The sequence below is a fragment of the Flavobacterium pokkalii genome, from assembly GCF_014596575.1.
Classification (GTDB): domain Bacteria; phylum Bacteroidota; class Bacteroidia; order Flavobacteriales; family Flavobacteriaceae; genus Flavobacterium; species Flavobacterium pokkalii.
Genome location: NZ_NASZ01000001.1, coordinates 403700 through 448566, shown reverse-complemented (window position 1 = coordinate 448566; position 44867 = coordinate 403700). Strand labels below are relative to the sequence as shown.

General features: G+C 35.9%; 39 protein-coding genes (1 of these 39 cut by a window edge). 29 read left to right on the top strand and 10 right to left on the bottom strand.

The features are described from left to right. Positions 1–129: 129 nt before the first annotated feature. Together B6A10_RS01945 and B6A10_RS01940 are read right to left on the bottom strand one after the other, a co-directional pair. Positions 130–1254 (bottom strand): sensor histidine kinase, encoded by a 1125-nt coding sequence (locus tag B6A10_RS01945; protein WP_188219503.1) that lies wholly within the window; start codon positions 1252–1254, stop codon positions 130–132. A gap of 42 nt (positions 1255–1296) precedes the next feature. Next, positions 1297–1983, bottom strand: coding sequence for a response regulator transcription factor (locus B6A10_RS01940; protein WP_026715429.1), 687 nt, complete (start codon positions 1981–1983; stop codon positions 1297–1299). 178 nt (positions 1984–2161) lie between these two features. On the opposite strand from B6A10_RS01940, the gene B6A10_RS01935 reads away from it, so the two are divergent. From B6A10_RS01935 to B6A10_RS01920, 4 genes are all read left to right on the top strand, one after another. Then, on the top strand, positions 2162–4915 hold the full coding sequence (locus B6A10_RS01935) for a TonB-dependent receptor (RefSeq protein WP_188219502.1): 2754 nt from the start codon (positions 2162–2164) through the stop codon (positions 4913–4915). Positions 4916–5128: 213 nt separating this feature from the next. After that, positions 5129–6244: a hypothetical protein gene (locus B6A10_RS01930; protein WP_188219501.1), complete on the top strand. Its 1116-nt coding sequence runs from the start codon at positions 5129–5131 to the stop codon at positions 6242–6244. A gap of 105 nt (positions 6245–6349) precedes the next feature. After that, on the top strand, positions 6350–6691 hold the full coding sequence (locus tag B6A10_RS01925; RefSeq protein WP_055094105.1) for a T9SS type A sorting domain-containing protein: 342 nt from the start codon (positions 6350–6352) through the stop codon (positions 6689–6691). Positions 6692–6789: 98 nt separating this feature from the next. After that, complete coding sequence (locus tag B6A10_RS01920; protein WP_188219500.1) at positions 6790–7770, top strand: LuxE/PaaK family acyltransferase; 981 nt, start codon at positions 6790–6792, stop codon at positions 7768–7770. Between the two features lie 53 nt (positions 7771–7823). Here B6A10_RS01920 and tyrS read toward each other — a convergent pair whose 3' ends face one another. Continuing rightward, positions 7824–9116, bottom strand: coding sequence for a tyrosine--tRNA ligase (gene tyrS / locus B6A10_RS01915; RefSeq protein WP_188219499.1), 1293 nt, complete (start codon positions 9114–9116; stop codon positions 7824–7826). Between the two features lie 166 nt (positions 9117–9282). On the opposite strand from tyrS, the gene B6A10_RS01910 reads away from it, so the two are divergent. After that, positions 9283–10278, top strand: a complete 996-nt coding sequence (locus B6A10_RS01910; RefSeq protein WP_188219498.1) for an NAD-dependent epimerase/dehydratase family protein — start codon at positions 9283–9285, stop codon at positions 10276–10278. Here the strand turns inward: B6A10_RS01910 and B6A10_RS01905 are convergent. Genes B6A10_RS01905 through B6A10_RS01895 form a run of 3 tightly spaced genes read right to left on the bottom strand, consistent with a single transcriptional unit; the run spans position 10271 to position 12911 of the window. Then, positions 10271–10831, bottom strand: a complete 561-nt coding sequence (locus B6A10_RS01905) for a DUF4296 domain-containing protein (RefSeq protein ID WP_055094100.1) — start codon at positions 10829–10831, stop codon at positions 10271–10273. The two genes, B6A10_RS01910 and B6A10_RS01905, sit on opposite strands and share 8 nt — an antisense overlap. 3 nt (positions 10832–10834) lie before the next feature. Beyond that, a complete protein-coding gene (locus B6A10_RS01900; protein ID WP_188219497.1) occupies positions 10835–12175 on the bottom strand; it encodes a dihydroorotase in 1341 nt (446 codons plus the stop codon). Positions 12176–12185: 10 nt separating this feature from the next. Continuing rightward, on the bottom strand, positions 12186–12911 hold the full coding sequence (locus tag B6A10_RS01895) for a polyprenol monophosphomannose synthase (RefSeq protein WP_026715421.1): 726 nt from the start codon (positions 12909–12911) through the stop codon (positions 12186–12188). Positions 12912–13015: 104 nt separating this feature from the next. On the opposite strand from B6A10_RS01895, the gene B6A10_RS01890 reads away from it, so the two are divergent. From B6A10_RS01890 to B6A10_RS01880, 3 genes are all read left to right on the top strand, one after another. Further along, complete coding sequence (locus tag B6A10_RS01890; protein WP_188219496.1) at positions 13016–13687, top strand: DUF4271 domain-containing protein; 672 nt, start codon at positions 13016–13018, stop codon at positions 13685–13687. Between the two features lie 13 nt (positions 13688–13700). After that, a complete protein-coding gene (locus B6A10_RS01885; RefSeq protein WP_026715419.1) occupies positions 13701–14450 on the top strand; it encodes a uroporphyrinogen-III synthase in 750 nt (249 codons plus the stop codon). A gap of 138 nt (positions 14451–14588) precedes the next feature. Next, the gene (locus B6A10_RS01880) at positions 14589–14942 is read left to right on the top strand and encodes a hypothetical protein (RefSeq protein WP_188219495.1); all 354 of its coding nucleotides are present in this window, start codon (positions 14589–14591) and stop codon (positions 14940–14942) included. Between the two features lie 151 nt (positions 14943–15093). Here the strand turns inward: B6A10_RS01880 and B6A10_RS01875 are convergent, their stop codons facing one another. Together B6A10_RS01875 and leuS are read right to left on the bottom strand one after the other, a co-directional pair. Next, on the bottom strand, positions 15094–15783 hold the full coding sequence (locus B6A10_RS01875) for a zinc metallopeptidase (protein ID WP_055094092.1): 690 nt from the start codon (positions 15781–15783) through the stop codon (positions 15094–15096). Positions 15784–16034: 251 nt separating this feature from the next. After that, positions 16035–18944, bottom strand: coding sequence for a leucine--tRNA ligase (leuS, locus tag B6A10_RS01870; RefSeq protein ID WP_188219494.1), 2910 nt, complete (start codon positions 18942–18944; stop codon positions 16035–16037). A gap of 196 nt (positions 18945–19140) precedes the next feature. Between leuS and B6A10_RS01865 the strand changes: the two genes are divergently transcribed. The 14 genes from B6A10_RS01865 to B6A10_RS01800 all read left to right on the top strand — a co-directional run bounded on the left by B6A10_RS01865 (position 19141) and on the right by B6A10_RS01800 (position 31962). Further along, positions 19141–20520 (top strand): alginate export family protein, encoded by a 1380-nt coding sequence (locus B6A10_RS01865; protein ID WP_188219493.1) that lies wholly within the window; start codon positions 19141–19143, stop codon positions 20518–20520. A 6-nt stretch (positions 20521–20526) separates the two neighbouring features. Further along, the gene (gene modA / locus B6A10_RS01860) at positions 20527–21282 is read left to right on the top strand and encodes a molybdate ABC transporter substrate-binding protein (protein ID WP_188219492.1); all 756 of its coding nucleotides are present in this window, start codon (positions 20527–20529) and stop codon (positions 21280–21282) included. An 8-nt stretch (positions 21283–21290) separates the two neighbouring features. Beyond that, on the top strand, positions 21291–21695 hold the full coding sequence (locus tag B6A10_RS01855; RefSeq protein ID WP_188219491.1) for a TOBE domain-containing protein: 405 nt from the start codon (positions 21291–21293) through the stop codon (positions 21693–21695). Further along, a complete protein-coding gene (gene modB, locus B6A10_RS01850) occupies positions 21688–22365 on the top strand; it encodes a molybdate ABC transporter permease subunit (RefSeq protein WP_188219490.1) in 678 nt (225 codons plus the stop codon). The genes B6A10_RS01855 and modB overlap by 8 nt, the downstream gene beginning before the upstream one ends. After that, positions 22362–23261: an ABC transporter ATP-binding protein gene (locus B6A10_RS01845; RefSeq protein ID WP_188219489.1), complete on the top strand. Its 900-nt coding sequence runs from the start codon at positions 22362–22364 to the stop codon at positions 23259–23261. The genes modB and B6A10_RS01845 overlap by 4 nt, the downstream gene beginning before the upstream one ends. A gap of 81 nt (positions 23262–23342) precedes the next feature. After that, a complete protein-coding gene (locus tag B6A10_RS01840; RefSeq protein WP_055094079.1) occupies positions 23343–24221 on the top strand; it encodes a cell division protein FtsX in 879 nt (292 codons plus the stop codon). A gap of 108 nt (positions 24222–24329) precedes the next feature. Next, positions 24330–24563 carry a DUF3098 domain-containing protein gene (locus tag B6A10_RS01835; RefSeq protein ID WP_188219488.1) on the top strand — a complete coding sequence of 78 codons (234 nt, stop codon included), beginning with the start codon at positions 24330–24332 and terminating at the stop codon, positions 24561–24563. Between the two features lie 79 nt (positions 24564–24642). Next, positions 24643–25428, top strand: a complete 786-nt coding sequence (locus B6A10_RS01830) for an undecaprenyl-diphosphate phosphatase (protein ID WP_188219487.1) — start codon at positions 24643–24645, stop codon at positions 25426–25428. Continuing rightward, positions 25428–26126, top strand: coding sequence for a tRNA pseudouridine(55) synthase TruB (gene truB, locus B6A10_RS01825; RefSeq protein ID WP_188219486.1), 699 nt, complete (start codon positions 25428–25430; stop codon positions 26124–26126). Before B6A10_RS01830 ends, truB begins: the two co-directional genes overlap by 1 nt. An 82-nt stretch (positions 26127–26208) precedes the next feature. Continuing rightward, complete coding sequence (locus B6A10_RS01820) at positions 26209–26751, top strand: hypothetical protein (RefSeq protein ID WP_188219485.1); 543 nt, start codon at positions 26209–26211, stop codon at positions 26749–26751. Positions 26752–26952: 201 nt separating this feature from the next. Further along, positions 26953–27738: a patatin-like phospholipase family protein gene (locus tag B6A10_RS01815; RefSeq protein WP_188219484.1), complete on the top strand. Its 786-nt coding sequence runs from the start codon at positions 26953–26955 to the stop codon at positions 27736–27738. Between the two features lie 61 nt (positions 27739–27799). Beyond that, a complete protein-coding gene (gene pyrH, locus B6A10_RS01810) occupies positions 27800–28507 on the top strand; it encodes a UMP kinase (protein ID WP_188219483.1) in 708 nt (235 codons plus the stop codon). Positions 28508–28590: 83 nt separating this feature from the next. Then, entirely contained in the window at positions 28591–29154 is a 564-nt protein-coding gene (gene frr / locus B6A10_RS01805; RefSeq protein ID WP_026715404.1) for a ribosome recycling factor, read from the top strand. A gap of 309 nt (positions 29155–29463) precedes the next feature. Further along, positions 29464–31962, top strand: a complete 2499-nt coding sequence (locus tag B6A10_RS01800) for a DUF5686 family protein (RefSeq protein ID WP_188219482.1) — start codon at positions 29464–29466, stop codon at positions 31960–31962. Here B6A10_RS01800 and B6A10_RS01795 read toward each other — a convergent pair. Further along, positions 31959–32288, bottom strand: coding sequence for a DMT family transporter (locus B6A10_RS01795; RefSeq protein WP_188219481.1), 330 nt, complete (start codon positions 32286–32288; stop codon positions 31959–31961). The two genes, B6A10_RS01800 and B6A10_RS01795, sit on opposite strands and share 4 nt — an antisense overlap. Before the next feature lie 2 nt (positions 32289–32290). Beyond that, positions 32291–34561: a cation:proton antiporter domain-containing protein gene (locus tag B6A10_RS01790; RefSeq protein WP_157502711.1), complete on the bottom strand. Its 2271-nt coding sequence runs from the start codon at positions 34559–34561 to the stop codon at positions 32291–32293. A gap of 195 nt (positions 34562–34756) precedes the next feature. Here B6A10_RS01790 and B6A10_RS01785 point away from each other — a divergent pair, with 195 nt between their 5' ends. The 7 genes from B6A10_RS01785 to asnS all read left to right on the top strand — a co-directional run. Beyond that, positions 34757–37156, top strand: a complete 2400-nt coding sequence (locus B6A10_RS01785) for an efflux RND transporter permease subunit (RefSeq protein WP_055094643.1) — start codon at positions 34757–34759, stop codon at positions 37154–37156. A gap of 23 nt (positions 37157–37179) precedes the next feature. Continuing rightward, positions 37180–38016 (top strand): mechanosensitive ion channel family protein, encoded by an 837-nt coding sequence (locus tag B6A10_RS01780; protein WP_188219480.1) that lies wholly within the window; start codon positions 37180–37182, stop codon positions 38014–38016. Positions 38017–38265: 249 nt separating this feature from the next. After that, entirely contained in the window at positions 38266–40890 is a 2625-nt protein-coding gene (locus tag B6A10_RS01775; RefSeq protein ID WP_188219479.1) for an MGH1-like glycoside hydrolase domain-containing protein, read from the top strand. A 342-nt stretch (positions 40891–41232) separates the two neighbouring features. Then, positions 41233–41853, top strand: coding sequence for a hypothetical protein (locus B6A10_RS01770; protein WP_188219478.1), 621 nt, complete (start codon positions 41233–41235; stop codon positions 41851–41853). A 151-nt stretch (positions 41854–42004) separates the two neighbouring features. Further along, a complete protein-coding gene (locus B6A10_RS01765) occupies positions 42005–42532 on the top strand; it encodes a hypothetical protein (protein WP_188219477.1) in 528 nt (175 codons plus the stop codon). A 325-nt stretch (positions 42533–42857) separates the two neighbouring features. Then, positions 42858–43172, top strand: a complete 315-nt coding sequence (locus tag B6A10_RS01760; protein WP_188219476.1) for a GIY-YIG nuclease family protein — start codon at positions 42858–42860, stop codon at positions 43170–43172. 501 nt (positions 43173–43673) lie between these two features. Beyond that, a protein-coding gene (gene asnS, locus B6A10_RS01755; RefSeq protein ID WP_188219475.1) for an asparagine--tRNA ligase crosses the window boundary here: on the top strand, positions 43674–44867 show its 5' portion. Its footprint extends 240 nt past the window's final position; the window shows 1194 of its 1434 coding nt (coding positions 1–1194); it begins with the start codon at positions 43674–43676; its stop codon lies beyond the right edge, outside the window.

The following is a 44867-nucleotide window of genomic DNA, read 5'->3' as shown; positions in this document are numbered from 1 at the left end:
TTAAGGACAATTTTAGTTTTTTTCAGCAGAAGTAAAAATCAAACCAAATAGACTGAAATGAAAAAACCGCCTCAAATTATGTTTTGAGACGGCTTCTTTATAAATTAGGATATTAAATTGTCTTTAAAATTATTCGTCCTCTTCCTCGTCTTCCTCCTCTTTATCTATTATTTTTTTAGGTTCTTTTTTTTCTTCTTTTACTCCTGCTTTTTCAACGGTAAAAGAAAACTCTGATCCAATACCAAATTCACTCTCTACATAGATTTTTTCTTTATGCGCTTCGATAATGTGTTTCACAATTGCCAGCCCCAAACCAGAACCTCCTTCGGCACGAGAACCACTTTTGTTCACGCGATAAAACCGCTCAAACAATCTCGGGATATTTTGTTGTTCAATTCCTTCACCGTCATCACTGATGCGAACCAAAACTTTTTCTTTAGTCAAATTCACTACAGCCACTTCGGTGACACCTCCTTTTTTTCCGTACTTAATAGAATTGACAATTAAATTTTCAATTACCTGCTGAATTCTGTCTTTATCAGCTCTGACAAAATTGGGACGAATGTATTCGTTTTCGAAAGCTAATGTAATTTTCTTTTTATCGGCTTTCATTTCCAATAAGTCAAAAACATTGCGAATCAATTCGACAATATCAAATTCGGTAATCTCCAAATTCAAATCTCCCGATTCTAATTTGGTAATCATATCCAAATCTTCTACTATATATATAAGACGCTCGACACCTTTATCGGCTCGTTTTAAATATTTTTTTCGAATGGTTTTATCATCCATCGCTCCGTCTAATAACGTAGAGATATAACCCTGAACGGTAAAAAGAGGTGTTTTTAATTCGTGTGAAATATTTCCCAAAAATTCTCTTCGGTATTCCTCACGAACCTGTAGCATTTCGATTTCCAGTTTTTTATCGGTAGCAAACTTTTTAACCTCTCTGGTCAAAGTTTCCATGTCGGTAGTTATGGGTTGATTGATCAATGTACTGGATTCTAACAAAGAAACATCGTCGTAGATTTTTTTCACCCTTCGGTAAATAAAACGTTCTACCCGATATTGCAACACCAAAAAAGAAAAGAGGTAAATAGCAAAAACAAAAATGATCCCAAAAACCCACAGACTTTTAGGATCAACTTTAAAAATTATCATTGCCAAACCGAGTACAAAAGCAGTAGAAAAAAGACTGATGTAAAATGCCGATTTTATGGCAAACTTATAGGTTTTTTTAAAACTTATTTTCATTGAAAAAATTATATCAGGTTACTTCAAAGATAATAACAATAATTATACTTCAAATTTATAACCTACTCCTTTTATCGTTTTAAAAAGATCATCGCCAATTTTTTCACGAAGTTTTCTAATGTGAACATCAATCGTTCTTCCACCTACTACCACTTCGTTCCCCCAAACCTTATCTAAGATTTCATCTCTTTTAAAAACCTTCCCTGGTTTAGAAGCCAAAAGGTAAAACAATTCGAATTCTTTACGAGGCAAAGCAATCTCTACATCATCTTTGATAATCTTATATTCTTCACGATTAATTTCGATTCCGCCTACATTTAGCGTTTCGCTGTCCTGAGCACCTTCTTCCTTTAATCTTCTCAAAAGTGCTTTAACTTTACTTACTAATAACTTTGGCTTAATTGGTTTCGTAATATAATCATCGGCTCCGGCATCAAACCCAGCCACCTGAGAATAATCTTCACTTCTTGCCGTTAGAAAAGTAATGATCACATCGCTCAATTCAGGAATGGCCCGGATGTTTTCACAGGCTTCCATGCCGTCCATTTCAGGCATCATTACATCCATTATAATTAGGTTAGGCAATTCTTTTTTAGCCTTAGCTATCGCTTCTTTTCCATTAGAAGCTGTAACAATTTGGTAGCCTTCCTGAGTCAAATTATAACCTACAATTTCTAAAATATCTGGTTCGTCATCTACCAGTAAAATCTTCGTGTTTTTCTTTTTCATAATCTAGCAAATTTTCTTTTGCGTTGTAAATGTAACAATAAAAAAACAGCATAAAACTCCTGTTAACCGTAATTTAAAAAGATAACAATTTAGTAATATTTTACCAACATAATCGTAACAACTGATTAACATCAACTTTACAAAGCTACCATTTCTTTGCAGAAAATTTAAAGAAAACATGAAACTTAGATTATTTATTCTAACACTTTTTATTACTACGCTAAGCTTTGCGCAAACCAAAGGTACTATTTCAGGGGTAATAACAGACAAAGATTCCAACAACGAAACATTACCCTTTGCCAATGTTAATGTAAAAGGAACTAAAGTAAATGCAACTACCGACATAGATGGAAAATATACGATTAGTATTGCTCCCGGAAACTATGTAGTACAATTCTCATTTGTAGGATACGAACCGAAAGATGTTCCGGTAAAAGTTACTGCCGGCGCTAAAATTGAAATGAATCAGGCCTTGTCTTCGGGAGCTTATGCGCTTAAAGATGTAGTAGTTACTGCAACGGTAAACAGACAAAAAGAAACGGCTTTATTATTAGAACAAAAAAATGCAGTGGAAATCAAACAGGCAATTGGCGCTCAGGAATTATCCAGAAAAGGGGTGAGTGATGTTGCTTCGGCAGTAACTAAAGTTAGTGGTATTACCAAACAGGAAGGCTCAGGAAGTGTATTTGTGAGAGGTTTAGGAGATCGTTACAATGTTACAACCTTAAACGGTTTGCCATTACCTTCTAATAATCCTTCTAATAAAAATATCCTTTTAGATATATTCTCTACTGACATTGTAGAATCCATTGGAATCAGTAAAACTTTTGAATCCCAAAATTATGCTGATTTTTCAGGTGCCAATGTTGACATTGTATCCAAAAAGATGAGTGGTAATCCTTTTGTAGAATTAGGATTAGGTCTTGGAGGAAACACTAATGTTTTAAAATTAGATCATTTTTACCTACAGGACGGTCCGTCTTATTTAGGCTTCAACAAAATCAATGCTCCAAACAACCCTTTACTACCTTATAATTACTCCACAAGTTGGGATAGACAAGAAAGAAAATATACACTAAACAACAATTTTTCTTTATCAGGAGGAAAAAAATTCAATATAGGAGAAAATGGAAGCATTGGAACCTTTATTACCGCTTCCTTTGACAATGACAATAAATATAATGAAGGGGTTTATAGAACAAGTATTACAGCCCAAGGCTTAGCTAATAGTGATTTTTACAGAAAATCATATAAATACAACACCAATACTACGGTAATGGGTAGCGCTAATTACAAAATCAACCCAAATAACTCCCTCTTATTCACTACCTTGTTTTTAAACTCAACATCACAGGATTATAGCGAATACGATGGTAAATACATTGAGTTTCCCGGAAATGATCCTGTTGGTTTTATCAAACGCGGAACTTTTGACAAAACACAGTTAATTGTAAACCAATTATTAGGTAAACACAAACTTAATGAGCGATGGAATACGAATTGGGCCATTGGATACAGCATGCTTGACAACACGATTCCGGATCGTATGCAAAATACTTTTGTACCTACCTCAGACGGATCAACAAATTACACTTTCTTTAAAAACGCCAGTATTGACAACCACAGGTATTTTCAAACACTAACTGAAAACGAACTTTCCGCTAACCTTTCCGCTAGTTATAATTTTGCTAAAAAAGAGGACAACTATAAAGGAAAAGCAACCTTAGGTTATTCCGGAAAAATGAAAAATGTAGATTTCAATTCGCAACAATATTCCTTTTTTCCACAAACAAACAAAACCATTTTTCCTATCGAAGGTTTTAACAACACGGACTTATACTTAAGTAGTAATTACTTTGATTTATCGGATGGAGACAGTTCCAGTAAACTTGCACAATATTACAATGGTCATTTAAACATTCATGCTGTTTTTGGAAATATCAAATATGATTTCACCGACAGATTATCGGTTATCCTTGGAGGTAGATTTGAACAAATTGAGCAATATGTATTTTACGTAAGTTTAGATGCTCCGGACGGAACAGGAAGAACTTATGCTCCGGTAAAATTTCTTCCGAGTGTAATTGCAAAATATAAATTGAACGATAAACAAAACTTAAAATTTGCGGCAAGTAACACTTACACTTTACCACAATTCAAAGAAAAAGTAAAAATTCTTTTCCAGGAAGTTGGTCAAAGTTATGAAGGAAACAACAAATTATATGCTTCCACAAATTACAATGCCGACTTAAGTTGGGAATTATTCCCAAGTTCAGATGAATTAGTTTCAGTAACAGCTTTTGGTAAATTAATCCAAAATCCAATTAACGAAATGTACACCAACTCCTCTTCCGGAAACATTACTTATGCCAATACCGGAGACAAAGCAGTGGTAGCCGGAATTGAAGTAGAATTCAGAAAAAACATTTTTGAAATAGAACATAATGATTTAAAAGACAAATTGGCTTTTGGCTTTAACGGTTCTTATATGTATCAGGATCAAGACTTAAGCAACACTAAAGTAGTAACTGAAAATGGATTTGGCGCCAACTTTACCTTTAAAAACTCCAAACTTTCAGGTGCTTCTGATTTTCTGGCCAATGCTGATTTATCTTTTACAAAAGAATTTAAAGAAGACAGAGACATTACAGCTACTTTAACTTACGCCTATGTATCCGATAAAATGGCTGTAATTGGAACACAAGACAGAGGAAACCTTGTGGACAAAGCTATTAACCGATTAGATTTTATTGTAAAATCTAATTTGACTAAAAATTTAAAAATTGGATTGGCTTATAAAAACATCTTAAACCCAGCTTACAGAAGAGTTAGCGAACAAAGCAAGGCTCCACTTATTAAAACAGCAGATGTTCTTGCAAGCTCCTATAAAATTGGTTCTAATTTAAGTTTATCACTCAACTATAAATTCTAAGATCCTAACTTTCAAAACCCAAGAGGCAGCCATTATAAACGGACTGCCTCTTTTTATTTATAACATTTCAAACAATGTAAATTCAATGTTATTAAAACTAAAAAAACAATAAGAATACTTAACAACAATGTAATACTTGCTTAACTAAAGAAAAACAATCACTGCTTTACTTTGCGGTGTTAATAATAAACAACAAAACAAAAATTAAAAAAAATGAAAAAATCAATTTTAGCAATCTTAACAGTTGCAAGCATAATTTTTACAAGCTGTAGTAATGATTCTACTCCAGATACAACAAGTTCATTTGAAGTAGTTGTAAATGATTTAAAAGGTAATATTACAGAAGGAACGGTAACATTAGACGCTAACGAAACTTATACCTTAACTGGTGGCTTAGTAGTAAAATCAGGAGCTACTTTAATTATTCCTGCCGGAACAACTATCAAATCAGACCCAACTGCTGATTCTGAAAAAGCAAAAACTATTTATGTTGCTGTTGAAAGAGGTGCAAAAATTTACATCAATGGTACTTCAACGAAACCAGTTGTGATGACGTCTGGCAAAGCTTCTCCTGCTCAATCGGATTGGGGTGGATTAATCATTTGCGGTGATGCAAAAGTAAATACCGGAGATAACGGATCATCTGAAGTAGGAAACTTGCTTTACGGAGGTAACAATAACGCAGACAATTCCGGATCTATTACTTATTTAAAAATTGCTTATACTGGTTCAAAATTCGACTCATCTAAAGAATATAATGGAGTTTCATTCTTTGGAGTAGGTAGTGGAACAGTAGTTAACAACATCTTTGCATTTGAAAGCGGTGATGATGGTATCGAATTTTTTGGAGGTGCAGTAAATGCTTCAAACCTTCTTATTGTAAACTCTTATGATGATTCTTTAGACTTTGCTGATGGTTACCAAGGAACCATTTCAAATGTTTATATCTCAGGAGTTACTGCTGCTGGAGTTGAAGGTTCTAACAATGCTGCTAACGACATCAAAGAACCAATGACTAACGCTAAAATTAACAATATCTCAATCTACAAAGGTGCTGATGCTAAATTTACAGCTTCTGAAAAAGCAATTAACTTTAAAGAAGGTGGTGGTATCCAAACTTACACTAACTTATATGTTCATAGTGATATGCCTGCTGATTTTGCTAAAATTAACTCTGGTACCGGAATTGCAGCCAGAATAGCAGCCGGAGATTTCAAAGTTAACGGTATTAACTTTGTAACAGCAACTAACACTATCCCTACTTATGTTACAAATCAAACTGGTGCAAATACTTCAGCTTTTGCTTGGACAAACTACTTCAACAACTAAGAGATACTACATCTTAATTAAAAATGCCTTCCTAAAATTAGGAAGGTATTTTTTTTGGCATACTATTTGATTTTTTTCGTATATTTACTAATCAAAATCAGGCTAATGAAAAAAAACTACTTGTATAGTATTCTTTTAATGGTTTTTTTCTGCTCCCTAAGCTTAAAAGCTCAGGAAAGCAAGCAGCTACAAAACCCAAACGCCCCCTCTGTAATTGAGGGTTTGAATTTGTACCCAAATCCCGTTAATACTGGTAAAGTAACCATTTCAACCAAAAATGATGGTGACAAAGAAATTATCATTTTTGACCTTTTGGGAAAACAAGTACTTCAAACCCGACTCAGTTCCAGAGAACAACTGAACGTGTCTAACCTTTTTCCAGGTGTTTACATCATCAAGATAAACGAAGACAACGCTACAGCCACACGCAAACTCATCATACGATAATTTGTAAAACTATAAACTAAAAGCTTCAACTAAAAATTGAAGCTTTTTTTATTGCCTTCAAAAAGTGAATAAATTTATACCTTTGCAAAAAAAAATTCTTGGTTACAACTACAGATATATTTACGATTTCCAACCAAAAGCAGTTTGAAAAAATCGCTTTAAAAGTATTCCGTTATCAATATGAGCACAACTTAGTATATCAGGAATTTTGTAACTTTTTAAAAACCGATGTTCAAAAGGTAAAATCACTCCAACAAATTCCGTTTTTACCCATTCAGTTTTTCAAAAGTCATAATGTAGTTTCGAATACTCATCCGGTTCAAACGACTTTTACCAGCAGCGGAACTACCGGAACGATTACGAGCAAACACTTAGTAACCGACGTAAGTCTTTATGAGGAAAGTTACCAAAAAGGCTTTTCAGAATTTTATGGTAATATTGAAAACTATGTGGTCCTGGCTTTGCTTCCATCCTATTTAGAAAGAGAAGGTTCTTCCTTAATTTATATGGTTGAAGATTTGATAAAACTTTCCAATCATCCCGAAAGTGGTTTTTACCTGCACAATCACGATGATTTGATTAAAAAATTAATCGAACTTGACGAATCCGGACAAAACGTAATTCTGATTGGCGTAACCTATGCTTTACTCGACTTAATTGAAAAGCAAAAATTCCAGCTCCAAAACACCATTATCATGGAAACCGGAGGAATGAAAGGCAAACGCAAAGAGATGATTCGCGAAGAGCTACACCTACAACTTTGCGAAGGTTTTGGCGTTCCTTCTATCCATTCTGAATACGGAATGACCGAATTGCTTTCGCAGGCTTATTCTCTGGGTGACGGAATTTTTGAATGTCCTGCCTGGATGCAAATTTTAATCCGTGATACCGAAGATGCGCTTTCGTATGTTTCTCAAGGAAAAACAGGCGGAATCAACGTGATTGATTTGGCCAACATCAATTCCTGTTCGTTTATTTCTACGCAGGATTTAGGCAAAAAATATCCCAACAACTCTTTCGAGGTATTGGGACGTTTTGATAATTCAGATATTCGAGGCTGTAATTTAATGGTGGTTTAAAATGTGTAATCGTTGATTTGTTGAATCGATTAACCGAATCAACAATTAAACAGTTAAACCACTCTCACCACAAAATAATTTTTCTTTCCGCTTTGCAACAACACAAATTGGTTATTGATTAAATCATTGTTTGAAAGCACAAAATCTTCTTTTACTTTTTCTCTGTTTACTGAAATAGAATTAGCAGTCAAAGCACGTCTTGCCTCACCATTCGATTTCATAAATCCTGTTTTTTCATTTAAAACAGTAACAATATCAATTCCTGCTTCAATTTCAGCACGAGCAATTTCAGCTTGCGGAACTCCGTCAAAAACTTCTAAGAAAGTTTTTTCGTTTAATTGTTTCAAATCGTCTGCAGTTGAATTTCCAAACAAAATATTGGAAGCTTTAATCGCATTTTCTAAATCTTCAGCCGAGTGAACCATAACGGTAATTTCTTCAGCTAATTTTTTCTGCAACAAACGTAAATGCGGTGCTTCTCTGTGTTTTTCAGTCAAATCTTCGATTTCCTCTTTTGATAAAAAAGTAAAAATTTTGATGTATTTCTCCGCATCAATATCAGATGTATTTAACCAATATTGGTAAAATTTATACGGCGAAGTTCTCGCTGCATCCAGCCAGATATTTCCACCTTCGGATTTACCAAACTTAGTTCCATCCGCTTTAGTGATTAAAGGACAAGTCAAAGCATAGGCCTTTCCGGATTCAATTCTACGAACCAATTCGGTTCCCGTAGTGATATTTCCCCATTGGTCGCTACCTCCCATTTGCAAAGTACATTTTTTGTCTTTGTACAAATGCAAAAAGTCATACCCCTGAACCAATTGATAAGTAAACTCCGTAAAAGACATTCCTTCGGCAGATTCAGAAGACAAACGTTTCTTAACCGAATCCTTAGCCATCATGTAATTTACCGTAATATGTTTCCCTACATCACGAATGAAATCCAAGAAGGAAAAGTTTTTCATCCAGTCGTAGTTATTTACTAATTCAGCCGCATTGGGTGCATCAGAAGTAAAATCTAAGAAACGACCTAATTGTTCCTTAATCGATTCCTGATTGTGACGCAAAGTAGCTTCGTCTAATAAATTTCTTTCGTTTGATTTTCCGGACGGATCACCAATCATTCCGGTGGCTCCACCTACTAAAGCCAAAGGTTTGTGTCCCGCTATTTGAAAATGTTTCAACAACATCACTCCTACTAAATGTCCTATATGTAAGGAATCGGCAGTTGGGTCAATCCCCACATAAGCCACACGCATTTGTTCCATCAGGTGCTCTTCGGTACCTGGCATAACATCGTGAAGCATGCCTCTCCATGTTACTTCTTCAATAAAGTTTTTCATCTTTTTATTCAATTTACTTTCGTCAATTCGGCCGTTCAGGCTTCGTGCGCGCAAAGATAACTTTAATTACACAATTTGAAAATTCGAAAATGTATCAATTTGAAAAAAATATCTAAAATGCTAATTGTTATATTATAAAATTGATAAATTACTACATTTGCAATATATGATATTAGTTACCGGAGGAACAGGTTTAGTAGGCGCACATTTATTACTTCATTTGATAGAAAATGGAGCAAAAGTCCGTGCTATTTACCGAAATGAAAAAGGCATTCAAAAAACCAAATCACTGTTTCAACATTATCATAAAGTTTCCTTATTTGATGCTGTCGAATGGGTTCAGGGCGATATTCTCGACATTCCTTCTTTAGAGCATGCTTTTGTAAATATCACCCAAGTATACCACTGCGCCGCCTTCATTTCATTTGATCCAAAAGACGAAAATAAACTTCGAAAAAACAACATCGAAGGCACGGCTAATGTGGTTAATTTTTGTCTGGCTAAAGGAATTAACAAACTTTGTTATGTAAGTTCAACGGCCGCTTTAGGCGACTTAGCAGCTAACGAAACCATTATTACCGAAGAAAGCGAATGGAATCCGGAAAAATACCATAACGATTATGCCATTTCTAAATACGGAGCCGAAATGGAAATTTGGCGTGGACAACAGGAAGGCTTAAAAGTAATTATTGTAAATCCGGGAGTCATTATCGGACCGGGATTTGAAGATCAGGGCAGCGGGCAATTGTTTCAAAAAATTGCCAATGGTTTACGATTTTACACCAATGGTAAAACGGCTTTTGTTACCGTAAACGATGTGGTGCGAATAATGATTACTCTCATGGAAAGTTCCATTTGCAACGAACGTTTTATTCTCATTGGTCAAAACATCGTTTTCAAAGACATTTTTAACACCATTGCCGACACGCTAAAAGTAAAAAGGCCTGACATTGAAGCCAAGCCTTATATGTTAAAAATCAATTTATTTATTCATTGGTTAAGCAGTTTATTTTCCCGAAAAACAAACAATTTTTCCAAAGACACTCTGATAGCTGCCAGCAATACCAAAGAATTTTCAAATCAAAAAATCAAAACCGCTTTACAAACTTCTTTTACTGATGTGCACCAATACATCAAAGAAAATTTCCAGCCCGTTAATTAACAACGTTTCCGTTTTTAATAACCAAAGATTTCTTTTGTTGCAACAAATTTTTCTTTGCAGCAGTGGTTTTCTTTTTTAACAAAAGTAACGAATCTTTTTTCTTTACTTTTTGCAAAGAATCTTTCTTAGCCTTAGCTACTTTTTTAGCATTGCTGATAGAATCCAAACGCTTCTTTTTCAACTGAATCAAAGAATCTTTCTTCACTTCTTTTTTTACCAAAGAATCCAAAAACGTTTTCTTTCGATCCATACGCTTGATTACGCTATCATACATCGATTTATAACTTTCAAAATCAGAAGCATAATAAATATTGCTTTGCGCAAATTGAGCACTATCTACTTTGTATTTTCTAAAAACAAACTCTTTTGGATTGACTTTATATTTTTCAGTCGTAGCCGGTTCACTATATTTTATAGCATCAATAATTGCCAAATCGTAAATGATATTTTCCATAACATCTTTATCTATAAGGCGTTCTGGTTTTTTAACTGCTTCGTCCTTGCAGCCAAAAAACAACAATATTGTTACCAAAAGTAAAACCGTTTTTTTCATGGATTATCTGTCAAATAAAAGTCTTTTTCCGGCACGAACGTCTTTTACTTTAAAAGCATTGTACACTAACTGACCATTTACAAAAGTATGCGTAACTCTGGATTTAAAGGTATAACCCTCAAACGGAGACCATCCGCATTTAGCAAAAATATTTTCTTTCTTTACACCCCAAGGCAAGCCTGCGTTTACGATTACCAAGTCGGCATAATAACCTTCTTTGATAAATCCGCGTTTTTCAATCTTGAAAATCTTAGCCGGATTGTGGCACATTTTCTCCACAATTTTCTCCACCGTAATTTTTCCCTGATGATAAGCTTCAAACATAGCTACCACAGCGTGTTGCACCAATGGTCCTCCCGAAGGTGCTTTTAAATACGATTGTTTTTTCTCTTCCAAAGTATGTGGCGCATGATCGGTAGCAATCACATCAATACGGTCATCATTCAAAGCTTTCCACAAAGCATCTCTGTCTTTAGCCGTTTTCACCGCCGGATTCCATTTGATAAAATTTCCTTTGGTTGCATAATCCTCATTGGTAAACCACAAATGATGCACGCAAACCTCAGCGGTAATTTTCTTCTCTTCCAATGGAATTTTGTTGGTAAACAAATCCATTTCCTTAGCCGTAGAAAGATGGAAAATATGCAATCTTGCTCCGGTTTTCTTAGCCAGTTCAATTGCTTTAGAAGAAGACAAATAACAAGCTTCCTCGCTTCTTATCAAATGATGTACGGTTACCGGAACATCCTCACCATATTCGGCTTTATATTTCTCTGAATTGGCTTTAATTGTTGCTTCGTCTTCACAGTGAACAGCAATTAACATCGGCGTACTTGAGAATATTTTTTCCAAAGTAGCCTGATTATCCACCAACATATTTCCGGTAGAAGAACCTAAAAATATTTTAATTCCCGCTACATTCTTCGGATTGGTTTTTAAAACCTCTTCCAAATTATCATTGGTAGCCCCCATCATAAACGAATAATTCGCATAGGATTTCTCGGCAGCAATTTGGTACTTTTCTTCTAAAATCTCCTGTGTAACCGCATTTGGAACCGTATTAGGCTGTTCGATATACGAAGTAATTCCACCCGCAACTGCAGCTCTGGATTCCGACTCAATATCGCCTTTATGCGTTAAACCCGGTTCTCTAAAATGAACCTGATCGTCAATTGCCCCCGGAATCAAAAAATTCCCTTCGGCATCTATAATTTTACAATCTGAGGTTTTGGCACTAATGCTTTCTGAAATTTCAACAATTATGTCATTTTCAATCAAAACATCGCCTTCAAAAATTACTCCTTCATTTACTATTTTAGCATTCTTAATTAAAACCCTGTTCATTGTTATTTTATTATAATCTATTTACTAATTTTTTTAATCGAAGTGCAACCACTCCAAAAACCGCTTCCACAATAATCGAATTGCTCATTTTAGACTGACCTTTGGTTCGGTCAGTAAAAATAATAGGCACTTCGGTAATTTTAAAATTATTACTAAAAGTGCGGTATTTCATTTCTATCTGGAACGCATAACCCACAAACTTAATTTTGTCGAGATTTATTTTTTCCAAAACTTCGCGTTTGTAACACACAAATCCGGCGGTGGCATCATGAATTTGCATTCCGGTAATCATTCGCACATAAACCGAAGCGAAATAAGACAACAACACCCTGTTCAACGGCCAGTTCACCACATTCACTCCCGTCACATAACGCGAACCGATAGCCAAATCAGCATCACCAAAATGACAGGCATTGTACAATTTTTCTAAATCATTCGGATTGTGTGAAAAATCGGCATCCATTTCAAAAATAAATTCATAATTATGAGCCAAAGCCCATTTAAAACCATGTACATAAGCCGTTCCTAAACCCGATTTTTCTTTTCGGTTTTCCAAAAATAAACGCCCTTCAAATTCGGTTTGCAATAACCGAACCTTATCAGCCGTGTGATCAGGAGAATTATCATCCACTATAAGCACATGAAACTGTTTGTGCTGCGAAAGCACCGCTCTGATGATACTTTCTACATTTTCAATTTCGTTATAGGTTGGAATTATAACTATGCAATTATTCATATTTCTGGAAATTTCACCGCAAAAATAACCTTTTTATGGCATTTGAATCATAATAATACTATAATAAAAATATTGATTCAAAATTTTACTAATTTTGCTCCACTATGACTGAATATCTCCTACATCCGAGAATTACCGAAAACAAAGACTGGGCAACTGCTTTGTTCGTTTTAGCCTTTGCTATCATTGCCATTACAAAATCATTTAACGAAACCCGTTTTGGCGATTTTATCAATTTAATTTTCTCCGATAAATATTCCAAAGTCTATCGCGACAGCAGCCAGCTCAAAAGCAGCTTTACCATTTCTTTATTCTTTGTACAGGTCATCTCATTCGCTTTTTTTATTCAAATTTCGCTAAATATATTTGGCTACGCCTCTAAAACCGACTGGTTGCTCTACATCCAAATTATCACTTTTTTGATCTTTTTTATTTTATCAAAATTTTTAGTCGAAAAAATAATTGCCACCACCTTCAATATTGAGGAATTTATGGAGCAATTTAACCTCCAAAAAATAACTTACAGAACCTATATCGGAATTATAATTTTACCGATAAACATCATTTTATTTTACCACAACACTGTTTCCCAACATATTCCAATTACTATCATTGCAATAATTCTGGGACTTAGCATACTGACTTATGCACTTTCGATAAAAAAATATCAAAATGTAATATTCGGTAAGTTGTTTTATTTTATTTTGTATCTTTGCACTCTCGAAATAGCTCCCTATTTTTTCATGTATTATTTGTTTACAAAAGGGAGCGCTTAGTAAATGTTAAAATATGAAAGTGAAAACAATTTTGGTATCGCAACCAGAGCCTAAAGTAGAGAACTCACCTTACTTTGAACTCCAACAAAAACACAAAATCAAAATTGATTTCCGCCCTTTTATTCACATAGAAGGCGTTAGTGCGAAAGAAATTAGACTTCAAAAAATTGATCTCAACAATTTTTCTGCTATTATTTTAACCAGTAGAAATGCTGTGGATCATTTTTTCAGGGTTGCCGAAGAAATGCGTTTTAAAGTTCCGGAAGGCTTAAAATATTTTTGTCAGTCAGAAGCTATTGCTTTCTACTTACAGAAATATGTGGTGTACAGAAAACGTAAAATATATGTGGGTGCAAAAGATTTTGCCGACATGGCGCCTTTGATTAAAAAATACAAAGACGAGAAATTCTTATTACCGGCTTCCGACCAATTAAATGCAGACGCGCCACAAACTTTAAACAACTTAAAAGTAGACTGGACTCAGGCTACTTTTTACAGAACAGTAATGAGTGACTTATCTGATTTAGCCGATGTTTACTATGATGTTTTGGCTTTCTTTAGTCCAACCGGAATCAAATCTTTATACAAAAACTTCCCTGATTTCAAACAAAATAACACTAGAATTGCTGTTTTTGGACCAACAACTCAAAAAGAAGCTCTGGATCACGGTTTAAGAGTAGACATCATGGCTCCTGCTCCGGGAACCCCATCGATGACAATGGCTTTGGAAAAATACATTAATGAAGTGAATAAAGCTAAATAACAGCTTCCTTTTACATATATTTAAGCCGCGAAACTCGCGGCTTTTTTTATTCCGGTTATCCAATTAATTTTAAAATCAAATTAAACCCAAATCCTTTTTTAAGGTCTTAAAAACAAAACCAACTTTAATATTAAATTTATGAACAAATTCAAGATTATTGCATTGATGCTTCCTTTAGCAGCTGTACTTAGCAATTGTAGTTCGGCCAAAAAAAACAAAGATTATGTTGATGTTAAAAAAATTACTTACACTAACGATGTAAAACCTATCATTACTACTAATTGTACACCTTGCCACATGCCGCCACAAGGAAGAAAAGAACCATTTGAGAATTACGAACAGGTCAAAACACACATCGGCGCTATACTGGAAAGAGTAACTTTACCTCAGGACAATCGTAAGTTTATGCCTCCGGTAAACAAAAAACCGTCATTAACAGAAGATCAGGTAGCTGTTTTAGTGAACTGGCAAAAACAAAACATGCCTGAATAAAGTAACAATAGCAATGACAATTGCAATGGTCAATAACAATAAAAAATCCAAAATTCAACAACAAAACGTTAATTGGAATTTTGGATTTTTTATTATTATCGAATACAACTAAATCAATCTTTACAAAAACATTTTCATTGAAATTGAAATTTTACTCTCTCCTACTTCCTCCTAAATAAATAGAAAGATAATACAACAAGGTCGCAATGGATCCCAAAGCCGCTACCACATACGTTCTTGCAGCCCATTTTAACGAATCTTCTGCTCCTGCATATTCGGCAGGATTCAACATGTTTTTAGTTTTTAACCAGGCCAAAGCACGATTACTGGCATCATATTCTACTGGTAAAGTTATAATCGAAAATAAGGTAGTTGTAGCAAACAAAATGATTCCAAAAAGCAACAAGCCCGGAAAGGTTTTCAACAACAAAATCCCCGCCAATAAAATCCATTGCATAAAAGACGAAGCCACATTAACAAAAGGCACTAATTTAGAACGCATCGTCAGCCACTCGTAACCACGGGCATGTTGTACAGCATGACCGCATTCGTGTGCCGCTACCGCAGCCGCAGCCGCATTACGCTGATTATACACAGATTCACTCAGATTTACTGTTTTATCAACCGGATTATAATGATCCGTTAATTGTCCCGGAGTCGAAATCACTTTCACATCATAAATGCCGTTGTCGTGAAGCATTTTAGTAGCAATCTCAGCACCACTCATGTTGTTTTGCAAATGCAATTGCGAATAATGCTCAAACTTACTCTTTAATCTTGAACTTACTAACCAGCTGAACAGCATAATAGCTCCAGCCAGAATTAAATAACCACTTCCCATATCTGTTTATATTTTTAGTTTCAAATTTTAAATAGAATCCGCAAATTCTAAACCAAATTACAAAAATGCCAATTTGACAGCTGTTAAAAAAAATACAATTTCAATGGCAATGGCAATAAGAAATATCAAAAACAAAAATTCCAAATCCCAATTAACGTTTTGTTATTGGAATTTGGAATTTTATCTATTTAATCATTGACGATTGAAATTGCCATTGTCCCGAAACTTCGGGATTGATATTGGAATTGAAATTACCCCACCAAGTTAATAATTTTCCCCGGAACAATAATCACTTTATTTGGCGTTCTGCCGTCTAATTGTTTTTGAGTTCTTTCGTCTTTCATCACGATTTCCTCAATTTGTTCCTTGGTTAAATCCAATGGCAATGTGATTGTAAAACGCATTTTTCCGTTAAAAGATACCGGATATTCTTTCTCTGATTCTACTAAATGTTTTTCTTCAAAAACTGGGAAAGGAACAGTTGAAATCGATTCTGTATTTCCTAACAACGACCACAATTCCTCAGCGATGTGAGGAGCATAAGGCGAAATCACAATAGCCAACGGTTCTAAAATGGCACGGGAATGACAATTTTGAGTTGACAATTCGTTTACACAAATCATAAATTGAGAAACCGAAGTATTGAAAGAGAAGTTCTCGATATCTTCTGTTACTTTCTTGATGGTTTTGTGCAATGATTTTAAGTTGTCTTTGGTTGGTTCGTCGTTATTTACAATCAAACCATTGTCATCAAAATACAAACGCCATAATTTTTTAAGGAATCCAAAAACACCCGAAATACCAGCCGTATTCCAAGGTTTGGCTTGCTCTAATGGTCCTAAGAACATTTCGTATAAACGCAAGGTATCGGCACCGTATTCCGCACAAATGGCATCCGGAGTCACCACATTATATTTGGATTTCGACATTTTTTCTACTTCGCGACCTACAATGTATTTTCCGTTTTCGTCTAAAATAAATTCAGCGTCAGCATAATCCTCTCTCCAAGCTTTGAATTTTTCAACATCCAATTCATCAGAAGCATTTACAATATTTACATCTGCATGGATAGCTTGCACCTTTTCCCCGTTGATTTTATTTTTAGAAATAAAAGTATTAGTCCCTTCAATTCTGTAAACCAAAGCACTCGTTCCTAAAATCATTCCCTGATTAATGAGTTTTTTGAATGGTTCTTCGGTAGGTGCAAAACCTTTGTCTTTTAAGAATTTGTTCCAAAAACGCGAATACAACAAGTGACCGGTAGCATGCTCGCTTCCGCCAATGTATAAATCCACTGATTCCCAATATTTCAAGACTTCAGCAGAAGCAAAATCCTTTTCATTAGCTGCATCCATATAACGCATCCAGTACCATGAACTTCCCGCCCAGCCCGGCATGGTGTTTAATTCTAAAGGAAAAACAGTCACATTATCTATCAACTCACAACTCACAACCGACAACTTTTCAATATCCCAAGCCCAAACAGCAGCGTTTCCTAATGGAGGCAAACCATCTTCTGTTGGTAAATATTTTTCTACTTCCGGCAAGATAATTGGCAAATGTTGCGCATCAATCATTTTTGGAAGACCATTTACATAATATACCGGGAATGGTTCTCCCCAATATCTTTGACGGGAGAAAACCGCATCACGCAAACGGTAATTGATTTTCCCATAACCCTGATTGATTTTCTCTAATTCGGCAATTACTTTTTGAGTTCCGTCTTTGTAACCCATGCCGTTCAAGAAATCCGAATTCACTAGTTGGAATCCTTCCTTCCCGCCATACGCCCCTTCCGAAATATCTTTGTCAACAATATTTTTAATCTCAGGCATTCCGTTTTGACCTTTGAAGAAATTAGCAAAAGCATAATCTCTTTCGTCACCGCAAGGTACCGCCATAACCGCACCTGTTCCGTAACCCGCCAACACATAATCTCCAATCCAAACCGGAATGGCTTCTTTTGTAAACGGATGTTCGGCATAAGCTCCTGTAAATACTCCTGAAATGGTTTTTACATCCGCCATACGCTCACGTTCCGAACGTTTTGCTGTTTTTTCGATATAAGCTTCTACTTCTGCTTTTTGTTCCGCAGTTGTAATTTGGGCAACCAATTCGTGTTCCGGTGCCAATGTCATAAACGTAACACCGAAAATAGTATCAGGTCTTGTAGTAAAAACTTCGATAAAAGAGTCGTTAGTACCTAGTCCTAAGTCCTCAGTTTTACTCTGGACTAAGGACTCTGGACTAAGGACTTTAAACTTTACCATCGCACCAACCGATTTTCCGATCCAATTTCTTTGGCTTTCTTTGATAGATTCACTCCAGTCAATAGTATCCAAACCTTGCAACAAACGCTCTGCATAAGCCGAAATACGCATACTCCATTGCGTCATTTTTTTACGAACTACCGGAAATCCACCACGTTCCGAAACGCCGTTTACGATTTCGTCATTCGCCAAAACCGTTCCCAATCCCGGACACCAGTTTACTTCGGTTTCTGCCAAATAAGTCAAACGGTATTGTAACAATATTTTCTCCTGAATATCTTTTGCGAAAGCGTTCCATTCATCAGCCGAAAATGCAGCAATGTTATCATCACATACAGCATCTACATTAGTATTCCCTTCTTCCTCGAAAAGGGCAACCAAAGTCGAAATATCTTCTGCTTTATCCGTCGTTTTATTGTACCAGGAATTGAACAACTGGATAAAAATCCATTGCGTATGCTTGTAATAATCGGGGTTGGAAGTACGCACTTCTCTGTCCCAATCAAATGAAAATCCAATTTTATCCAATTGCTTTCTGTAACCCGCAATTTGATTCCCTTCTTTATCCACACCTCCGTCAATGTTCACACGGGTGGTATCTTCCGGACGTTGCCCCGTTTGAATCGCATATTGCTCCGCCGGCAATCCAAAACTATCGTAACCCATTGGGTGCAACACATTATACCCTTGGTGACGCTTAAAACGCGAATACACATCCGAAGCAATGTATCCCAGCGGATGCCCTACGTGCAGTCCTGCTCCCGAAGGATAAGGAAACATATCTAAAACATAATGTTTCGGTTGGTCTGAATCATTTTTGGCTGCAAAAGTTTTATTGTCAGCCCAGTATTGTTGCCATTTGGCTTCGATTTCGTTCGGATTGTATTTCATTATAAAGTTTCAAAGTTGCAAAGTTGCAAAGTTTATAAGATTTTATCTGTTGATTTTCAGTTGGCAAATTTACGTTTATTGTAGATTGCACCAAAGTTATTTTCAGAAAACAAGAAATAAAACGACCTGGCCGTGTTTACTAAGTAATAATACGTATTTTTGCAAAACAACTAATAACTTCATCTAAAGATTTTTCATGAAACAAACCCTAATATTCTTTTGTTTACTTTCTTTTTTGTCGTTCGAAAAAATAATGGCTCAGGACGCCAAAACGTTGACACATCTGTTATTGCAAAAGAAACTGATTACGCAAAAAGAAGCTGATTCATTAGAAACTCTGATGACCAATTCCCAAAAAACAGCTCCGGAAAACAAAGAATTTGCCATTGGTTTGGAATTCAGACCCAGAACAGAATACCGAAACGGTTACAAACAATTGAGAACCGACGATAGTAAAGCCGCTTTTTTTACGTCGCAACGCAGCCGTTTGAATATTGATTTCAGTCAAAATCAGTTTAAATTTCACACTTCCATTCAGGATATTCGGGTTTGGGGACAATACGGACAAACTTCCACTTCGGGTTCTTTAAATGTTTTTGAAGCTTTTGCTGAAGTAGGTATTTTGAAAAATTTCTCCATAAAATTAGGTCGTCAAAAAGTAGAATTAGATAACGGCAGAATTTTCTCAGCAGCTAACTGGAGTCAGGCAGCGAGAGCACATGATGGAATCAATTTGATTTACAGCAATAAAAAAATTCATTCGGAATTTTTTACTTCTTTCAATCAAACTTCCGAGCGGATTTTTGATACTGATTTTTCGCCAACAACTTTTAGCAATTACAAACTCTTAAATATTCATTATCTAAAAGCGAAACTGAATAAAAATTTCAGTCTGACAACAATAAATGCTGCTGATAGTTATCAAAGCAAAACCAGCAGCAACACGCTGTATACCCGTGCAACTTCAGGCGGACGACTGGATTTTGAAAAAGGAAATCTATATTTAACTCTAAGCGGATACTATCAATTCGGTCAATTACAAAGTGGAAACCGGATTTCGGCTTATTATTTCCAACCGGAAATCCAATTGAAAACAAACCAATTAACGACACGTTTTGGAGCAGAAATCATGAGTGGCGACAATGCCGACAAAGCAAGCGAAATTTCCAAATCCTTTGTACCACTTTACGGTGTAGCCTGGAAATTTATGGGAAACATGGATTATTTTACTTCTTTTCCAACTGATGTAAAAAATGGCGGATTGGTTAATCCGTATTTATTTTTCACTTATGATGTAAACCAAAAAATAAGTCTGCGTTCCGATTTTCATTTGTTTTACTTAGCCAATAAAGTCAATAACAATTTGAATCAAAACATCAATTCGTATTTAGGTTTTGAAAACGATTTGTCGTTGCATTACAAATGCAATGGCTTTACGATGATTGATTTTGGATTTTCCTATATGACTGCCGAAAAAAGCATGGAAACACTCAAAGGCGGAAATAGCGCGTTAACCCCGATGTGGAGTTATCTGATGATTACTTTCAAACCGGAATTGTTTCATTTCAAAAAATAACAACTCATGAAAAATTCAAACGTCTTTTTACTTTTATTGCTGTTGAACAATTTTGCTTTTTGGGGACAAAACAAAGCGACTGTGGTGGTTGCTGCCAATTTAAAATCGGCGATGGATTCTATCGTAAAAATTTACCAACAGCAAAATCCGGCCGATAACATTCAAATTTCCTATGGCTCCTCGGGGAAATTCTATGAACAAATTGCTAACGGTGCCCCTTTTGATCTTTTTTTCTCCGCCGATATGAATTACCCAACAAAATTGAAAGAAACGCATTTTGCTATTTCAAAAGTGAAAATGTATGCCATTGGAAACATCGCCATTTGGAGTAAAAAAATCGATCCGCGTATTCAAAAAATGAACGCACTTTTGGATTCCAAAATCAAAAAAATTGCCATTGCCAATCCTAAAACCGCACCTTACGGAACCAAAGCAGTGGAAAGCATGAAATATTACAAACTATACGATAAACTAAAACCAAAGTTGGTTTACGGCGAAAATATTGCTCAGGCAGCACAGTTCACCGCATTTGGCGCAGCCGATATTGGCATTCTTGCCTTATCGGATGTGTTGTCACCAGCTATGAAAAAAGAAGGTGAAAAATATTATATCATTCCGCAAAAAAGCCACGCAGCACTGCAACAAGGCTGTGTTATTCTAAAACACGGTAAAGAAAATGCAGCAGCAAAGCGATTTTATGAGTATATTTCGTCAGCAAAAGCCAAAACGATTTTGAAGTATTTTGGTTATTCTCAAAAATAATTTTCTAAATGAACATCTTAAAAGGCAAAATATCCGAAATTAAAACCGAAGGCAGTTTGTCTTTAGTTAAAATATGGGTTCAAAATTGCCCGATAACGTCTATTGTAATTGACACCGCCGAACATTCGGAATACCTTAAAATCGATAATCCGGCAACTATTATTTTCAAAGAAACTGAAGTAGTTCTGGCTAAAGATTTTTCAGGAATAATCAGCCTTCAAAATAAACTGGATTGCAGCGTCATTTCTTTTGAAAAAGGCAATTTGCTTTGCAAAATCACACTGCAATTTCAAAACAGCAAAATTACTTCGGTCATTACCCGAAATGCTTTTGACCAACTCAATATTCAACTAAATGACCCAATTATTGCGATGATAAAAACGAACGAAATAAGTTTAGCCGCCCATGATTGATTTGCAACCCATATATCTCACCTTACAACTGGCCTTTTGCACCACGCTGATTTTGTTGTGTATTGGCTTACCGTTAGCTTATTGGTTAGCTTTCAGCAAATGGAAACTAAAAGCAATTCCGGAAGCTGTGGTGAGTTTACCGCTTGTTTTACCGCCTTCGGTTCTAGGATTTTATTTGTTACTGGCTTTTAGTCCTGAAAATACTTTTGGGAAATTTCTCGACCAATATTTTGACCTCCGACTGGTTTTTACCTTTTCCGGATTAGTGGTTGCCTCGGTTTTGTATAGCCTCCCTTTTATGGTACATCCTATTCAAAACGGATTCAAATTGCTTTCTCCGTCCTTGATGGAAGCTTCTTTTTTATTAGGAAAAAGCAAAACCGAAACCCTTTTTAAAGTTTTAATTCCAAATATTAAAAAAAGCATACTTACCGGAATTGTACTCACTTTTGCACATACTATTGGCGAATTTGGCGTGGTTTTAATGGTAGGCGGCAGTATTCCGTCAGAAACTAAAGTCGTTTCCATCGCTATTTATGACGAAGTGCAGGCGATGAATTACCACAATGCCAATGTGTATGCCGGAATTTTATTTGCTTTTGCCTTTGTGGTACTTTTATGCGTTTACACCATTAACCATCGTTTTTCTAAAACATCTCCTTTACAATGATTGTCATTCAAATTCAGAAAAAACTCCAATCGGCTACAGGAGAAATGCTTTTGAACCTTGATTTTGAAATCAGGGAAAATGAATTTGTGACTTTGTATGGCGCGTCGGGTTCGGGGAAAACAACTACTTTGCGCATGATTTCCGGATTGACTCAGGCTGATAAAGGTATCATCACAGTAAATAACGAAAACTGGCTGGATACCAATAAAAAAAACCAACTTCCTCCGCAAAAACGCAACATTGCTTATGTTTTTCAGGATTACGCTTTATTTCCCAATATGAGCGTTCGCGAAAATCTAAATTATGCCCTCGAAAAAGGACAGGACAAATCCATTGTCGAGGAATTATTAGCACTAATGGAATTGCAGCATTTGCAACATCAAAAACCGGCACAACTCTCCGGCGGACAAAAACAAAGAGTCGCTCTGGCCAGAGCCTTAGTGCGTCGCCCAAAAATTTTATTGCTTGACGAACCCTTATCTGCCGTAGATCAGGAAATGCGTATAAAATTGCAGGATTATATTCTTCAGGCACATCGAAAATACCAGCTTACCACTATTTTAGTCAGTCATGATATTGCCGAAATTTATAAAATGTCCGACAAAGTAATTGTTCTTGAAAACGGTATTATCAGCAAAAATGGTAGTCCGGACGAAGTTTTTTCGAGTCGTCTGGCAAGTGGAAAATTTCAGTTTGTGGGCGAAATTCTCAAAATTGAAAAAGAAAATTTCATCAACATCGTAGTGGTTTTAATTGGGAATAACATTGTCAAAATCATTGCGATGGACGAAGAAATTCAGGATTTAAACATTGGTAATAAAGTGCTGATTGCTTCCAAAGCTTTCAACCCTATTCTTACAAAAATAGATTCTGTTCCTAAAAGTCGGGATTTATAACACGAAAATTGAAACTTTGAACGTTATTAGCTTCATATAAAGAAATTGTTTATTATTTTTACCCCATAATTAAAGTAAACTATGAGTTCTTCATTTGATAAGTTTCAAAAACGCAGGTTAATTTCCTCTTATTTTTCGGTAGTTCTGAGTATTTCTCTGGTTTTATTTTTACTCGGAATCTTAGGTCTTTTTATTGTCAATTCTAAAAGATTAGCTGACAATTTTAAGGAAAAAATCGCCATGACGGTTTTCTTTAAAAACGAGGCCAATGATACAATTTTAAAAGGTTTTGGCACCGAATTAAAAAAAGCAGCTTATGCTAAAAGCATTGTATATGTAAGCAAAGAAGAGGCTGCAAAACAACATACAGATATTATCGGGGAAGATTTCCTGACTTTCCTTGGCGAAAATCCTTTGCAAAACTCTTTTGACATTCACATCAAAGCGGCTTATGTAGAAAAAGACTCTGTAGCTAAAATTGAACGTCAGTTGCGCACAAACAACCCCATGATTTCGGATATTGTGTACGACAAACAATTGGTAAACATGGTTAACGACAACATCAAAAAAGTCAGCATGTGGATTTTAATAATCAGCGGATTTTTAACTTTTATTGCCGTTTTACTAATTAACAGCTCGTTGCGTTTGTCCATTTATTCCAACCGATTTATCATCAAAACCATGCAAATGGTAGGCGCAACCAAATCGTTTATCCGAAAACCATTTGTCATGCGAAGTGTAAAATTAGGAATGCTGGGAGCCGCTTTGGCTATTTTAGCCTTAATTGGACTTTTATCCTACATTCAAACTAATTTTCCGGAATTGGGAATTCTGGAAGATAAAGTATACATCATCCTGATTTTTGCCGGCGTTTTTGGATTTGGAGCATTAATTACCTGGTTAAGCACTCATTTTGCTACCCAACGTTTCCTTAATTTAAGAACAGACGATTTGTATTAGTAATCAGTGGTCAGTCTCGATAGCTATCGGGATTAGTGATCAGTGATTCATCAAAAAAATAATAACTTAAAAAAACTGGAATGAGATTGCTTCGTTCCTCGTAATAAAATGGAAAACAACAAACAGGAATTTTTATTCGATAAAGTAAACTATAAAATCCTATTAATCGGAATCGGGGTTATTGCACTTGGATTTATACTTATGTCAGGTGGTGGAAGTGATGATCCAAAAGTGTACAGCGATGCCATTTTTGACTTTAGAAGAATCCGATTAGCACCAACAACCGTTTTAATTGGTTTCGGAATTACCATTTATTCCATTTTCAAAAAAAACAACAAGTAGTTTACAGTAATCAGTTGCAGTTTGCAGAAAAAACAGCAAAACAACTGAAAACTGAAAACCGAAAACTGATTACTCCAAAATGAACACATTACAAGCTATTGTTCTGGCTATAATCGAAGGAATCACCGAATTTCTTCCGGTTTCTTCCACAGGACACATGATTATTGCTTCCTCTTTTTACGGAATTGAGCACGAAGAATTCACTAAACTTTTCACAATCGTCATTCAGTTAGGGGCTATCCTTTCGGTTTTGGTATTGTATTTCAAACGTTTTTTTCAGTCTTTGGATTTTTATTTCAAATTATTGGTTGCCTTTATGCCGGCGGTTGTTTTTGGTTTGCTTTTCAGCAAAAAAATCGATTCTTTACTGGAAAATCCTCTTACCGTTGCCATTTCGTTATTAATTGGCGGAATCATTCTGCTCAAAGTAGACGACTGGTTCAACAATTCAGAAGACACTGAAATCACTTACAGCAGAGCTTTAAAAATTGGTTTTTTCCAATGTTTTGCAATGATTCCGGGAGTTTCCCGAAGCGGAGCTTCTATCGTAGGCGGAATGTCTCAAAAATTATCCCGAACGGCTGCTGCCGAATTTTCTTTTTTTCTGGCTGTCCCAACGATGTTAGGCGCTACTGTAAAAAAATGCTACGATTTTTATAAAGATGGTTACGTTTTAACCGAAGACCAGATTAATATCTTATTCATAGGAAACATTGTTGCTTTTATCGTAGCCATGTTAGCCATTAAATCTTTCATTGGCTTTTTAAGTAAAAAAGGCTTCAAAGTTTTTGGTTACTACCGCATAGCAGCCGGATTAATCCTGTTGCTCATTCATTATTTCATTCACCCGCTTACCGTTATCTAATGACAAAAGAAGAGTATTTAGAAGGGCAGGTTTTATTGATTGACAAACCTTTGCAATGGAGTTCCTTTCAGGCGGTGAATAAATTAAAATACCTGCTGATTAACAAGGTAGGCTTACCTAAAAAATTCAAAATTGGTCATGCCGGAACTTTGGATCCTTTAGCGACCGGACTATTGTTAATTTGCACCGGAAAATTCACCAAAAAAATTGCCGAACTACAAGGACAAGCCAAAGAATACACTGGAACTTTCTATATTGGAGCGACCACACCTTCTTATGATTTAGAAACCGAGATGGATGCGACTTTCCCAACAGACCATATCGACGAAGCTTTAATTCATGAAACGGTGAAGCAGTTTTTAGGCGAAATCGATCAAAAACCTCCAATTTTTTCGGCAATTAAAAAAGACGGCAAACGCCTGTACGAACACGCCCGCGCCGGTGAAGAAGTGGAAATTGCCAGCAGAAAAACCACGATTCACGAATTTGAAATCACCCGAATTGCACTTCCTGAAATTGATTTCAGAGTAGTATGCAGCAAAGGGACTTATATTCGTTCCCTGGCTTTTGATTTTGGAAAAGCCCTAAATTCTGGTGCGCACCTCACCGCATTACGCCGTACCAAAATTGGCGATTATAATGTAAAAAATGCCATTGATATTACGCTTTTTGAAGAAAGCTTAAATTTAGATTTCTAACAACTTCACATCATAAATTTAACTAACTTAGTGTAGAAATAATAAGGAGTTTATCGCATACTGACTTTTTAAACGTCTATATATGAAAACCTTAGTTTGGCTACTACTAATTTTGGGATGTTCCTGTTCCGTATTTGCCCAATTTCAACAAGGCGCTTATACACAATATAGCCTTTCCACTCCTATGAGGGCAAATCTAAACAGCGACAACGAAGACGAATATTGGTTTACGCCAAATGGTTTAAGCTTTAAATTTGGCGAAGGCTTGCATTTTAACCGAAAAATTGCCGTGGGTTTAAATTCAGGTATTGACTGGGTTGCCTCCAAAAAACTTGTTGTTGTTCCTGCCTTTGCAAATTTGAAATTTAGTCTGAAATTAGATCCCGAAACCTTCTTTTATATCGAAACCGATTACGGCAAATCAATTATTATAGGTCGCGGAAATTTGCACGGAGATTATAAAAAAATTGGATTAGGAATTGAAGGCATCGAAGGACCTGCTGTTTTTATAGAACTCACCCAATACGGATTTAAACTGTACAGTGAAGAGAAAGTAGCCACGATTAGCTTAGGCATCTCATTTTCAAGTTTCAGAAAAAACTCAAAAGATAGAAGTAATCGTTGAAAATCATTATTATTCTTACAAAAACGAAATAGTTATTTTTATTGAATTTATCTAAATATTTTAATCTCATAAAGTCTAAAAAAAGTCAAACCTAGTTGAAACTTTTAAACTATTCAAATAATCTCCTCTGTCTTCTAAAAAAACAAATTTTAGACTTATGAAATGCGTAAAAAGTGTACTTTTATAAAAATTACCAACCAAATGAACCTCTATTCAAAATCAATTGGGCTGGCGCTTTCGGGTGGCGGAACAAAAGGTTTAGCCCATGCGGGGGCAATTAAATTTATGGAAGAACAGGGCATTCGTCCTACTCAAATTGCCGGAACCAGCGCCGGTTCAATTGTGGGCGCTATGTATGCCTGGGGTAAAACACCCGAAGAAATCCTCGATTTCTTCAAATCTATTTATTTATTTCATTGGAAACACATCACTTTTACCAAAGCCGGCTTGATCGATTCTGAGGCATTCAAAGAATATTTTCAGGCGGTTTTTAAGGATGCGACTCTTTCTGATTTGGAAATTCCAACACAAATTACCGCGACCGACATGATTGAAGGCAAACTGAAAATTTTCGAACCCGAAACCAAAATTGTCGATGCACTGATTTCGTCCTCTTCCTTTCCGGGAATCATTTCGCCTTATCAAATCAACGGCAATCATTACAGTGACGGCGGAATTTTGAATCACTTTCCCACCGATTTACTCAAAAAAAACTGCGATACCATCATCGGGGTTTATGTAAGTCCCATCAATACTATCGAAGCCAAAGATTTGAATTCCATCCGCGCCGTAACCACTCGTGCTTTTGATATTCTTTCGGAAAATTCGAATCGAACTAAATTCAATCATTGCGACTGGATGATCGAACCCAAAGAGTTAAGCACTTTCAGTACCTTTGAAACTAACAAAATTAAAATGGATACAATTTTCAATTTAGGCTATCAGGCCGCTAAATACAGCTACGAGAACAAATTATATAAAATTTAAGGCGTCCTATTTCAGAAAAAAAGAATATCCCTATATTTGCACCAATCAACGCAACAATCACATGAAATACAAAAGAATTCTTCTAAAATTAAGCGGAGAAGCTTTAATGGGAGAACGTCAATACGGAATCGATCCGGCAAGATTAGCTGAATATGCTGAAGAAATCAAAAAAGTACACGACAAAGGAGTAGAAATTGCCATCGTAATAGGTGGAGGAAATATCTTTAGAGGTGTTGCAGGAGCAAGCAACGGAATGGACAGAGTACAGGGCGATTATATGGGAATGCTCGCTACCGTAATTAACGGAATGGCTTTGCAGGGCGCTTTAGAAGAAAAAGGCATGAAAACCCGTTTGCAAACAGCCTTGAAAATGGAAGCTGTAGCCGAACCTTATATCAAAAGAAGAGCCGACCGTCACCTTGAAAAAGGAAGAATCGTAATCTTTGGTGCAGGAACCGGAAATCCTTATTTTACTACCGATACCGCTGCTGTTTTACGCGGAATTGAAATTAATGCCGACGTAATTTTAAAAGGAACAAGAGTAGACGGAGTTTATGACTCTGACCCTGAAAAAAATGCTGCTGCCGTAAAATTTGACTATATTTCATTTGATGATGTAATCAAAAAAGGACTGAATGTAATGGACACTACAGCCTTTACTTTAAGCCAGGAAAACAAATTACCTATCCTGATTTTTGACATGAACAAAAACGGAAATCTTGAAAAAATCTGCGATGGTGAAAACATTGGAACAGTAGTTAATATTTAATTTGCAGACAGCAGCTTTCAGACAACAGAAAATCTGAAATCTAATCCCGAAGCTTCGGGACTGAACACTAAAAATCTAAAACAATGACTGAAGAAATTGAATTTATATTAGATAGCGCACAGGAATCTATGGAAGGTTCTATTGGTCACCTAGAAAAAGAATTTCTAAATATCCGTGCCGGAAAAGCCTCTCCTGCTATGCTTGGGAGTGTATTTGTAGATTACTACGGATCTTCAACGCCGTTGAATCAGGTAGCTAAAATCAGCGTTCCGGATGCGCGCACGATTACTTTGCAGCCTTTTGAAAAAAACATGTTACAAACCATTGAAAAAGCCATTATGATTGCTAATCTTGGTTTTAACCCAATGAACAACGGAGATGTCATTATCATTAGCGTACCGCCTTTGACAGAAGACCGTCGTCGCGAATTGGCTAAACAAGCCAAAGCGGAAGCTGAAGATGCCAAAATTGGTATCCGAAACGCCAGAAAAGACGCTAACAACGACATCAAAAAACTGGAAAAAGACGGAACTTCGGAAGACATTTGCAAAAGCGCCGAAGAAGATGTTCAAAATCTAACGAACACTTACATCAAGAAAATAGACGAGCTTCTTGCTGCCAAAGAAGCCGAAATTATGAAAGTGTAACTTTCGAAAAACACATTTTAAAATCCGTCCTGATTATTTTATCGGGACGGATTTTTCATTCTAGAAAAGTTATACCAAATGGGATTAAAGCTTAGCGTCAGTTCGAGTAAATTTTCGGAAAATGCGAATAGCTTTTTCAGAAAATTTGTATCGAGAACCAATAAAGTCAAATCATTAAAGCCCTTCTCGATACAATTTTTCTCCACTCTGTTACGAAAAATCACTCGAAGTGACGATTAATCAAACATAGCTTCTTACTTTTGCCATACCAAAAAAGCGTTTCCTTTCGTTTTGATTCAAAAAGCAGCCATGAAGCATTTTTTATTGTTTTTCCTTTTTACCCTTTCGCTTCAGGCGCAATTTCAAATTAATGGAATTGTAAAAGATTCCCACTCCGGCAAACCGCTGCCTTTTGCCACCATCACAACCAATTCCGGCAGCAACATTAGCGATGTAGATGGAAAATTCAGCATTAACTTTGATTCCAAAACAACTTTTTCGTCTTTTTATGTTTCTTATTTGGGTTACCAAATAAAAAAAACCGACTATCAAAACGAAACTGTTTTTTACACCGTTTTTTTGACTCCGCAAACAGCCGTTCTAAAAGAAGTAAAAATTCAAAATAAAAATACGGCACTGGCCATTATTCAAAAAACCATCGCACTCAAAGACCAAAACAATCCCGAAAAAAAGCTGCAAAGCTTTGAATTTAAAAGCTACAACAAACTCATCGTCTCGGCTAATCCCGATTCGATTTCCGGAAAAATTGACTCTACCATTGTCAAAAGAACCCGGGATGGCGTTTATATAAAACTGGATTCTACCAATTACAAATTCAAAAAAACGGTCAGCAAACGCCATTTATTTCAAACAGAAAAAGTATCCCAATTTCAATTTGGCGACAACAAACTCAAAGAAACCGTTTTAGGAACTAAAATGGCGGGACTTAAGCAGCCACTTTATGAAATCTTATCGTTCAACCTGCAGTCTTTTTCCATTTACGATTCGAAATACGAACTTTTCGAAACCAAATATAACAGTCCGATTGCCGAAAATTCTTTTCGGGATTACGATTACAAACTTCTGGACACCATTGCTATTTCGGGCAGAAATTCTTTTATGATTTATTTCAAAAACAAAAAGAAAAGCAAAGCCAAAGGACTCGAAGGTATTTTATACATTGACCAACACAGTTACGCCGTTACCAAAGCGATTATGCGCATCCGCGGCTTACTCGATATTAGCGGAAGCCATGAATTTGAATATTTCCCGGAAGAAAATCTTTGGTTTACTACTCACAAAAGCTTCCGGATTATTAAAGGAAAAAATGACGATGACATTCGTATTTTTGGCGGAACGATTCAATTTGACGGTGATGTAGAAAACAATCTTAAACCCCGAAAAAAACAACCTTCGGATTATATTTATCTACAATCAGAAACCTATAATTTTGACATTAAAAGAAACATTACTGTCTCCATTCCTAATTCGTATTTTGCTGTAGAAATAGAGAAAAATGCGCTGAATAAAGAAGAATCTTTTTGGGAAAACTACCGAAAAGACGCCATGGATATTCGCAGTCAAAAAACCTATAGCGAACTCGATAGCATTTCGGTTAGAAGAAAAATTGCCCATCGCGTGCAATTTGGAAAAAAAATCATCAACGGCTATTTCCCCATTGCTTTCTTTGATTTGGATTTACGAAAAATATTCAGCTACAACAATCACGAAGGATTCCGTTTAGGATTAGGTGGTGTCACTAACGAACGTCTTTCTAAAAACTTCCGAATTGAAGGCTATTATGCTTACGGAACCAAAGACGGCATTTTCAAAGGAAGTCTGGGCGCTGCCGCAAAAATAGATCAGAAAGACAATTCCTGGATGGGAATTGCCTATACCGATGATGTTCGGGAAATTGCCAGCACCTGGTTTTCGATTGAAAAAAGACCTTTCAAAATTTACGATCCGCGCCCGATAAACATCAGCACTTTTTACAATTATGTGAGTTGGAAAAGCTATTTTGAAACCCGAAAAATTCCCAAAACCGAAAGTATTCTGGAACTCAATCACGCCGATATTACTCCAAAATTCAATTATGCCTTTTTGTATAATGAAAAACTCTACACAGCTTACACCATGACCACAGCCATGTTGTCGCTGCAATGGAGTCCGCTGAGTGATTTTATGCAAACTCCGACCGGCAGAATCGAAATAGAAAAACGCTTTCCTAAATTTACCTTTCAGTTCACACAATCGCTTGGAAAATTATGGGAGAATGATTTTAATTTCAGCAAATTTGACTTTAAAACCGAATACGAAAAGAAATATTTAAACGGGCAAAAAACGTCCTTATTATTTCAGGCAGGTTACGCTTTAGGAGACATTCCGCTAACGCATTTATACAATACCTCGCCGAATAACATTACAAAAGAAACCGTTATTCAGCGAATTACTTTTGGCGGAAAAAACAGTTTTGAAACCATGTTTTTTAACGAATTTTTCTCCAACAAATATGCTTTGTTTCAATTCAAACACGCTTTTAACCGTGTGACTTTGTTCAAAAAAATAAAGCCTTCGCTGGTTTTAGTTTCCCGAATGGCATGGGGAAATTTAGACCATCCGGAACAACATGTCGGACTTAATTTTAAAACCTTACACAATGGTTTCTTTGAATCGGGAATTGAATTAAATCAGATTTTCAACGGATTAGGACTCACTACTTTTTTCCGTTACGGTCCTAACCAACTTCCGCGATTTGAAGACAATATTGCCATCAAACTCAGTTATGTTTTGAATTTAGGTTTTTAGTGACTCGACACAAATTTGAGTCCGATGATGGAAGCAATAAGCGTACTAATGAAAAACAAGCGCCAGAAAGTTGCCGGTTCTTTGAACACAAAAATCCCTACTAAAACTGTTCCTACAGCTCCAATTCCGGTCCAAACCGCATAAGCCGTCCCGATAGGTAATTCCTGCGTGGCTTTGTACAACAAAAACATACTCGCCGTTAAACTCAGCAAAAAACCAATCATCCAGTAAGCCGATTCCATTCCTGTAGTTTCTTTGGCTTTGCCTAAACAGGAAGCAAAAGCAACTTCAAACAATCCGCCAATTACCAATAAAAGCCAACTCATATTTATGATTTAATTATTAAAACAGAAGGAATATCCACCAGCCAGTCGGCAGCTGTATCCATCACACTTTTCCAGCTTTCTAAACTAATCAGCATCAAATCCTGTTGTTTGATAAAAGAAGCATTCATTTCTTTATCGCTGATAACACTGATATTATTAGGGTATTTTTGCAACAAAGTCACCACAGTACTTTGAATCACAAAATTATTTTTCACAAAACCATTGCTGTCCACCAGATGAATTTTTGAATTATTATTGTAAATCATTTTTTGCACATAATCCATCAACACCGCATCGTCTGATTTTAAAATAGGCACAAAAACATGATCCATTTGTTCAAAATCATTATCTATTAAAATTCCCAACGGAGTTTTAGTTTTAGCTACAATTTGCCTTGTTCTTTCATCAAAAGGCGAATTTTCGAACAGACCTTCTTTTCCTTTGAATTTATCAATCAATCGATCCGGATTAATGATTCGCGTGGTAAATCCGATTACTTTCCCCAGCAAACTTCCTTCGAAAATCGATTTTCCTAAACCAACCAAAAGCAAATCGTAATCACCGTTATTAGCCACATCGGCAATTTCGGCTTCAATATCGTTGGTCACTTTAAAAATAGAAAGCAATTTCACTCCCAACTGATCTGACTCGTCAAAAACAGGTTCGAAAGTTTCTCTTTCAATTTCTTCCAAATTAAACGAATGCAGTTCGTCACTTTGAGACAAATGCATCGCTGTAATGACCGAAGTCTTTTTTTGTTTTTTGGTTAAGCCATTGGCCAAACGCAATAAAGATTTTCCTTTTTCATTATTTCCAAAAGAGATCAAAATACGGTATTTACTCTCGTCAATTACTTCAACGCTTTCTTCCTCTCTTTTATTTTTAAAGATAAAATCCAACACGTTCAATGCCGGCCCTGTCATAAACGTCGTAACCAATGCCATAATGACCATCATGGTAAAAACTTCAGGAGTTAACACTTTTAGTTCCAAACCAATATTCAAGACAATTAATTCCATCAAACCCCGTGTATTCATCAAAGCACCAATAGTCAAACTTTCATGCCAATTTTGCCCGACAAATTTAGCCGCAAGTGCGCTTCCCAGAAATTTCCCCATCACTGCAACTCCAATAATTGCCGCCGTAACTTTCCACAAATACGGATCATTAATCAAGCCCACCTGCGTATGCAAACCTGTAAAAACAAAAAATAACGGTAAAAGCAAAATCACCGATACATCTTCGACTTTTTCGATAAAAATCATTCTGAATTTAGCAATATCCGGCATGATAGCTCCCATCATAAAACCACCAAACAAGGCATGAATCCCGATTACTTCGGTAGCGTAAGAAGAAAGAATAAGCAGTAATAAAAAAAGCGCCATAACCGGCTTTCCGATATTTTCTTTTTCGGCATACAAATCACCTATTCGTTTCAGAAAAGGTTTGACCACATAAAGCATGGCTAAAACATAAATAAATGCCAACGAAATCACATACAACGAACCTACAAAATCACCGGCTTTTACAATAGCAATTACCACTGCCAGCAAGCACCAGGCAGTAATATCATCGGCAGCGGCACAGGTAATTACGATAGCTCCCAATCGGGTTTTATGAATTCCGCGCTCCTGAACAATTCGCGCCAAAACCGGAAAAGCCGTAATACTCATCGCGATTCCCATGAAGAGACTAAAAGAAAGAAACTCTACTCCTTCCGGTGCAAATTGATTATACACAAAATAAGACAAACCGATTCCCATAGCAAACGGAATCACAATACTGGCGTGACTAATAACAATAGCTTCACTAGCCTTATTTTTCAGGACTTTTACGTCCAATTCCATTCCGATAACGAACATAAAAAGAATCAACCCAATCTGACTTAGAAACTTCAAATTTCCCAAAGAAGCTTCCGGAAACAAAGCCGCCGAAAATTCCGGAAAATACATTCCTACCAAAGAAGGTCCAAGAACAATTCCGGCGATGATTTCACCAATAACAGTGGGTTGCCCAATTTTCTTAAAAAACCAGCCGAAAATTCGGGCGGTAAGGATAATCATCACAATCTGAGCCAGCAAAATAGCCAGCGGATCCTGAAAGTTATGCAGCATCGAATTAACAAAATCGTTAAAAGAATCATTAGACGCTTTAACTCCGATTGGTACTTTTTTCAACTGAAGCAATTTTCCCTGTCCGATAATCCAATAAATTAAAGCCGAAAAACCTCCCGTAACCCCAAAATAAAAAAGCGAATTTTTATATTTTTTCAAAACCATAACCCACAAAATTATTGATTCAAATTTCACACAAAGATGCTAAATTCTTTGATTGAAATTACAAGCCGAAGATTAATTATAAATCAAGAAAAACAAGCGCTCCAAAAACCTAAAATTCATTTAAAATTTACAAATAAATTACGCCTTTACTTTGGTTTTCATTACATTTGCAGCCATTTTAAAACCCTTATGAAAAAGAAATTAAAAGTGGGATTTTGGGAGTTTGTGGCCCGAATTGTACTTAAAAACAAAATAGCAATACTGGGACTTATTCTTCTGTTCACCATTTTTCTGGGATTACAATGGAAAAATATTCGGTTTTCATTTACCGAAGCCAACTTACTTCCGGACGACAACATCGTTAACAAAGAATACAACGCTTTCCTGAAAGAATTTGGCGAAGAAGGAAACCTTATGGTTGTTGGTATCAAAGACGATGTATTTTTTACCCCGAAAGTTTTTGCTGCCTGGAATAAACTGATGACCGATCTTAAATCACAAAAAGAAATCGATTTGGTTATTTCAGTAAGTGATTTGAAGAAACTGAAAAAAAACGAAGCTATTGAAAGTTTCGAGTTAGCTCCTTTTGTAGATCAGAGTCAGACAAACAATCAGGCGTATCTGGACAGCATTAAAAAAGATTTATTCGAAAAAATGCCTTTCTACGAAGGTTTGCTTTTTAACAACAAAGGCACCATTCGTTCGGCCATTTACATGGATAAAAAAATTGTAAACACCGCTGCAAGAAAGGACTTTATCCTAAATGATTTTATCCCGAAAATTGAAGCTTTTGAAAAAGAAACCGGTATCGATCTTCGGGTTTCGGGAATGCCTTACATTCGAACTTTAAATGCCAAAAGCATCACCGACGAAATCAGTCTGTTTATTGGAGCCTCGCTATTTATTACCTCCTTTATTTTCTTTTTCTTTTTCCGTTCGTTCCGCGCTACTTTAATTTCGATGATTATTGTAGTTATTGGCGTAATGTGGACTTTTGGATTACTGGGATTATTCCATTACGAAATCACCGTTCTTACAGCCATTGTTCCTTCATTAGTGATTGTAATCGGAATTCCGAACTGTATTTTCCTGACTAATAAATACCAGCAGGAATACCGCGCTCACGGAAACAAAGCCAGAGCACTGCAAAGGGTAATTACCAAAGTAGGAACTGCTACTTTGATGACCAATTTAACCACAGCAGCCGGTTTTGCTACTTTTATCATTACCAATAGTGAATTGTTAAAAGAATTTGGTATCGTTTCTTCGTTAAGCATCATTGCTTTATTCTTTTTGTGTTTGATTGTAATTCCTATTTATTACAGCTATCAGGCCGTTCCAAAAGACCGACACTTGGAACATTTGAGCCGTGATTATACTAAGAAATTTATTTCCTGGATAGAAAAAACCGTAAAATACAACCGCCGCTATGTGTATGCAGTAGCTATTTTTCTATTTCTGATTAGTTGTATTGGCGCTTTAAAAATCCAGACTTCAGGAAGTTTAATTGAAGACATGCCTAAGAAAACAGGTTTTTTCAATGATATTCTTTTCTTCGAAAAAGAATTCAACGGCGTGATGCCGCTTGAAATTACCATTGACACCCAACGCAAAAAGGGAGTTATGAAACTTTCGACCATGAGAAAAATGGACGAATTACAAAAAACTATCGAAGAAATTCCGGAATTGTCTAAACCGGTTTCGATTCTTAATTTGGTTAAATATTCGAAACAGGCGTACTACAACGGAAACCCGGACTATTATGAATTACCAACTTCTCAGGAACAGGCTTTTATTTTAAGTTATGCCAAAAACGGAACCAAAGACAGCAAAGAAAACATCATGAAAAGTTATGTGGACAGTACCGGACAGGTTGCCCGAATTACCACTTTCATGAAAGACATCGGCACTGGAAATATGGCTAAAATTGAAGATAAACTTTGGTCAAAAATCAATACTATTTTCCCAAAAGAGCGTTACAAAGTATCCATGACCGGAAAAGCTTTGGTTTTTGAAAAAGGAACCAAATATTTATTGGATAACTTAGTTAGTTCGATTTTGTTTGCCATTTTCCTTATATCCATGTTAATGGTTTTCATGTTCCGTTCGTTCAAAATGGTAGTCGTTTCTTTAATCCCTAATTTACTTCCACTTGCTATTACAGCTGGTTTAATGGGCTATTTTGGCATTCCGTTAAAACCTTCCACAATATTAGTCTTTAGTATTGCGTTTGGTTTATCAGTTGATGATACCATTCACTTTTTGGCACAATATCGTCAGGAACTTACACACAACAACTGGAAGATTAAAAAATCGGTATTTGCCACAATTAAAGAATCCGGAATCAGTATGTTTTATACTTCAGTAGTATTATTTGCAGGATTCTCTGTTTTCATGCTTTCTGATTTTGGCGGAACTGTAGCTCTTGGAGGATTAATTGCTATCACGCTTGCTTTTGGAATGCTTTCTAATTTGATGTTATTACCTTGTTTGGTTTTAACATTAAACAAATCATTGGCTAACGAACAGGAATTTATCGAACCTAAAATTGATGTTTTAGACCATCTAGACGAATTAGAAGACAAATAAAATTAGAATAAAAAAACAAAAAAATGATTATTGAAGAACACGTAACAACCGTAAACAAATATGTAGAAAAATTAATCGATTTTGGAATTGAATACGCCCCTAAATTAGTGGGTGGAATTATCGTTTTGATTATTGGTTTATGGTTCACAAAAATCATCACAAAAGCCGTTGGCAAATCCTTAGAAAAATCTAAAATAGACCAATCATTAGTTCCGTTTTTAAAAAGCTTGACTAACATTGCCCTGAAAGCTTTAGTTTTCGTAACAGTAATGGGAATGATTGGAATCCAAATGACTTCATTCGTAGCCATTCTGGGAGCTGCCGGTTTGGCTGTAGGTATGGCGCTATCGGGAACTTTACAAAATTTTGCCGGAGGTGTTATCATCTTAATCCTGAAACCATTTAAAATTGGTGATTTTATCGAAGCCCAGGGATTCACAGGTACGGTAAAAGAAATCAGCATTTTTTCGACCATGCTGAACACAGCCGATAAAAAACTGGTAATTATTCCTAATGGCCCACTTTCAACAGGCGCTTTAATCAATTATTCGGCTGAACCTACAAGAAGAGTCGATTGGACTTTTGGAATTGCCTATGGAGATGACGTCCAAAATTTCAAAAGAGCTATCAATGATTTTATCGCTCAGGACGAAAGAATCTTAAAAGATCCGGCTCCTTTCGTTGGATTAGCTGCTCTTGCTGATAGTTCGGTGAATTTTACTGTAAGAGTTTGGGTAGATGGACCTGATTATTGGAATGTATTCTTTGACATGAATGAAAAGGTTTATACCCAATTTGCTAATTACAACCTCAACATTCCTTTTCCGCAAATGGATATGCATTTTATTAAAGAGAAATAATTTTTTTCAAACACAACTCTCAAATCCCGTCTTAACTTAAAGGCGGGATTTTTTTATTTATTAAAATTTTAACTAGCACTTCCTCAAAAAAAGTCCTTCTTTTTTTCTGAAACAGAAAAAGAAACTTTGCAATTCTTTCAATTAGACAATACTTAACTTACACTGAAACAGTTGCAGAAAAAAGTCTTATTTTTACTTATAACCAAGCTCTAAAAATCAAAAGCTGGTTTTAAAAAATACCACAAAATTATGGCGCATACCACTTCAGAAAAAGAAAGACTAGCTGTTGCAAATAATTACAGAAATTGGAAAAAATGGGGTCCTTACCTAGCCGAAAGACAATGGGGAACGGTACGTGAAGATTACAGCGAACACGGAGAAGCCTGGGAATTTATTGACCACGACAAAGCCCGAAGTAACGCCTATCGCTGGGGCGAAGAAGGCATTGGCGGTTTTTGTGATTCCAGAGAAATTGTATGTCTGGCTGCTGCTTTTTGGAATGGTAAAGATCCTATTCTTAAAGAACGCCTTTTTGGTCTAACAAACAATCAGGGAAATCATGGTGAGGATGTCAAAGAATTGTACTTCCATCAGGTTTCGACACCTACGCACACTTACAATAAATACCTCTATAAATACCCACAAAACGAATTCCCTTACACGGATTTGGTTCAAAAAAACCAACGAAGCCGTGAAGAACCGGAATTTGAGATTTTGGACAGCAACAGCTTTGACAACAATGCTTATTTTGATTGTTTTATCGAATATGCCAAAGCGGATGTAGAAGATTTATTGATGAAAATTACAGTGGTCAACAGAGGTACAGAAACAGCCAAAATTCATGTATTGCCGCATTATTGGTTTAGAAATTTCTGGAAACACAACAACCGTCACCCAAGACCGAATATGGAATCGGTTTCTGAAAATGCAGTGCTTTCTAAAAGCAGTCGTATTGAAGATTATTACTTATACCATGAAAATGGCAAACAATTATTTTGTGAAAACGAAACCAATAACGAGCGTATTTACAATTTCGCTAACGAATATAAATACGTTAAAGACGGTATCAACAATCATGTTACCAAAGGAGAACCAACTGTAAATCCGGAGAAATTTGGAACTAAAGTCGCTATCTGGCATGAATTAGAATTAAAAGCCGGCGAAGAAAAAAGCATTAGAGTTCGTTTAAGTCATCTACCATTAAACAATCCCTGGGGAGATTTTGAATCTATTTTTGACCAACGGAAAACAGAATGCGAAGCCTTTTACAGTGACATTATCACCGAAAAAATCCCTGAAGCCCACAGAATCATAGCCAAAAGTGCTTTTTCAGGTTTGTTATGGACCAAGCAGTTTTATTATAACGATGTTTTCAAATGGCTCTTTGGAGGCCCTAAAGAAGAACCGCCACATCGTTCTAACATGCGGAATTTTTCCTGGCAGCATCTCACCAATCGTCATGTGATTTCAATGCCTGACAAATGGGAATATCCTTGGTATGCCGCCTGGGATTTGGCTTTTCACATGGCTTCCTTTGTAGAAATTGACCCTTATTTTGCCAAGCAACAATTGCTGCTCGTTTTACAGGAAAGCTACATGCATCCTAACGGACAAATTCCGGCTTACGAATGGAACTTTAGCGATGTCAATCCTCCCGTGCATTCCTGGGCGGTGTGGACCGTTTATGATAAAGACAAAAACAAAACCGGAAAAGCAGATACTGATTTCTTAGAAACTGCTTTTCAAAAATTACTCATCAATTTTACCTGGTGGGTGAACCAAAAAGATACCAGCGGTACCGACTTATTCGAAGGAGGCTTCCTGGGCTTAGATAACATTGGGGTTTTTGACCGCAACCACATGCCCGAAGGAATAAAAAAAATGCAACAGGCTGATGCCACTAGCTGGATGGCTATGTTTTCGCTGAATATGCTTCGCATGTCACTGGAACTGGCCAAAACCAATAAAATTTACGAAGATGTATCGGCTAAATTTTTCAGACACTTTTTGAATATTGCCTGGGCAATGCACCACATCGGGAAAAAAGATATTTCGCTTTGGGATGACGAAGACAATTTTTACTATGACGTAGTGGAAATGGCAAATGGTAAAGCCGAACGTTTAAAAGTGCGTTCTCTGGTGGGAGTAATTCCACTGTTTGCGGTCGAAATCATGAACAAAGAGCTCTTCGACCAATTACAGGATTTTAGAAAAAGAGCTAACGAAATCATCAGAACCCGTCCTGACCTTGCTTCCTTAATTTCGAATTTAGAAAAATCCAATCCCGATGGCAACTTCCTGTTCTCGATTATGCGTGGCTTCCGACTCGAACATCTTTTAATCCGTTTATTAGATGAAAACGAATTCCTGTCGGATTACGGAATTCGTTCCCTGTCTAAATTCCATAAGGATCATCCTTTTGTTTTTGAACATCATGGACGTCACCAAATTCAGTACGAACCGGGAGAAAGCCGTTCGAATATGTTTGGTGGAAATTCGAACTGGCGTGGCCCTATCTGGATGCCGTTAAACTATATGATTATCCAATCGCTTCGTAAATATTATACTTTTTACGGACCAACATATATCTATGAATTCCCAACAGGATCAGGCAACAAATTGAATTTAAAAGAAATCGCTAACGAATTGACCAAACGTTTAATCAAACTGTTTGAACGCAATAGTGATGGCAAATTCCAATACCATTCGGACGACCACGAAATGCATTTTGCCAAAGACGAGCATTTTAGAAACGAACATCTGTTCTATGAATTTTTTGATGGCGATACCGGAAAAGGTCTTGGCGCTTCCCATCAAACCGGATGGACAGCCCTGATTGCTAATTTGATTTTGGAACTGGAGGAAAACAGTTAAAATTTAAAACCATTTATATTAAAATCCCGTCTTGTTTTTAGGAATGAGATGGGATTTTATTTTTTGGAGCAGAAAATATTACTTAAAAACAACGATAAATACCTGCCATTCGCTGTATCTTGTAGCGGCTTAAAGAAATCCACTACAAGGATGCCTCTACCGTCAGGGCTAGTTAGAAAATTCTGTTTTACAAGAATGTTTTTATATATTTGGAAAAACAACAATACGAAACAAAATTTCACATACACACCTTATTTACAATGGATTACCGAAACTTTGTTTCGCTTATAAATGTATTCACAGCAATGCTAACGCAAAGTATAAAACCATAAATTTTTCGAAATGATACCAAATGATATTTATACTCCCGAAAAGTATATCATAACAGAAAGTCATACTTTTTACAAACAATTAAAATCTGTTATTAGGCAAGACTATTTGATTAGTAAGGAAATTTTCGAAGAAAATCAAAAGCTATTTAATCCTATTAAAATATTAGCTGCATTTATATCCGAAAAGACAATATGTTTTAATCCTGATTTAATAAATATAAACAACTCAGAACCTTATGAAATTGAAAGGCAAACTCAAATTGGGATCGGAAAAGTAGAAAATATTAACAGTGAGAACTTTAGTGTTGTAAGCGCAATTCCTGAATACGAACAATTATGCAGTTTAGCTGAAAAACAATTTATAGACTGGTGGGAAAATGAAGTTTGTCAAAGAATTATAACAAAATATGGAGGAATAAACAAAGCAAATTCAAAATGTCAATTTGCTAGACAACTAAGAAATGCTTTCGGACATTCTAAAATAAACATCCAAGAAAATCTACGATGCGTTGATCCTATATGGCAATATTTAAACTTAAAAAAATTCCCTGGACAAAAAATTTTTGAATTGATGAGTTTGGGAGATTTGGTTAACTTTTGGATCGACTTTGAAGAAACAGAACTGAATTAAAAAAACACAGCTGTCAACAATATTAGACAGAGTATTTAAATTTTTTGAAAACAAATCAATACATTTAGGTTTAAAGACTTCTATATTTATCATTTCTATTTTTGTTCTAACTACTTGTGATTACTATTTTAACTTTTCTTATGATTATCATTTGAGTAATAAAATAGAAAAATTAGAATCCATTAATAACCTAAAGAAAATTTACAAAACTGATTCTCTAAAAATAGTCGAACTGACCGAATTAGAAAATTGTATTTATAATAGAAAGCATTATTCTGACCGATTACGGAATTTGGATTTAAACCAACTCAATATTTTTAAAAAATCAGATAAAACTGAAATTAAAAGGTCTGTTATTAAAAACAAGAATATAACTATAAAAAAACCAATTCGTTCATTGTTTTGGATGGTTTTGACATCTAATTATTTTTTTATTATCATGATTATTGGCTTAATAGTTATGCCTTTTACCGGTTCCGTTCACAGAGAATTAAAAAATGTTTTAGGCGCTATCTCTGGAATAATTATAATTATCGGAATTATATATCTAATCACTTGGATTGCTTATAAGATTCCTTTGTTATGGAATAGACCATATTTGAATTATATACTTAATTTGTTAATTCACTCACCTTTTATTTATTTAATATTTTGGTGGAATAAAGCAGGTAAAAACTAATACCAACCTCCAACTGGTGCTCGATTACATCGAGTACCTACTTAACTAAAAAGAAAAATCGTAGCGTTTGCAACTCAAATATTCAGTCTGTACTCATAAATAGGAGTTTATAAAAATGCTTGATGAGATTCCTCCTTCGTCGGAATGACAAGTTTGTAGACAAACTGTTGGGGATAACTACAAAACGCTAATACTTGTATTTTCCTTCACTGAAATGGTAAGTTTGCGGATTATTAATCATTGTGATATTTCGCATAACACGCATTTTGTCATTCCGACGAAGGAGGAATCTCCGCAAAGAAATTAACCTAAAACTAATTAGCCGATGCAATTTCAAGAAGGTTATCATACGTATTATATTTACATCATTACAAACAAAGCCAAAACAGTTTTATACACTGGTGTAACAAATCATCTAAAAATTAGATTGCAACAGCATACCGATAACATAGAATTGGATAATAAAACTTTTGCATCAAAATACCATGTTCATTATTTATTGTATTTCGAAAAATTCACTTGGATTCAGGAAGCTATTGCCAGAGAAAAAGAAATTAAAGGTTGGCGTAGAGAAAAGAAAATCAATTTAATAAAAACAATAAACCCAAATTTAGAATTTCTTAATTCCTTATTTGAATAGATTTTGATTGTGAAGATTCCTCCTTCGTCGGAATGACAACTTTGGGGTTACCATACTTTAAAAAACATTTCTTTTGCAAATTAAATATTCCGTACCTACGGCACTCCAAAAAATTACCGTCAATTGTGGATGGATTAAAATCCATCCCTACAAAATAGACCGAGCCTACGGCTCTTACTTTAATTAAAAAGATAATTTCCCGAATAGATTCAATCATTTAGTTCCGTAGGAACGACATCTATTGTAGCCCCGAAATTTATTTCGGGGTGAATCATTGAACGTAAATCATTAGTCCCCTAGGGACGGCATATATTATCGCCCATCCATTCCTAGCCCCGATAGCAGCGGTATCCTTTTATCACGTTTTTAAGAACGGGATAAAAGATATAGCAAATAGCGGGAATCAGCTTCTAATTCAATTCATAGGTTTATTCCTTTGGGAAAATGAATTATATTTGTGACATAGAAACAGGATTATTCTTAATCGTTATTTACAGATAAATGAGGCACACAAAAGTTAAAGACTTATTGAACAGCTCGGTTACACTGCAGGAAGTAAACGCCAAAGGATGGGTAAGAACATTTAGAAACAATCAGTTTATTGCATTGAACGATGGTTCGACCATCAACAACATTCAATGTGTGGTGGATTTTGAAAATACGCCTGAAGAAACCTTAAAAAGAATCACTACCGGGGCTGCGGTTTCGGTAACAGGAACTTTGACAGAAAGCCAAGGAGCCGGACAGAAATATGAAATCAAAGTCTCTCATTTAGAAATCCTTGGCGATTCGGATCCGGAGAAATTCCCGATGCAACCTAAAAAACATTCTCTGGAATTTTTACGCGAAAATGCGCATTTGCGTGTCAGAACCAATACTTTTGGGGCAATTATGCGCGTGCGTTCGGTATTGTCATTTGCGGTGCATAATTATTTCCAACAAAAGGGATTCGTTTATGTCAATACGCCAATTATCACCGGAGCCGATGCGGAAGGTGCCGGCGAAATGTTTCAGGTGACTTCGTTGCCACTAGATAATTTGCCAAAAACGGAAGAAGGCAACATCGATTACAAGAAAGATTTCTTTGGAAAACATACGAATTTAACCGTTTCAGGACAGCTGGAAGGCGAAACCTTCGCGATGGCCTTGGGACAGATTTATACTTTTGGGCCAACTTTTAGAGCCGAAAACTCCAATACTTCCCGCCATTTGGCTGAGTTTTGGATGATCGAGCCGGAAGTCGCTTTTAATGATTTGGATGCCAATATGGATTTGGCAGAAGATTTTATTCAATATGTGATTAAATATGCCATGGACAAATGTCCGGAAGATTTAAAATTTCTGGAATCCCGTTTGCTGGAAGAAGAAAAATCAAAACCGCAGGCAGAAAGAAGCGAAATGAGTTTGCTGGAAAAATTGAATTTTGTTTTAGAAAATAATTTCAAACGTGTTTCTTATACCGAAGCGATTGATATTTTGAGAGATTCAACTCCAAATAAAAAGAAAAAATTTCAATATATTATTGACGAATGGGGTGCTGATTTACAATCGGAACACGAACGTTATTTGGTGGAAAAACATTTTAAATGTCCGGTAATTCTGTTTGATTATCCGGCCAAAATAAAAGCTTTCTATATGCGTTTAAACGAAGACGGTAAAACCGTTCGCGCCATGGACATCCTTTTCCCGGGAATT

Bases quoted from the DNA above. Each gene is read 5' to 3' on its own strand.
- B6A10_RS01945 (WP_188219503.1), bottom strand. From the start codon at position 1,254: ATGAAAATAAGTTTTAAAAAAACCTATAAGTTTGCCATAAAATCGGCA.
- B6A10_RS01940 (WP_026715429.1), bottom strand. From the start codon at position 1,983: ATGAAAAAGAAAAACACGAAGATTTTACTGGTAGATGACGAACCAGAT.
- B6A10_RS01935 (WP_188219502.1), top strand. From the start codon at position 2,162: ATGAAACTTAGATTATTTATTCTAACACTTTTTATTACTACGCTAAGC.
- B6A10_RS01930 (WP_188219501.1), top strand. From the start codon at position 5,129: ATGAAAAAATCAATTTTAGCAATCTTAACAGTTGCAAGCATAATTTTT.
- B6A10_RS01925 (WP_055094105.1), top strand. From the start codon at position 6,350: ATGAAAAAAAACTACTTGTATAGTATTCTTTTAATGGTTTTTTTCTGC.
- tyrS (WP_188219499.1), bottom strand. From the start codon at position 9,116: ATGAAAAACTTTATTGAAGAAGTAACATGGAGAGGCATGCTTCACGAT.
- B6A10_RS01910 (WP_188219498.1), top strand. From the start codon at position 9,283: ATGATATTAGTTACCGGAGGAACAGGTTTAGTAGGCGCACATTTATTA.
- B6A10_RS01905 (WP_055094100.1), bottom strand. From the start codon at position 10,831: ATGAAAAAAACGGTTTTACTTTTGGTAACAATATTGTTGTTTTTTGGC.
- B6A10_RS01900 (WP_188219497.1), bottom strand. From the start codon at position 12,175: ATGAACAGGGTTTTAATTAAGAATGCTAAAATAGTAAATGAAGGAGTA.
- B6A10_RS01895 (WP_026715421.1), bottom strand. From the start codon at position 12,911: ATGAATAATTGCATAGTTATAATTCCAACCTATAACGAAATTGAAAAT.
- B6A10_RS01890 (WP_188219496.1), top strand. From the start codon at position 13,016: ATGACTGAATATCTCCTACATCCGAGAATTACCGAAAACAAAGACTGG.
- B6A10_RS01885 (WP_026715419.1), top strand. From the start codon at position 13,701: ATGAAAGTGAAAACAATTTTGGTATCGCAACCAGAGCCTAAAGTAGAG.
- B6A10_RS01880 (WP_188219495.1), top strand. From the start codon at position 14,589: ATGAACAAATTCAAGATTATTGCATTGATGCTTCCTTTAGCAGCTGTA.
- B6A10_RS01875 (WP_055094092.1), bottom strand. From the start codon at position 15,783: ATGGGAAGTGGTTATTTAATTCTGGCTGGAGCTATTATGCTGTTCAGC.
- leuS (WP_188219494.1), bottom strand. From the start codon at position 18,944: ATGAAATACAATCCGAACGAAATCGAAGCCAAATGGCAACAATACTGG.
- B6A10_RS01865 (WP_188219493.1), top strand. From the start codon at position 19,141: ATGAAACAAACCCTAATATTCTTTTGTTTACTTTCTTTTTTGTCGTTC.
- modA (WP_188219492.1), top strand. From the start codon at position 20,527: ATGAAAAATTCAAACGTCTTTTTACTTTTATTGCTGTTGAACAATTTT.
- B6A10_RS01855 (WP_188219491.1), top strand. From the start codon at position 21,291: ATGAACATCTTAAAAGGCAAAATATCCGAAATTAAAACCGAAGGCAGT.
- modB (WP_188219490.1), top strand. From the start codon at position 21,688: ATGATTGATTTGCAACCCATATATCTCACCTTACAACTGGCCTTTTGC.
- B6A10_RS01845 (WP_188219489.1), top strand. From the start codon at position 22,362: ATGATTGTCATTCAAATTCAGAAAAAACTCCAATCGGCTACAGGAGAA.
- B6A10_RS01840 (WP_055094079.1), top strand. From the start codon at position 23,343: ATGAGTTCTTCATTTGATAAGTTTCAAAAACGCAGGTTAATTTCCTCT.
- B6A10_RS01835 (WP_188219488.1), top strand. From the start codon at position 24,330: ATGGAAAACAACAAACAGGAATTTTTATTCGATAAAGTAAACTATAAA.
- B6A10_RS01830 (WP_188219487.1), top strand. From the start codon at position 24,643: ATGAACACATTACAAGCTATTGTTCTGGCTATAATCGAAGGAATCACC.
- truB (WP_188219486.1), top strand. From the start codon at position 25,428: ATGACAAAAGAAGAGTATTTAGAAGGGCAGGTTTTATTGATTGACAAA.
- B6A10_RS01820 (WP_188219485.1), top strand. From the start codon at position 26,209: ATGAAAACCTTAGTTTGGCTACTACTAATTTTGGGATGTTCCTGTTCC.
- B6A10_RS01815 (WP_188219484.1), top strand. From the start codon at position 26,953: ATGAACCTCTATTCAAAATCAATTGGGCTGGCGCTTTCGGGTGGCGGA.
- pyrH (WP_188219483.1), top strand. From the start codon at position 27,800: ATGAAATACAAAAGAATTCTTCTAAAATTAAGCGGAGAAGCTTTAATG.
- frr (WP_026715404.1), top strand. From the start codon at position 28,591: ATGACTGAAGAAATTGAATTTATATTAGATAGCGCACAGGAATCTATG.
- B6A10_RS01800 (WP_188219482.1), top strand. From the start codon at position 29,464: ATGAAGCATTTTTTATTGTTTTTCCTTTTTACCCTTTCGCTTCAGGCG.
- B6A10_RS01795 (WP_188219481.1), bottom strand. From the start codon at position 32,288: ATGAGTTGGCTTTTATTGGTAATTGGCGGATTGTTTGAAGTTGCTTTT.
- B6A10_RS01785 (WP_055094643.1), top strand. From the start codon at position 34,757: ATGAAAAAGAAATTAAAAGTGGGATTTTGGGAGTTTGTGGCCCGAATT.
- B6A10_RS01780 (WP_188219480.1), top strand. From the start codon at position 37,180: ATGATTATTGAAGAACACGTAACAACCGTAAACAAATATGTAGAAAAA.
- B6A10_RS01775 (WP_188219479.1), top strand. From the start codon at position 38,266: ATGGCGCATACCACTTCAGAAAAAGAAAGACTAGCTGTTGCAAATAAT.
- B6A10_RS01770 (WP_188219478.1), top strand. From the start codon at position 41,233: ATGATACCAAATGATATTTATACTCCCGAAAAGTATATCATAACAGAA.
- B6A10_RS01760 (WP_188219476.1), top strand. From the start codon at position 42,858: ATGCAATTTCAAGAAGGTTATCATACGTATTATATTTACATCATTACA.